Genomic DNA, 56,560 nt, shown 5'->3' with positions numbered 1-56,560 from the left:
TCGGCTCCGGTAAGGATGTATGGCATCACGCCTGTGACAGGAAGTGGATCACCGCGTGCGAAAACGCCTCGGGCAACTCCCAGTTGGACAAATGCGCGGCGTTGAGCGCGAGGTATTCGGCGCCGGCAATGCCTTGCGCCAGCTCGCGGCCCTGTTCCGGCGTGGTGGCGGCATCCTGCACGCCCGCGATCACCAGCACGCGCGAGCGGATGCCTGGCAGCAGGCCGCGCAGGTCGGCGTCGCGCACGGCGGCGCAGTTGGCGATATAGCCATCGGCATCCGTGGATGCGAGCATGGCGAGCACGGGCGCGATGTGCGCCGGATCGCCGGCCAGCGCGGCCGGCGTGAACCAGCGGGCCAGCACGCCCCCGGCGATCGCCGCCATGCCCTCGTTGCGGACGCGCTCGATGCGCGTGTTCCAGCCGGACGCCGGGCCGATCAGCGCCGCGGTATTGGCCAGCACGAAGCGGCCGAAGCGTTCGGGATGGTGGCGTGCCAGCCAGATGCCGGTCATGCCGCCCATCGACAGGCCGCAGAAGTGGGCGTGCTCGACACCGGCATGGTCCATCACCGCCAGCACGTCGGCCCCGAGCTCGGCCATGCCGAACGGCGCTGCCGGCACGCCGGAGGCGCCATGGCCGCGCGTGTCGTAGCGCAGCACGCGGAAGCGCTCCAGCAGCGCCGGCATCTGCGGGTCCCACATCGACAGGGTGGTGCCCAGCGAGTTGGACAGGGCCAGCACCGGCGCGCCGGCCGGACCGTTAAGTTCATAGTGAAGGCGAAGCCCGTCGCGGGTGGCAAAGCGCATGACGTGGGCTCCCTCAGCGGATCGATGAAGGATGCGGCGCCAGCGGCGTGACGGCGATCTTCATGTACGGGAACAGCGGCAGCCCCGACAGCAGCGTGTGCAGCGTCTCGTTGGACTCGACGTCGAACACGCTGTAGTTGGCATACTCGCCCACCACGCGATAGAGCTGCTGCCACTTGCCCTGGCGCTGCAGGTCCTGCGCATAGGCTTTCTCGCGCGCCTTGATGTCCTCCGCCTGCGCGGCGGGCATGTCGTGCGGCAGGTTTACGTCCATTCGTACCAGATACAGCATTGGTGTCTCCTCGCTTCGATTCTGATGGGGTCTGATGGCAGGGAATCAGGCGCGGTCGCGCCGGTAGTGGGCGAGCTTGTCCTCGTCCAGCGCCATGCCCAGGCCGGGGCCCTGCGGCAGGTGCAACGCGAAGTCGCGGTAGACGGGGCGCTCGGCGACGATGTCGTCCTTCAGCAGCAGCGGGCCGAACAGTTCGGTGCCCCACGCCAGTTGCGGCAGGGTCGCAAAGCCGTGGGCGGCGGCAATGGTGCCGATGCTGCCTTCGAGCATGGTGCCGCCATACAGCGCGATGCCGGCCGCATCGCCCACCGCGGCCGTGCGCAGCATGCCGAAGATGCCGCCCGACTTGGCGATCTTCAGGGCGAACACGTCGGCGCCGCCGATGCGGGCCAGTTCCATCGCGTCCTCGGGCCCGCACACCGCTTCGTCGGCCATGATGGGCACCACGAAACGCGCCGCCAGGCGCGCCAGCGCGGCGCGTTGCTCGCGTGGCGTGGGCTGCTCGATCAGGTCGATGCCGGCGGTCTCCAGCATGGCAATGCCGGTGGCGGCATCCGCTTCGTTCCAGGCCTGGTTGACGTCCACCGTGACACGCGCGCGCTCGCCCAGCGCGCGCTTGATCGCGGAAACGTGTGCGACGTCCTCGCGCACGCTGCGCCGGCCGATCTTGAGCTTGAAGGTATCGTGACGGCGCTCGGCGAGCAGGCGCTCGGCCTCGTCGATGTCCCGCGCGGTGTCGCCGCTGGCGAGCGTCCACAGCACCGGCAGGGTGTCGCGCACGGCACCGCCCAGCAGTGTCGCCAGCGGCACGCCGAGACGCTTGCCCTGCGCGTCCAGCAGTGCGGTCTCGAGCGCCGACTTGGCGAAGCGGTTACCGCGTGCGACCTTGCCGAGGCGCGCCATGGCGCCATGCACATTGGCCGCATCCTGGCCCAGCAGCGCCGGTGCAAGGTAGCTGTCGATGGTCAGCTTGATGCCCTCGGGGCTCTCGTCGCCGTAGGAAAGTCCACCGATGGTGGTCGCCTCGCCGAGGCCTTCAATGCCGTCGGCACAGCGCAGGCGGACGATCACCAGCGTCTGCCGCTGCATGGTCGCCATGGCGAGCTGGTGCGGCCGGATGGTCGGAAGATCGACCAGGATGGCCTCGATGGACTCGATGGCCGTGATGCTTTGCTGCGTCGCCACTTTCATACCTTCCTGAGGCAGTTGAACGTTGCACCGGAGTATGGAGGGCTATTTTTGGGGTGTCCAAGACCGTTGGCGTCTGATTTCATACCTACAGAGTATGAACTGCCCGTTGCGTCCTATTCCTTCGGCGGCGGCAGGTAGGCCATGCCCTCATCCTCGTAGAGCTGGTAGATCATGTCCCGCAGCGAGCGCAGGTCGGCCGACTCGTCCAGCATGCGCGTGCTCATGATAATGGGCGACACCAGCTTGGGATCGTCCAGTTCCTTGTAGGTCACGTCGCCCCGCTTGAGCCCGTAGACGCTGCTCGGGACCACCGAGATGCCTTCGCCCATCGCCACCAGCCCGAGCGCGATCTGCAGCTCGCGCACCTCGTGCAGGCGGCGCGGCTTCAGGGCGCGGTCGTGGAAGGCGGCCAGCACCTGGTCGGCAAAGCTCGGGCGCGGCGCCTTGGGGAAGATGATGAGCGGCTCGCCGACCAGGTCGTGCAGCGCGAGTTCGGGCTTGGCGTCAGCCAGCGGATGGCCGACCGGCAGCGCCACGATCATGCGCTCCTCACGCAGCACCACGCGCCGCACCGACGGGTCTTCGTGGCGAATGCGCCCGAAGCCCACATCGATGCGCCCCTCCTTGAGCGCCTTGATCTGGTCCATGGTCGACATCTCGTGCAGGCTCAGTTCGAGATCGGCGTGCATCTGCCGGAAGCGCCGGATGATCCGCGGCAGCATCCCATACAACGTGGAGCCGACAAAGCCGACCGACATCTTGTGCTCGATCTTGCCGACCCGCTTGGTCATCGCCTGCAGTTCCGCGGTCTGGGCCAGCAGTTGCAGCGCGTGGGTATAGAAGAAGCGCCCGGTGTCGGTCAGTTTCAGCGGGCGCGAGTGGCGCTCGAACAGTTGCACACCCAGGTCGTCCTCCAGTTGCTGGATCTGGCGCGACAGCGGCGGCTGTGCGATATGCAGCCGCTCGGCCGCCCGGGTGAAGTTGCGTTCCTCTGCCACCGCCACGAAGTAACGCAGGTGCCGCAATTCCAAGACTATACCTCCTGAGTATCGATGGGATACTAAATCAGTGTTGGACTGCCAAAACTGCCGTTGACTATGCTCCATCCGTGCCCGGAAGACAAGCTCGATACCTGCAAAGCATGAACCGGGACCCAACCACAACTATGGAGACCCCCATGACTCACTCGGAAATCGACGCCCTGGTCCACAGCTTTATCGTCGCCACCGGCACGCAAGGCACCCCCGACCCGCGCGTGCAGCAGGTGGTAGTCCGCCTGACCGCGGACCTGTTCAAGGCGATCGAGGACCTCGACCTGAGCGCCAGCGATGTCTGGAAGGGCATCGAGTACTTCGCCGAGGCGGGCGCCACCCAGGAGTTGGGCCTGCTCGCCGCCGGCCTGGGGCTGGAACGCTTTCTCGACGTCCGCGCCGACGAGGCCGAAGCCCGCGCCGGCCTGACCGGCGGCACGCCGCGCACCATCGAAGGCCCGCTCTACGTGGCCGGCGCCCCGGAAAGCACCGGCTTTGCCCGGCTCGATGATGGTAGCGACGACGGCAAGGGCGAGGTCCTGTTCATGCAAGGCACGGTGTACGGCGCCGACGGCAAGCCGCTGCCCGGCGCCAGGGTCGAGGTGTGGCATGCCAACCTGATGGGCAACTACTCGTTCTTCGACAAGACCCAGTCGCACTTCAACCTGCGCCGCACCATCGTCACCGATGCAAACGGCCGCTACCAGTTCCGCAGCAACGTGCCCAACGGCTACGGCTGCCCGCCGCAAGGCACCACCCAGCGCCTGCTGGACCAGCTTGCGCGCCACGGCCGGCGCCCGGCCCACATCCACTTCTTCGTGTCGGCGGACGGCCACCGCAAGCTGACCACGCAGATCAACATCGACGGCGACGAATACCTGTGGGACGACTTCGCCTTCGCCAGCCGCGAGGGGCTGGTGCCGGCGGTGACCCGCGTCACCGAAGCCGCCGCGCTCGACAAACACGGCGTGGACAAGCCGTTCGCCTCGATCGACTTCGATTTCCGGCTGCTGCCGGAGCAGGCCGGCGCCCCCGCCGCCGAGGTGGAGCGCCAGCGCGCCGCCGCCTGATTTTCCGCAATGCCGCCCGCCGCGCGGGCCGGCAGATCCAGTCCGGGCGGCAGCGCCATGCGCAGCGCCGCCCCGGCGACAAGACATCGGCAGGAGACAACTCCATGATCCCCATCTATCCGGAGGGCAAGGCCCCCGTTCGCCCCGGCGCAAAGCGCCTCGACCTGGATACCTTCCTGGTGGAAGACAAGGCAAGCGGCGACTACCGGCTGCACCGCGCGGCCTTCACTGACGAAGAGCTGTTCGAACTCGAGATGAAGCACATCTTCGAGGGCAACTGGATCTACCTGGCGCACGAAAGCCAGATCCCGAACAACAACGACTACTACACCACCCATATCGGCCGCCAGCCGGTGGTGATCGCGCGCAATCGCCAGGGCGAACTGAACGCCTTCATCAACGCGTGCAGCCACCGCGGCGCCATGCTGTGCCGCCACAAGCGCGGCAACAAAGCCACCTACACCTGCCCGTTCCACGGCTGGACCTTCAACAACAGCGGCAAGCTGCTGAAGGTGAAGGATCCCGAGAACGCCGGCTACCCTGACTGCTTCAACAAGGAAGGCTCGCACGACCTGAAGAAGGTGGCGCGCTTCGAGAACTACCGCGGCTTCCTGTTCGGCAGCCTGAACGCTGACGTGCCGCCGCTGAAGGATTTCCTGGGCGAAGCGGCGCGCGTCATCGACATGATCGTCGACCAGTCGGCCGACGGGCTCGAGGTGCTGCGCGGCTCGTCCACCTACACGTTCGAGGGCAACTGGAAGCTGCAGGCCGAGAACGGCGCCGATGGCTACCACGTGTCGGCGGTGCACTGGAACTACGCCGCAACCACCAGCCAGCGCAAGCAGAAGAACGCGCAGGAAGACAAGATCCGCGCCATGGACGCCGGCAAGTGGGGCCAGCAGGGCGGCGGCTTCTACGCCTTCGAGCATGGCCACATGCTGCTGTGGACGCGCTGGGCCAACCCGGAGGACCGCCCCAACTTCAGCCGCCGCGAGGAATTCGCCGAGCGTTGCGGCGCCGAGACCGCGGACTGGATGATCCAGAACTCTCGCAACCTGTGCCTTTATCCCAACGTCTACCTGATGGACCAGTTCGGCTCGCAGATCCGCCTGCTGCGTCCGCTGGCCGTCGACAAGACCGAGGTCACCATCTACTGCATCGCGCCGAAGGGAGAATCCGACGAGGCGCGCGCGCGCCGCATCCGCCAGTACGAGGACTTCTTCAACGTCAGCGGCATGGCCACCCCCGACGACCTCGAGGAGTTCCGCGCTTGCCAGCAGGGCTACGCCGGGCAGGCACTGGCCTGGAACGACATGTGCCGCGGCGCGAAGCACTGGATCGACGGTGCCGACGAGGCCGCGCAGCGCATCGGACTCAAGCCCGTGATGAGCGGGGTGCGCACCGAGGACGAGGGCCTCTACACGGTGCAGCACCGCTACTGGCTGGACGTGATGAAGAAGGCCGTGGCAGAGCAATCCGCCGAAGCCGCGAATGAAGCCACCGACACCACCGACGCCGCCGCAGGGAGCGCAGCATGAGCACCGCCGACATCACCCTCGACCAACCGGTCGACATGGCCGCCATCCAGTCCTTCCTGTACCGCGAGGCACGGCTGCTGGATGACGAAGAGTGGGACGCATGGCTTGCGTGCTACCACCCCGACGCAAAGTTCTGGATGCCCTGCTGGGATGACGACGGCAAGCTGATCACCGACCCGCAGCGCGAGATCTCGCTGATCTATTACCCGACCCGCCAGGGCCTGGAGGATCGCGTGTTCCGCATCAAGACCGAGCGCTCCAGCGCCACCATTCCGGACACGCGCACCAGCCACAACCTGAGCAACGTCGAAGTGCTCGGGGTGGCGGGCGACACCTGCACCGTGCGTTTCAACTGGCACACGCTGAGCCATCGCTACCAGACCACCTACAGCTACTTCGGCATGTCGCGCTACACGCTCGACCTCTCCGGCGCCCAGCCGCGCATCCTGGACAAGTATGTCGTGCTCAAGAACGACTACATCAACCAGGTCATCGACATCTATCACATCTGATCCAGGCTGGAGGAACGCGCCATGGAACACACCATCGCCCTGCAATTCGAAGACGGCGTCACCAGGTTCATCACCTGCGGCGAGCACGAGACCCTGTCCGATGCCGCCTACCGGCAGCAGATCAATATCCCGCTGGACTGCCGCGACGGCGCCTGCGGTACCTGCCGCGGGCTGTGCGAGTCGGGCAGCTATGACCTGCCCGAATCCAGCTATATCGAAGATGCGCTGACCGCGGAGGAAGCTGGCCAGGGCTACGTGCTGGCCTGCCAGACGCGCCCGCGTTCGGACTGCGTGATTCGCGTGCCCGCCTCGTCGGCCGCGTGCAAGACCGGCGTCACCACCTACCAGGGGACGCTGGCCGAGCTGGAACAGCTCTCCGATTCGACCATCGGCTTTTCCATCGACCTGGACGAGGCCGCCGGCCTGGACTTCCTGCCCGGCCAGTATGTCAATGTCGAGATCCCGGGCACCGGGCAGACGCGCTCCTATTCCTTCAGCTCCGCGCCCGGCAGCGCGCGCACCGGCTTCGTGGTGCGCAACGTGCCGGAAGGGCGGATGAGCACCTGGCTGACCAGCCAGGCCAAGTCCGGCGAGCGCGTGGCGTTCTCGGGTCCGTACGGCAGCTTCTACCTGCGCGCGGTGACACGGCCGGTGCTGTTCCTGGCCGGCGGCACCGGCATCGCCCCGTTCCTGTCGATGCTCGATGTGCTGGCCGCCAGCGGCTGTGCGCAGCCGGTGCGCATGGTCTACGGGGTCACCAACGACATCGACCTGGTGGCGCTGTCACGCATCGATACGGCCCAGGGTGCCTTGGCCGGCTTCGAATACCGTACCTGCGTCGCCGACGCTGCCAGTAACCACCCACGCAAGGGCTATGTCACAGCCCATGTGGAGCCGGAATGGCTCAACGGCGGCGATGTCGACATCTACCTGTGTGGCCCCGTGGCGATGGTGGAGGCCGTGCGCGGCTGGCTGCAGCAGAGCGGCATCACGCCCGCCGGCTTCTACTATGAGAAGTTCTCGGCCAGCAACGCGGCATGAGCAAGGAGCACGACAACATGAGAACTGCTACACGCTTTGCCGGCAAAGCCATGATCGTGACCGGGGCCGCGCAAGGCATCGGCCGCGGCGTCGCACAGGCCGCCGCCGCCGAGGGCGCCTCGGTGGTGCTGGTCGACCGATCGGCGCTGGTCGATGAAGTCGCGGCGCAGATCGTTGCTGCGGGCGGGCAGGCCATCGCAGTGCACGCCGACCTGGAGCGCTATGCCGGCGCCACGCAGATGGCGCAGGCGGCCGAAGCAGCCTTCGGCCGCATCGACATCCTCGTCAACAACGTGGGCGGCACGATCTGGGCCAAGCCCTTCCAGGCCTATGAGGAGGACCAGATCGAAGCCGAGATCCGGCGCTCGCTGTTCCCCACGCTGTGGTGCTGCCGCGCGGTGCTGCCCGGCATGGTCGCGCGCCGGCAGGGCGTCATCGTCAACGTGTCGTCGATTGCCACGCGCAGCATCCACCGCGTGCCCTACGCGGCGGCCAAGGGCGGCGTTAACGCACTGACGGCCAGCCTCGCCTTCGAGCATGCGCACGAAGGCGTGCGCGTCAACGCCGTGGCCACCGGCGGCACCGAGGCGCCGCCGCGCAGGATTCCGCGCAACATGGCAGCGCAGAGCGAGCAGGAGGCCATCTGGTACCAGGCCATTGTCGACCAGACCAGGGCCTCGAGCCTGATGCACCGCTATGGCACGATCGACGAGCAGGTCCATGCCATCCTGTTTCTCGCATCGGATGAGGCTTCGTACATTACCGGCACGGTCTTGCCAGTTGGCGGCGGGGATCAGGGCTGATGAGCCAGCGTCTGGGTGGAATCGATTGGGGCGCAGTCCGACCGCCGAGGGACTGCAGCGTGTTGCATTGTTCGGCTTACAGCCTTCATTGGCAGATAGGAGTCAGATCATGAGCAAGCCCTCGATCATTCTGGTGCACGGTTTCTGGGGAGGTGCCGCGCATTGGGGAAAAGTCATCGTCGAACTGGCGCGAAAGGGGTATACGAACGTCCGCGCCGTTGAAATGCCGCTGACATCGCTTGCTGACGATGTCGAGCGTACCCGCAAGATGATTGCCCAGCAGAAGGGGCCGGTCCTCCTGGTGGGGCATTCGTACGGTGGTGCGGTGATTACCCAGGCGGGTGACCAGCCCAATGTGGTGGGGCTTGTGTATATCGCGGCGTTTGCGCCAGATGCGGGGGAGAGCCCCGGTGGCATTACGCATCAGCATCTTCCGGTTGCGGCGCCCAATCTCGAACCCGACAGCGACGGCTACTTGTGGCTCAAGTCCGATAAGTTCCATGAGAGCTTCTGCCAGGATCTTTCGCCCGACGACGCGCTGGTGATGGCGGTGACGCAGAAGGCGCCGCTTGCAAGCACCTTCGGCGACGTCATCACGACGCCGGCCTGGAAAAAGAAGCCGTCCTGGTACCAGATTTCCAGCGAAGACAGAATGATCGCCCCCGAAAACCAACTGAAGATGTCGGCCCGGCTCAATCCCCGGAAGGTCGTGACTCTGGCGGCAAGCCATGCTTCGCTGGCTTCGAAGCCAGCCGAGGTTGCAGCGTTGATCGACGAAGCCGCGACGGAGTCGGTCAGGGGATAGCGCCCTGAACGCCCCGCCGGACCAGTGCGCCGAACAGCGGAAAGCTGCGCGGTCAAGGGGAGCCCCCCCGGCTACAGCATCGCTGAATGCAAGTGATGCGGATTATCGAGCGTTTCCGCGATGATCCGCAGCGACTCCTCGATCTCATCGCGCTCGCCCGGGCCGCCCAGGCAGACACGGATCGCATCGGGCGGGTTGCCGTCGGTCGAGAAGGCGGCGGCCGATACCGCGCCGATGCCGCGCGAGCGCAAGTGCAGCGCCAGTTCCGACGGGCTCCACGCTGAAGCCGCCGGGATCGGCAGCCACAGGTGAAAGCCCTCCGGGTCCGCGTCATAGGCCAGGCCCTTGAGCACATGGCGCGCAATCAACTGCCGCGCCGCGCTTTCGGCGCGGATGGCCTTGAGCATGTCGTCCACCGTTCCGTCCTTGATCCAGGATGTAGCGAGCAATGTGTTGATGGGGCTCGCCATCACCGTCGTTGCCCGCAGGGTGCCAGCCAGGCGCTGCGCCTGCCGGGCGGTGGGGGCGTGCAGGAACGCTATGCGCAGCCCGGCGCCCAGGCATTTGGACAGGCCGGTGACGTAATAGGTGAGTTCCGGGGCGAGCGCGGCAAATGTCTGTGGTGCCCGCAGCGGCAGCATGCCGTAGGCATCGTCCTCGATGATCGGCACGCTGTAGCGCAGCGCGACTTCGGCGAGCTGCTCGCGGCGTGCCTGCGGCATGGTGCGCGTGCTCGGGTTCTGGATGGTCGGATTGCAATAGAGCGCCGCCGGCTTCTGTGTCTTGCACATGGCTTCGAAGGCGTGGGCGAACGGGCCATCCTCGTCGCCGGGCAGCGCCTGTAGCTGGATATTGAGCTGCGCGGCGATGGCCTTGATGCCGGGGTAGGCCAGCGCGTCGGCACAGATGGTCTGCGCCGGCCGTGCGAGCTGCGACAGCAGTGCAACCAGCGCGCTGTGGATGCCGGGCGTGACCAGCACGGTGTCCGCGCTGCATGCCGGCACCCAGCGGCGCAGCCATTTCGCAGCAACCGAGCGATCGGCCGGGGTTCCGCCGAAGTCCTGGTAGCGCAGCAGCGTGTAGGGATCGGCAGCCTCCAGCAGTTGCGCCATGGCGGAACGAAGCCGCGCTGTCATCGCGGGCGGCTCCGGCGGCATGTTCATGGACATCTCCGCACCCGTGCCGCCGCGCAGCGGCATCGCGGGCGCACGTCCGCGCACGTAGGTGCCACTTCCTGTCTTGGTGTCGATCAATCCCCGCTTCCTCGCTTCACTGTAGCCGCGCGCCACGGTGGTGTAGTTCAGTTGCAGCGCTTCGGCCAGGTCGCGCAGCGGCGGCAGCCGGTCGCGCGCGCGCAACTGGCCGTCGGCCAGTGCCTCCTCGATCAGGTCCGGAATCAGTAAATAGGCCGGCTTGGCACTGCCGGCGATACGTTTTACCCAATGGCTGGTCAGGTTGGACACCGTGGTCTCCCGCTGCGCGATGCGATGGCATTCAGTGCCCTGAGGGTAGCACCCGAATGATCGCTTACCAAGCCGCACAAGCGATTGCATCAGAAGTTCTCAATGATGGTGCGATATCAGCGCGGATGCACCACGCGTGCGCACCAGGCGGCTGGTTCCCGTTCAAAAATGTGCATTGTGGCGAAGCCGTCATGGCGTGCGCTGTGCGCCTTTGGTGGCATCCATGGCCAAAGCCGTTGCGATCATTGGGCCGATCATTTGGTCGGCTTCGGCTTGATTGGAGATTGATCGCATGACTGCGGGCATTGCGTGGCACATCGGTTGCGGATGTTGGCGTGTTCGGCCTGGCGCCGAACGGTCGATCGGCAAGGGATCGGTCGGCCGCACTGCCCCATCAACGCAACGGAGAGAAGCATGCCTGCTGTCAGCAAACCGGCCCACAAGAAGGGCGATTTCCTGGTCGACTATGAAGAGAAGGTATTCGAGGACGTAAAGGCCGAAGCCGGCGAGAAGGCGCTGGTGACCTTCCACACCGTCGCCTTCGAAGGCTCGATCGGCTTCGTCAACATGCTGCAGGCCACGCGCCTGCTGCGCAAGGGCTTCGAGACCTCGATCCTGCTGTACGGCCCCGGCGTGAACCTTGGCGTTCAGCGCGGCTTCCCGACGCTTGGCGACGAGGCATTCCCCGGGCATATGAACTTCAACAAGCAGCTCACCAAGTTCATGGACGAGGGCGGCAAGGTCTACGCCTGCCGCTTCGCCCTGCAGGCCCTGTACGGCCACGGCGAGGCCTCGCTGATCGAGGGCATCCGCCCGATCAATCCGCTCGATGTGCTCGACCTCAAGCTGCTGCACCGCAAGGAGAACGCGCTGATCATCGATACCTGGACGGTCTGAGCAAAAGGGCAGGTGCCACCATGTCACAGAAACGCATTGTGCGCGCGGCCGCGGTCCAGATCGCGCCCGACCTCGAGAGCGGCGCAGGCACGCTGGCCAAGGTCTGCGAGGCGATCGACGAGGCCGCCGGGAAAGGCGTGCAGCTGATCGTCTTCCCGGAGACCTTCGTGCCGTACTACCCGTACTTCTCCTTCGTACGGCCGCCGGTGCACTCCGGCAGCGACCACATGCGGCTGTACGAGCAGGCCGTGGTGGTGCCCGGCCCGGTCACCGATGCCGTCGCCGGGCGCGCACGCCGGCACGGCATGGTCGTGGTGCTCGGCGTGAACGAGCGCGACCACGGCAGCCTGTACAACACGCAGCTTATCTTCGACACCGAGGGCAACCTCGCGGTCAAGCGCCGCAAGATCACGCCCACCTTCCACGAACGGATGATCTGGGGGCAGGGCGATGCGGCCGGCCTGAAGGTCGCGGACACCGCGATCGGCCGCGTCGGCGCGCTGGCGTGCTGGGAGCACTACAACCCGCTGGCCCGCTATGCGCTGATGACCCAGCACGAGGAAATCCACTGCAGCCAGTTCCCGGGCTCGCTGGTCGGGCCGATCTTTGCCGAGCAGATCGAAGTCACGATCCGGCATCACGCGCTGGAATCCGGCTGCTTCGTCGTCAACGCCACCGGCTGGCTGACCGAAGCGCAGATCGCCTCCGTGACCACCGATCCGGCGCTGCAGAAGGCGCTGCGCGGCGGCTGCAACACTGCAATCATCTCGCCGGAGGGCCAGCACCTGGCGCCGCCGTTGCGCGAGGGCGAGGGCATGGTCATTGCCGACCTCGACATGTCGCTCATCACCAAGCGCAAGCGCATGATGGATTCGGTGGGCCACTACGCGCGCCCGGAACTGCTAAGCCTGGCCATCAATGAGCGGCCGGCGGCGACGGCAGTGCCGATGGCAGGCGCCTTCTCCAACTTCCATGGGAGTATCCGCGATGACATCCAGCGCGAGCGTGCCGGCTTCGAGCCGGCAATTGATGACTGAACTGCAGTCCGTCGGGCTGCGCCTGGAAGACCCGAATGCCGGCGCGGCCAGCCGGCGCGGCGGGGCGGGTCCGTCCGATCACAAGGCGGTCACCATCGACGGCGTGACCATCATGGTGCCGGTGCATACCAGTACCGCGTGGCACTCGCCGTTCGTGGCGCAGGCGCCCGACGGAACGGGGCGCAGCGCGCTGATGCGCGGCACCATCCCGATTGCCAGCATCAGCTTTCCGAAGGCGCCGCGTTTCCATGCGCTGCAGACCCTGGAGGGCATCCCGTACTCGCATATCGCCACGCTGCATGGCGCCGATGTGCTGGCCACCACGGTGCTGCAGACTTGCATCCGCTACGAGAGCCGCAAAAAGACCTGCAAGTTCTGCTCGATCGGCCAGTCGCTGGCGGCGGGCCGCACGATCGCGCGCAAGACGCCGGAGCAACTGGCCGAAGTGGCGCGCGCCGCAGTGCTGCTCGACGGCGTCAGGCATATGGTGCTGACCACCGGCACGCCGCCGACGCCGGATCGGGGCGCGGCTATTCTTTGCGAGAGCGCCTTCGCCATCAAGGCCGCGGTCGACCTGCCGATCCAGGCGCAGTGCGAGCCGCCCGACGACGACCGCTGGTTTGAGCGCATGAAGGCCGCCGGCATCGACACGCTCGGCATGCACCTCGAGGTCGTCACGCCGGCGCTGCGCGAGCGCATCATGCCGGGCAAGGCGGCGGTGCCTCCGAGCCGCTACATGGAAGCCTTCAAGGCCGCCGTTGCGGTGTTCGGCAGGGCGCAGGTCAGCACGTACATCCTCGCGGGACTCGGCGACACCGCGGAAGCCATCCTGTCGATCTCGCGCGAGCTGATCGAGCTCGGGGTGTATCCGTTCGTGGTGCCTTTCGTGCCGATCTCCGGCACGCCGCTGGAGGACCACCCGGCACCCTCGCCGGCCTTCATGCAGTCGATCCTGCAGCCGCTCGGCGCCATGCTGAGCGCCGCCGGCATGCGCTCGTCCGACATCAAGGCAGGTTGCGGCAAGTGCGGCGCGTGCTCGTCACTGGCCACCTACGAGCGCGAGGCGGCACTGGCGACCGACGGAGCGACATCATGAAAAGCGATCTCTGCGTCGAGGTGCCGGGCATCCCGATGTTCCGCATCCGCTGGGCGGAGCACACCTGGGAGGCGGAGCAGGCCTATCGCCTGCGCCAGGCCGTGTTCTGCGAGGAGCAGGGCATCTTCGCGGGCGACGACCGGGACGCGGTGGACGACGTGGCGCAACTGCTGGTGGCGGTGCGCTTCGAGCAGGAATTGCCCCGCCATCCCGGCACCGTGGTCGGCACGGTTCGCATCCATGAAAGCGAGCCGGGCGTGTGGTTCGGCTCGCGGCTTGCGGTGGATGCGGCATACCGAAGCCAGGGCAAGATCGGTGCGACGCTGATCCGCCTGGCGGTGAGCAGCGCCCACGCGATCGGCTGCCGGCGCTTCCTTGCGCACGTGCAGAGCCAGAACGTGCCCTTGTTCAGGCGCTTGCATTGGCACGTCCTGGCAGAGGAGACGCTGCTCGGGCGGCCTCACCACCTGATGCAGGCAGACCTGAACCATTACCCACCTTGTCATACGCCGCACGCGGGCCTGATTGCGGAAGGCAGGGCCGTGCGATGAGCCTCGACGACCTCGTACACACCTTGCGCAGCAGCCGGGGTTTTGCGCATAAGACCGATATCCCGGCCATGCTGTCGCCACTCGGCGCCGCGGCCACCGGACGCAACGCGGCCATGGCTGTCGATGTCGGCGACGACTGCGCGGCATGGCGGGATGGCGACGGCTACCTGCTGTTCGCCATTGAAGGACTGGTCAGTGATTTCATCCGCACGATGCCGTGGTTCGCCGGCTACAGCGCGGTCATGGTCAACATCAGCGATATCTATGCGATGGGCGGCAGGCCGACGGCCGTGGTCGATGCGCTATGGAGCCATGGCGCCGCCGACGCCGCTGAAGTGCTCAAGGGCATGGCAGCGGCGTCTGCCGCTTATGGCGTGCCGATCGTCGGCGGTCACAGCAACGCGCGCAGCGAGGAAAGCCAGCTTGCCGTGGCGATCGTTGGCCGGGCGCGCAAGCTGCTGTCGAGTTTCGCGGCGCGTCCCGGGCAGCGCCTGTTGATGGCGGTGGACCTGCGCGGCGCGTTCGCGGAGCCGTACCCGTTCTGGAACGCATCGACGGGCGCGCCGGGCGAACGACTGCGCGCGGATCTCGAACTCTTGCCGGTGCTGGCCGAAGACGGCCTTTGCACCGCGGCCAAGGACATCAGCATGGCGGGTGCGCTCGGCACCGCGCTGATGCTGCTCGAATGCTCCGGGGTGGGCGCCAGCATCGCGCTGGAGCGCATTCCGCGGCCCGATGGCGTGCCGCTGGAGCGATGGCTGACGGCATTCCCCAGCTATGGCTTCCTGCTGGCCGTCGATGACGACGATGCGCAGACGGTCGAACGCCGCTTCCTCGATCGCGGCATTGCCTGCGCCCAGATCGGCGCCATCGACGATTCCCGTGTCGCCACGCTCACGCACGCCGGCGAACGGGCCACGTTGTGGGACTTCCGCGAGGCAGGGTTCATCCTGCCGACGCGCCTGGCCACGCCGCTCGATTCCCCAACCTGAGACCTGCCATGCCAGTTACCTATTTCCGCATCCGCTGGCCTGACCAGACCGAGATGGCCTGCTATTCCCCATCCTCCATCGTCACGGAGCACTTTGCCGAAGGGGCGGCGTATCCGCTGGACGAGTTCGTCGAGCGCGCGCGTACCGCGCTGGGCGCCGCTTCCGAGCGGGTGCGTGCCAGGTATGGCTACGCCTGCTCGTCCGCGATGGACCAGCTCCGCATCCTGGAAATCGCCGCGCAGCGGTTCCGGGGCCAGGACGGCGCCACCGTCCGGTTTCTCGGCTTTGGCAGCTAGCCGTTCTTCAAATTCCTCGCCTTAAAGGATCCAACATGTCCAACGTCATCTACACCAATCCGGACCAGGCCGCAGAACCCAGGCACTACGGCGTCATCATTGTCGGCGGCGGCCAGGCCGGACTATCGATGAGCTACTTCCTGAAGCAGGCCGGCATCGATCATCTCATCATCGAGAAGCACACCGTCACGCATACCTGGCGCACGCAACGCTGGGATGCGTTCTGCCTGGTGACGCCGAACTGGCAATGCGCGCTGCCGGGCTATCCCTACCAGGGTGATGATCCGCACGGCTTCATGAAGAAGGATGAAATCACGGCCTATCTCGATGGCTTTATCCGGACGGTCGGCGCACCGGTGCTCGAGCACACCGAGGTACGGCAAGTGAAGGCGCGCGCTCAGGGGGGATTTGCCGTGGTGACGAGCCAGGGTGCATTCACCGCAGACCAGGTGGTGGTGGCCTCGGGCGGTTATCACACGCCGATCGTGCCGCGCATGGCCGAGCGCCTGCCGGCGTCGGTCCGGCAGCTGCAATCGTCCGAATACAGGAATCCCGAGTCGCTGCCCGAGGGTGCGGTGCTCGTGGTTGGCTCGGGCCAGTCGGGTGCGCAGATTGCGGAAGACCTGCACCTGGCCGGCCGCAAGGTGTACCTGGCCGTCGGCGAGGCGCCGCGCTGCGCGCGCTTCTATCGCGGGCGGGACGTCGTGGACTGGCTCGCGGACATGAAATACTACGACCTGCCGGTCACCGAGCATCCGCTGCGCGAGGGCGTTCGCGACAACACCAACCACTATGTCACCGGCCGCGACGGCGGGCGCGATATCGACCTGCGCAGGTTTGCCACTGAGGGCATGGAGCTCTACGGCTTGCTCGACGACTACCTCGACGGCCAACTGCGTTTTGCTCCGGACCTGCGTCGCAACCTGGACGATGCCGATGCGACTTACAACCGCATCAACGCGAGCATCGACAAGTTCATCGCGGAGCGAGGTATCGAGGCGCCGCCGCCGAGCGTCTATGCGCCCGTATGGGCGCCACCGGCCGAGCGCACCGAACTTGATCCTCAGGCAGCCGGCATTGGTTCGATCATCTGGTGCATCGGCTTCCGGCCGGATTTCAGCTGGCTCGAAGTGCCGGTGTTCAACGGCCGCGGCTATCCGGGCCACGAACGTGGCGTGACCGCACACGCCGGCCTGTACTTTCTTGGCCTGCCCTGGCTGCACACGTGGGGATCGGGGCGATTCTCCGGCATCGCGCGCGACGCCGAGTACCTGGCCGCCCTGGTCGCCGCAGGCCGGGCCGACACCGCGCTGGCCGCCTGACATGGAAGCCGTCGTCTCGCGCCATGTGGCCGGCATGCCCCAGTTGGCATACACCGGCCTGTCAGAGAACTGGCTGCTGAAGTCCTGCGGCGACCTGCACTGGCGCCTGCTGGCCGCCGGCGCCGGCCTGGGGGTGCCGGACTTCCGCGATGCCGAGGGCAATCCGGTGTATGCGGCGTTCACCGCGATCCGCGTGCGGGATGCCGCGCCGCAAACGGTCGGCGAGCACGCCGAGTTCAGCATCGGTTCGCGCATCGTGCCAGCGGGTGGCGTGAAGCACCTCAGCGAACATGCGGTCGACATGCAGGGGGGCCGCCGCGCCAGCGTGACGATGCTGTCCACCTTCATCCGCCGCACGCGTGAGCGGGACAACCGCTCGGTCGTGCGCACCATGCCGACCGTGGCCGCGCAGTGGGCCGGCGCCGGCCCGTCGGCACAGGCGGCGGAACTGTCGCTGCTGGCGCGGCGTTTTCGCGGCGGGGATTGGGGCATGCATCTCGGGCTCGATCAGGCCCGGCATCGCGTCTGCCACGCGGCCGAGTACCTGCCGTGCCCCTGCAACGACTTCAATGGCGCCGACCTGCTGTACTTCGCCAGCTTCCAGGCCATGGTCGATCGCGCGGAATGGCAATGGCGCCGCGACGCGGATCCGCCCACGGTGTTCGCGCGGGACCTGTTCTTCCATGGCAACGTCAATGTCGGCGAGTCGCTGGAGCTGATCTTCTCCGCGCTGCGCGAGGACGAGGAAGGATTGACGCACTGGTGTGAGATCCGGCGCAGCCGCGACGGCGAGAAGATCGCAGATGTGGTCACGCAGAAGCGGTGGAGGCAACGATGAACGCGAAACGGGATGACCCGGCAGGCGCCCTTGAGCTGAAGCCGGTCTACGGGCACGGCGACCTGACTGGTCTTGGCCACCTGGGCGGCATGCCCGGCGAGGCCCCGTTCGTTCGTGGCCCCTATCCCTCCATGTACCGCGGCAGGCCATGGACCATCCGCCAGTACGGGGGATACGGCGACGCCGTGACGTCGAACCTCGCCTATCGCGAGGCCCTGAAGCAGGGCGCGCAGGGCTTGTCGGTGGCCTTCGACCTGCCGACCCATCGCGGCTATGATTCTGACGATCCACTGGCGCAGGCCGATGTCGGCATGGCCGGCGTGGCCATCGACTCGGTCGACGATGTGCGGCGCCTGTTCGATGGCATTGCGCTGGACCGTGTGTCGGTATCGATGACCATGAGTGGTGCGGTGCTGCCAGTACTGGCAGCGTTCCTGGTCGCGGCCGAGGAATGGGGCGTCCCGTTCGAACAGCTGCGCGGCACCATCCAGAACGACATCCTCAAGGAGTTCATGGTCCGGAACACCTGGATCCATGCGCCGCAGCCGTCGCTGCGCATCGCCACCGACGTGGTCGAATGGCTGGCCGCGCATGCGCCGAAGTTCAACGGCATGTCGATCTCGGGCTATCACTTCCAGGAAGCAGGCGCCGATCCGGTGCTGGAACTGGCACTGACACTGGCCAATGCCAGGACCTATGTCGGCCTGCTGCGAGAGCGCGGCCTTGATGTCGATGCATTCTGCGGCGGACTGAGCTTCTTCTTCGGCGTCGGCAAGCCATTCTTCGTCGAGATCGCCAAGCTGCGCGCCGCGCGGCTCCTGTGGCACGACATCGTGTGCGAGCTGGGCGGCACCAGCGCGCGCGCCACCGCCATGCGCATGCATTGCCAGACTTCGGGCTGGACCCTCGCCGCGCAGCAGCCGCTCAACAATGTCGCGCGCACCACGATCGAGGCGATGGCCGCGATCTTCGGTGGTACGCAGTCGCTGCATACCAACGGCTTTGACGAGGCATTGGCTTTGCCGGGCGCGCAGGCCTCGCGGCTGGCCCGCGATACGCAGCTGATCCTGCAGCATGAGTTTGGCCTGTGCGACGTGGCGGACCCGTGGGCGGGCTCCTACCTGATCGAGTCGCTGACCGGCCGCATGGTGACGGAGGTTCGCGCGGTGCTGGCGCACATCGACGCTGAGGGTGGCATCCTGGCAGCCCTTGAATCCGGCTGGGTGCAGCGGCGCATCCACCAGAATGCGCTGCGGACGCAGGCTCGGCTCGATGCGCGGGAAGAGGTCGTGGTGGGTGTCAACCGCTACCAGGAGCCCGACGACAATGGCCAGGAATGCCTGGAGATCGACGGTAGCCAGGTGCGCGTGCAACAGGCACGTCGCCTGGACGCGCTGCGCAGCCGCCGCGATGACGCCGCGGCCAGGCATGCGCTGGCGGCGCTGACCGAGGCCGCCAGGCACGGCGGCCCCAACCTGCTGGCCTGTGCGATCGACGCCATGCGTTGCCGCGCCACGGTCGGGGAATGTACCCGGGCCCTGCTCCAGGTGTGGCCGCGCCATACGGTCCGGGCGTCCTACGACGCTGCGCTGTACGGCACGGCCCGCGCCGGCAACACAGAATGGCTGGCCGCCTGCGAGTGCGTCAGTGCGCTGCGCGAGCGGCTCGGCCGCGCGCCCCGGATCCTCGTGGCCAAGCTGGGCCAGGACGGCCACGACCGCGGTGCGAAAGCGGTGGCGGCCGGGCTTGCGGATGCCGGGTTCGTGGTCGAACTGACACCGCTGTTTCAGTCCGCCGAGGCGGTTGCGTCTTCTGCTTGCGATGGCGAGTTCGATGCCATCGGCATCTCCACGCTGGGCGGCGCGCATCTGGATCTGCTGCCGGCGCTGCTACACGCCTTGCGGCAGCGTGCGCTCGAAGTGCCGGTCTTCGTCGGCGGCATTGTTCCGGCAGACCACAGGCGCTTGCTGCGCCAGTGCGGCGTGCAGGGGATTTTCGGACCGGGCACGCCGATGGAGATCATCGTGAGCACCATCGTGGCTGCGCTCACGTTGTCGAGGATGCCTACGGCGTAAGCGTGACGTCCTCGATCGCCACGTCGCCCACCAGCATGTAGCCGGGCGCATGCGTGATACACAGCGGCAGCAGCGCCTGCACGGCCGCGGCCAGAGGCGTGCCGCCTGGATGGCGATGCTTTCGCTTGCTGAGATGTCCGACAACCGGGTCGCGACCTTCCCGCGTTTCGTATTTGCACCAGAACCTTCGCCCTACCGCGTGGCGAACGCCAGCCGCGGTGGCGCTTCTGGCACCGCGCAGCGAACGCGCCGGTCGCGCTCCGGCAGTGTCAGCTGGGTACGTGGCGGCGCGGCTCGCCGCACGCCGAGGATTTCGGCTACATTGGCTTGCGGGCGGAGCAGCGGCCGCAGCAGCGAGGCGGGGCCTGTGAGCAGCGGCGTCACGCCCGGGCCGTGCCCGCTGACCGTGCTGTCGCCGTGTACCACGACGCCGATGGTCACGCGGTCATTGGCGTAGCGCGGCCCCCGCCGCGTATCGGCGCCGATGATCGCCACCATGTCGCCGAAGCGCAGGCTGCCCAGACGGTAGCGCTCACGTGCCTGCCGGTCCGACAGCTGGATATCGTAATCCCCGCGCCATGCATTGTTCTTTCCCAGCCCGGAGCCCATGACGCGCGCCGGCACCAGATGCGTGACCGGCGCATGGAGCTGGCCATCGCGCTCCAGCAGGCCCCATCGCGCCAGCAGGCGCGGCGAGCAGTTGAGGACTTCGATTCGGGGGTAGTCGCGGAGTCGTAATCCCAGTCCATGCGAAAGAACCTGGATGCGGTCGCCGATGCAAAGGCGCACCAGCACCTCCGTGGGAAAGTCCACCAGCACGTGGTTGACGCCGCCGTGCTTGCCCGTCACCACACCAGTCCGGCCCGCGCACGCTCCGTTGACCACACGGGCCGGATTGCCGACGCAGGCATAGGTCAGCAGGGCGCTGTTGGGTCCGTCGCGTGGGCCGACGATCTCGCGCCCGTTGTTGTGCAGGGCGACCCCCGGCTCGATATGGTCGCCCGCCAACCCGACGCAAGGATCGCCGATGCGCCTATTGACCACGATGCCGCCGGTACCCGGCAGGACGCGCGGCACGCCGTCGTAGCCAATGCGGTAGGGCGAGGCGCGCCCCACGGGATGCGCGATCTGCCCAAGGACGGACACCGCCACGAGTTCGTCGGCATTGATTCGGGGAACGGGGCGTGCACCGTCGCGGCCGGCCGGACGGGACAGGGCTTGCTGGACGAGCGGAATCGGGCGGGACATGGGTACCATCTCCTATCGCATCCTGCGCACCACGGTGGCGGCGATCTGCGGCTGTCCCGGCGCGCGCCGGTTCTCGGCCGCGACGGCGTCGTAGACGGTGTGCGCGATATGGTGCAGCTCCGCATCGGTCACGCGTCCGCTGACCTGATAGAACAGGCGCACGCGCTGCGGCAGCCCGGGCACGGCGCTGGTCCGGGACTGGCGCATATGGCGCCGCACTTGGTCCACGTCGCGCACCACCTGTCGCGCAAGATGGCTCAGGCGTAGCCGTCCGTTGGCGTCGCGGTAATCGGTTGCGTGTAGCAGCTTGCTTTCGAGGCCTGCCGGCAGGCGCTTGGGGGCAGCCGGCATCGGCGTGAGATCGAGCACCGAGCCGCCCCTGCGCGGGCCGATGCGGAGCTGGTTGCGCACATCGAAGCCGCGCAGGCACAGGCGTTCGACCAGGATCTGCTCGGCGCAACGGCCACGCAGGTTATTGATGACGATGAGCGCCGGACGCTGCCCGCGCGGCCGGGCCTCGGCGGCGGCCAGATCACGGCATGCCAGATGCCGGGCGCGCGAGGCCGGCAGGCATTCGTTGCGGCCGACGGCAGGGTCGGCATCCCCGGCGCGTCCGCGCTCGCGCGTCCAGTGCCGAACGGCATCGTCAAGCATGGCGTCGACGAACTGGTCGATTGCTGCGCTCATGCTTCGGCTCCTTGCGGGGCCGGTGTGCCGATCGCCGGAGTGGGGCAAAGGGGATACCACCAGGCGGTGGCTTGCTGCCAGGGGTCGGCATGATGGCCGGTCCCGACCAGCGGGCCATCGACGCAAGCATGGTGCGGCGACGACGCCATTACATGCAGCGCGGCCAGCCTGGGCAGGCGTTCGGCGAGCCCGGCCACTCCTGCCGCTGCCAGTGCGTCGCGCAGCAGCGAGCGCTCGGCGCCGAACAGGGATTCGGAAGGCAGCGGGTCCAGATGCCGCACGTCGACGCCGCTTCGCCACAGGGCATGCACCGGCCACGGTGCGCCGTCACCATCAAGCGTGGTCAGCACGATGGCGGCATCGAGCGTGGCGGAGAGTGCGAGCGTGTCGAGGGCGATGGCGAGCGGATCCCACCAGGGGGAGGGCATTGGGCCGAGCGCCGGTCTTGCCCCCTCGCAGCGGCGCAGCAGGGCGTCGAGCAGGACCTCGTAGCGCTCGACCACGGCATGGTCGGCAGCGTCGCCGAGCTGGGAACCGGCCACGTTGTCTCCGACCCAGCGAAACGGCCACGACGCGGCATCGGTGCAGTCGCGCATCGCGATCCACGCAATCAGAGCGGGTTCGAGCGGCCTCGGCACGGCGCCGCCGCTGTCCAGCGCCGCGCCGTTGGCCGAGAGGCTCGGCAGTACCATCTCGCTCGCATCGATGACCTGCCAGAACGCGCGCGTGAGCCAGGGCTCCAGCACCCGCGTGAGCCGCAACGCCAGGCTCGGCCCCCAGGGCGACCCGAGCACCAGCGCGGGATCGAGGATGCAGGCGAGCTTGCGTTGCCGTACCGATACGATCATGTCCTCAGCATGCATGGCGGGGCGTCTCCGTGTCAGCCGCGGTCAGGGATGCGCAAATGTACGGCGCGCCACGGTCAGGCCGCAGCCTGCGGCACGCCGAGCACGCTGTTCAGCGCGTGTGTCACGCCGGGGAATCCTCGGCCCTCGGGCGTCATCCGGTACGCGGCGACCCACGCTTCCGCGTGCGCGCCCATGGGCCGCACCACGCTCTGGAACAGGATCGGATCGGTTGCGGTCTTGAAATCATTGTCCGCAACAAACTGCAGGATCCGCCGGCCGCTTTCGGCCATCTTGGCCCGTTGCGAGGGCTCGGCCACCCCGCCGAGATAGCGATTCGAGACGATCTCGACCACATCCCACTTGGTGTTGGCGTCAAAGGCCTTCTTGATGTCGGGCGAATCCAGCAGCTTGAGCACCTGGATCAGGTAATGCCCGGTTTCCATCGCGAGCGCGAAGATATTGCCGTAGGTAGACCGGTCCAGCGCATAGCGCAGGTCGAGCCCGATGCGCTGGATGGTGCCGACGCTGCCGAAGGGACGCTGGTCGATCAGCTGTCCGCCCCGGATGACTTCGCCGATCAGCAGATCGCGGAAGTACTGGCCCATCGCCACCATGAAGCCGACCATCTGGCGATGGAAATTGCGGTTGACCACTGCGCCGGCCGGGGCCTGCGCGGTGCCATAGTTGAAGGCGCGCCGATAGGCCACCATGCGGTCCTGCCGGGTGTAGCGCAGTGGCCGCCATTTTTCGAGCAGATAGAGTCCGCGCGCGCCGGGGCCGCGCTGGATGCGCATCTTCCCCAGGCGGAACAAGCGCAGCAGGGTCTCGACCACCTCAAAGATCTTCATGCGCTCGTGCTGATAGATAAAGTACAGCTCGGCAGCCGCATGCAACTGGCTCGGGATGATTGAATCGTCGAAGTCAGGCTGTACATAGGGATAGCCGATCTTCTCGAAGCCGACTGCCCCCTGAGGACCGAGGCCGAGCAGATCGAAGAAGCCTTCCTCCCCGCTGCCATTGGGTTTGGACAACAGTTCAGAGTAACGCTGCTCGAACTGCGAGGCGAAGGCGTCGCGCTGGTCGGGCGGCAGGCTGGCCAGCTGCTCCTGCAGAAAGGTCTCCCACAGGCGCTGAATGGTTTCGGTGGTCTGGAAGTTCATGATGCGCTCCGTCGTCGGGGGTCAGGCCTTGGCAGGGCCGCCGTCGGGACCCGCAGGGCCCGCTCCGCTACCGTCGGCGCCAGTACCTTCGGTGCCGTCGAAGGCATCAGCCGCACCGGGAGTGAGAGGGGCGGGGGCAGCGGCGGGCGGCACGGCGGACGTGCCCGGCGTAAGGAGTCGCCGGCGATTCCGTTCCCCCAACTCGTGCGCGATACGATCGATCGAGCCGTCCGGATGTGGCGGAATCTGCGGGGCGTGCTCGCGATAGTCGCGGTTGCGCCGGTGCCACTCGGGCACGCGCTGCTCGATCATCATCAACGCGCCGCGCTGGTATCCCGGCAGCATTCCGATATTGCCAAAGGTCCCCATATGTGGCGGTCTGTGATAGACGGGGGCGAGCGTCGCATCTGCAAGCATATCCGAGGCCGGAATGCAGCCGGATGTCATCTGTTCGACGATGGGCCGCAGTGCGCGCTCGGCCTGCAGCTGGAGCACAAGCTCGCCATGCATCAGCCAGGCGAGCGGTGTCGGTCCTGCCGGCCCCGTCAGATCGAAGTGATCAATGGTGTGCTTGTCCCATACACGCCATTGGGGCGCGGGGATGACCGGATCCTGCGGGGCGGCGAAGCTGACCCCTGCCGGGATCAGCAGTGCGGCCATTTCCGACAGCATTGCGCCCGTCGGGTTGTCGGGATTGGTGATGTCCTTCATCGGTGCAGCGGCATCGAGCCAGACATCGGGGTAACGCAGCGCCAGCGCAAAGATGGCGTGGGCGGCGGCACGCTGTTCCGGCATGCCAAACTCTTCGGTGCCGTTGGCGTAGAGATCGATTGCGCGGTCGAGATCGTGCAGGACACGGTCAAGCAGGACCTGCAGCTTGAGCGTATCGGGGTCGCAGTCGCAACGGGTGACACAGTCGATGGTCGAAGCAAATCTGCCGCGCAGACTGACCAGATTCATCAGACGCTGCTCGGCAAAGGTGGTGCCGCTCCCTCCGTAAAGGCCATACATCAGTACGCTGGGACGCGCAATGCGCAGGAGGCGCAGGCCGCCGGAAGCCTGGAAGCCGTCCACGAACAACTGCAAGGCGTCCTGAAACGCCAGCAGCGGTGGCGCGTCGCGGACCGGCAGGTGCAGCGTCACCTGCACGAAGCGCGAGAACCGCCCGAGCATGTTCCATGCGGTCGCGCCGACCCGGCGCAGCCCGTCGCTCGAGCCTCCCGCACACAGCTGGATCATTTCGTCCATCGCACGGGAAAGGTCGGCTTCGTGGAGCAGTGCCCGCAGGTCCGACTGGCCATGCGCTTCGAGACTGGCGTGCAGGCCGCGATAGGCGGCCAGGCCTCGCGGCATCGTGTTCTGGTCCAGCGATTCCTGGGCCACGCCCGACATGTTGCGCAGGCACACCAGCACCTGGTCGCGCCGCGCCTGCAGTTCAGAGTAGGGCACGCGCAGTAATGTGCGCCCGCCCTGGAAGCCTGTATTGGCGAGCGCCTCGCCCATCAACACCAGAAGCACCGCAGCCACTTCGTCGAGGCTCTGCCCGAGATTGCGATAGCTTTCGTTCAGCTCGGTGGACAGCGCGCCCACCATCCGCGCCAGCCTGGCATATTCGCCCAGGCGCCGCCGTGCGGCGAAAGCCCGGTCCCGGCTGTAGGGGTCGAGGGACTGGCGTGCCGCCGCGACGCCATCGTCGATGGTGAGGGACAGGGTCTGATGCCACCCCTCCAGCTCTGGCCGGATGTCCTTGGTCAGGTTGCTCGCGATCAGTTGCTGCAGATCCTGCTCCACATCCGCCCGGGCCTGATCCAGATCCAGATTGGTCGCGGTCGCCTCCGGCGCAGCGATGGCCGAGGGCCGTGGAGCCGCGGTATTCAGGAACGGCAGTCCCTGAGCCTCGCCGCCGATACCCTGCGCGCGCGCGTCGGACTGGTAGCGGTCCAGCAATGCTCTCGCGATCTGCTGGGCGTCGTTGGGATCTCCGATCTTCAGTTCGCGCCGCAGCAGGGTATCGAAGGCGAGCCGCTGGCTGTTTCCGATGCTCATGGGTTTGCCGTCGGAGCCGGACGGAACCGGTTGGGGAATCGCGGGATAGGCCATGGTGATCCTCTGTTGCGTTGAACGGCGTGATGCGTGTTGTCGTGCGCGCCTACGACACCAGGTGCAATAGCGCAGGCTGCGGCTCGTACGGCGCTGCGCGCGGGCGTCGCGAGGCCATGCGCGCGCTCAGCTGGCCGATCACGCAGTGCGCGAGGCGCCTCGGCGGGATGCGCCCGTCCACTATCGCGTAGTGCGCGGCGCTCACGAGGTGGCGGGGAGGCAGTCCGGTTTCACGTTCGGACGCAAGCAGCCGCGCGCCTTCGCGAATGGCCGCCTCGTCGTCACGCGAGAAGGGAATGATGTCGGCCAGGGCGCGCTGGGCGAGGTTGCGGCGCGTCTGGAACGCAATCTCGTCGACGACGTCCGGCACGATGCGCGGCACGCTCAGCATCAGCGCGGCGGGTATGCGGTGCCCGGCGGAGGGCTGGTACAGGTTTTGCCAAACCCGTAACAACCGTGCGGCGTCGCGCGCGAAGCCGAGCCGGCGTAGCATTTCGGCCAGCAGGTAGACACGCAGGTAGGCGGTGGGATGCGCGCCGCCGGGCCGGTAGGTCATGGTGCGCGGCTGGGGGTGCGCGAGGAAATCCGCCATGCCCCAGGCCGCCGCCGGGCCACCGAGCAGGATGGCCGCGAGGTCCGCGAAGATCTCCTTGTGCCAGCGGCCGTAGACGGTGGCGAGGAAGGGATCGCGCGTCTTGCCCATGGTGCGCCTGAGTACGGCCTGGCGGTTCTCCCTCCAGATGCCGAGGTCGGCCTGCAGGTTGTGGGCGACTTCATGCAGGAAGACTGATTGCCACGGCTGGTCTCGGTCCCAGGGTATGCGGATCAGCGGAAAGGGATTGGCCTCGCCGAGCAGCCGCGACAGCGCCACGCCACGGCGCATCGTCGCGGGAGAATAGCCGTGCTCCATGTAGCAGACCGGCTTGAGCAGCGGGCCATCGAAGACGCGTGGCGCGGCGCGTCGAACGGCGCGGTAGCAGTCTTCGGCAATGACGTCGTGCGCGGCGAGCGACGGGCCGAAGCTCGTGCCCCGCTGCGCGAACACTTCGTAGAACATGCCGAACAGCCGCCGCGCGCGGTCAAGTTCGCGCTCGACCAGCGCCACGTCGATCAACACCCGTTGCGCAGGCCTCTGCTGCCAGTCCGGCAGCATCTGATCGAAGCGCGCGCGGATGCGTTGCTCGGCCTGGGCCAGCCGCGCGTTGGCCGTGTCGAAATGTTGCTGCGAAGGCGCATAGGGCATGTCTTGCGGGCGCAGTCCGACAAAGGCGTTGTCGACCCGGGCCAGCCGCGACAGGCGCGCGGACAGGCCGCGAATCTTTGCGCTCAGGAATCGCTGCAGGTTCATGGCCGGCCCCGTTCCGATCGGTGTCACTGGCGACGATTCATGCGCCACGGACGATGATGGTCACCGGCCCACGTACATGCATGCGACGGCCGCCGCAGTGTGGGCAGCCGACGCCATGGCCGCCATAGCTGCGGGACTGGGCGCGCGGGCCGGTTGCCGCGACACGGCGCGCTAACGGCGCTATCGTGCGCGCGGCGGCCTGCGCGCCGCGGCCGCGCGGCGTGGCCCGGCGCGCCGCAGGCACCAGCGGCTGCGACAGCTGGCGCGCCGCCTGGGGTCGCCGTGCCACGGCTTGCGCGGTGCGGGTGGCGGTACGCACAGCGGCGCGCGGCGGCAGCTGGCGCGCCTGCACTGTGCGTTGCGTGGCGCGCACCGCGCGTGCAACCGCGCGTGCCGCGGGGGCGCCGCTGGTGCGGGTGGCCGTTCGCACCGCCTGGGCCACGCCGCGCACCGCGGCGCGACGCACGGCGGGCGCGGCGCGCGCGACCGAGGGGAGGGCGCGGCGGAGTACCATGCCGGCCAGCACCGGCGCGGCGGCGTCGATCGCATCCTCGTCGAGTCCATCCACCAGTTCGTCGAAGGTCTCATACTCGTCGGCGCCGTCGGCGAGCATGCGCCCGGCCACATTGGCGATGCGCCCGATCAACTGTGCTTGTGGAAGAGGAATCATGCTGGCGATCGGTCCCACCACACGCGCGGCCTGCCCAATGCCTTGCCCCACGCGGCGCGCGACATTGACCGCGCCGCTCGCCATGCGCCGCAGGCGGCGGAAGAACTCGTCGGCGTCACCGGCTTCCATGGCATCGGCCACGGCGTCCTCCATGCCGTCCAGTTCGTCGTAGGCGGCCTCGTATTCGTCGACGGAGTCGATGCCGTCCACGTCCTCGTAGGTATCGCCCTCGTCCTCGCCTTCGTCATACTGGGTCGCGCCGCCTGCGAGCACGCGGCCGACGAAGTTGTCCTCGCCTTCATCCCATTCGTCGTAGCTGTCGTTGCCCTCGTCGGATTCGTCGTACCCGTCGTCGTGCATCAGGTCCATCGCGCTGCCTCGAGTGGGGCCCTCGGCGGCTTCATCCATCAGCTCGTCCATTACATCGGCCTCGAATCGGTCCATGGTGTGCTCCTTGGTGTGCGGCTCAAGTTGATTGGCTCAGCGGGGTGCGACCGTCAGCGTCACAGGTCCGCCGAAGTGGAAGGTCCGGGGTCTTCTCGGCCGGATGGTGCGCACGCCGCGGCCGATGCCTGTGGGGCGGGCCATCGGCCCAGGGGGAGCGGGTTGCGCCAGGCGATCGAGCATGCGGGGATTGGCGACGACGCGGCGCGCGGCCTGGGGCAGCCCACGGCGCAGCGCCCGCGCGGCCTGGTTCGGCGGTTGCTGGCGTTGGCGTGCGACGCGGGTGGCGGCGCGCGCCAGCGGTGCCAGGGCGCGTGTGGCCCCGGGTCCGCCTGCGCGCACCAGTTCGCGTGCCGCGCTGGCGACGCCGCGCACGAGTTGCCGCCGGCCCGCGGCCGATAGTTGCGCCACATTTGACAGGCCGAGTCCGCGCGCGGCGGCTCGCGTGGCGAGCGCCACCGCTGCGGGCAGGGCCTCATCGATGCCGTCGTTGGCATAGAGATCGATCATCGCGTCCATGCCCTGGCTCGCGCTGGCCTGCGAGGCGAGCAGTTGGCTGATCTGCGCGAGCATGTCCTGAGTGCCGCCGCCAAGGGTGCCGAGGGCGCCCGCCTGCCGGCGCGCTTGGCGCGCCGCGTGGCTGACGTCCCCGGCAAGGCGGCCAGCGGTTTGCAGGCCGCGCGCAAGGTTCGGCGCGCCCAGCATGCGCGCAAGGGCGGCCGCCGCGTTGGCGGTGGGGGAAGCAGCCTGCGCCACCCGGCCCACCTGTCCCGCCACGCGGCCCGCCCTTCGTGCGACGCCCTGCATGCGTCCGGCCTGGCGGCTTATCACCCCGGCCGCGCGGCCGAGGCCGCCCAGCAGGCGGCCGAGAAATTCGTCGTCGTCGGCGGCGTCGAGGCCGTCGGCTACTTCTTCCTCGAAGGCGTTCCATACGGCCATCTGGTCGATGTGGTCGCCGATGTCGGTGTCTTGCGCGGCCGCCATATCGGCCGAATCTGTCTCGTCCGTGAAAGCATCGTCGCCCCCGTCCTCGTCAAACGGGGACGCGGTCCGCGCCAAGCCCGATTGCAGCGCGGCATGATCGGCGGCGTCGTCGGCCGTGTCGCCGTAGTCCGTGCTACTGGCGTATTCGTCCAAACTGAGGTCTTCCATCAGGTCATTGTCGAATTGGTCGCTCATCGCATGCCTCCACGCGGCCGTGTGTCATGCCGCTGTCATGGCCACTCTAGATGCGGCGAGGTGCCCGCCGCATCGCCCGATGCCTCTGGCACGGCGGGATTCGCGCGACCGGCCGGGCGCGACAGGACCGGCGCATCGGGGTACGGCACAACGGGCCCGCAAGGCGGGGCGTGCCGCCTTGCCGTAGCCGGAATGGGGTAGCCTGCTTGCGCTCTCGCTTTTTCCTTGCAAAGTCACCGGCCATATGCCAAAACAAAGAAGTTTCGAGCGGCCTGTGTCAGGGAAAAGTGCAGCGGGGGCACTGCAGCCTGACTCAGGGGAACGCAGCTTGTCAGCGCGCATGGATACGAATGCGGACTCGAAGCCGGCAGTTGAGCTGTGCCGTCATGCGGGCATCCGGCGTGCCGTTCGCTCGTCGTCGTGTTGCCAGGCGGAACGACAAGAAGGAAAAACCATGCTTCACAGATTCCGCCGGGGCGCGCTGCTGGCACCGTACAGCGCATTAGGGGATTCGCCCACGGCCGGGTACGGGGCGGCGGCAATCCGGTCGGGCAGTTGGGGGAGAGAGGTCTGCGAGGTCGAACTGGGCGGCCGGCGATGTTGGTTGCTGCAGGTAGGCGGCCTGCGTGCGCCACGCGGGGGGGCGTACGGGGAAGGCGAGATTACCCAGTTCGAGTTCGAGGGGAACTATTACGCCCTGATCGCTGATCCGGTGGCCGTGCCGGCGGCCGCGCCGCTGCCGGCCGGCGAGCCGCGTCCCGCCGTCCCCGATGTGCGAAGCGTGTTGACCGTGCGCGAACTGCAGATCGTGCAACTCGTCTGCATGGGCTATTTGACTAAGCAGATCGCGGGCCGGCTTCATATCAGCGAATTTACCGTCCGCTCGTATCTCAAGACGATCTACTGCAAACTCGGTGTCCGATCGCGCGCGGCGATGGTGTTCTGCTATATGCAGGCATGCGCTGGAGGCGCGGACGGCGCCCAAACCTGACAGCGGTCCGGTATCGGCTAACCGGAAGGAACGACACGATTTTTCAGGCAGACATCGACGGGTGCACGAAAGACTGCATTCACAGGAACCCGATCGAGAACCAAGGCACCAGTGTCAGCAGCAGCAAAGCCACCAGCAGCGCCGCCATGTGCGGCCAGACCCGCGGCATGGCCACGTCAGGCGAGACCCGCCCGATGGCGCAAGCCGCGTAGAAGCCGACGCCGAACGGTGGCGCAAACAGGCCCAGGCCCATGGCGAAGATCACCACCATGGCGTAGTGGACTTCATGCACGCCGACGATCTTTGCGATCGGGAACAGAAGCGGGCCGAACAGCACTATGGCCGGGATGCCTTCAAGCAGGCTGCCGAGCAGGACGAATGCCAGCGCCGACACCAGCAGGAATCCGGTCTTGCCGCCCGGCACGGCGGACATGATCTTCACCAGGTCGCCGGCGAAGCCCGATTGCGTCAGCGCCCACGCCATTGTGGTGGCGCAGCCGACGATCAGCAGGATCGCGCCGGACAGCGCAGCGGTATCGACCAGCATCGGGTAGATGCTGCGCCAGTGGAAGCGCCGGTAGACGAAGATGCCGGCGAGCACTGCGTAGAAGATGCCGATGGTGGACACTTCGGTCGCGGTGGCCACGCCTTCCACTACCGCGGTGCGGATGATCACGGGCAAGGCCAGGGCCGGCAGGGCCACCAGCAGCGATTTCACGATCACGGCGCGCGTAGGGCGTACCACCGTGCTCATGTCTTCCTTGCGCGTCTGGAACCAGACTACGCAGGCCATCATGACCAGGCCCACGGCCGCAGGCATCAGGCCGCCGATGAAGAGCGAGGTGATCGACACACCGGTGACCGATCCCACCGTGATCAGCACGATGCTGGGCGGGATCGTTTCGGACATCGCGCCGGACGCCGACAACAATCCGATCAGGTCACCGTCCCTGGCGCCGCGCTGCTTCATTTCCGGGAACAGCGCGGGCGCGACCGCTGCCATGTCGGCTGCCTTTGCGCCGGAGATGCCGGACACGATATACATCGCGCCGAGCAGCACGTACTGCAGGCCGCCGCGCACATGCCCGATCAGGTTGGCGAGGAAACTGATCATGGCGCGCGCCAGTCCGGTCATCTCGATCAGCGCGCCCAGGAAGACAAAGAGCGGCACGGCGAGCAGGATCAGGTGCGACATGCCTTCCTGCATGCGGTTCGGGACGATCGACAGCGGGGTCGTGGTGGTGAAGGCCAGGTAGCACATGGTGGCCAGGCCGAAGGCAAAGGCGATCGGCACGCCAATGGCGACGCATACCACCAGCACCAGCAGGAAGAAGATCACCAGGTTGATGTTGCCGAGTTCTGCCAGCACCGGGGACAAGGCCCACAAGATTGCCCCGATTACGCCTACCGCCACGCCGCTGACGAGAACCCGTTTACAGTCGGCCTGCGCGACCAGCCGGATGACGGCCGTCGCCAGCATCAGCAGCGCGCCGGCGAGCACCGCCGCGGAGCGATAGCCCTCGCTGATCTCCAGCGTTGGCGACGAGACTTCGATGTGTTCACTCAGGTGCTCGTAGGCCGGCCAGACCAGCATCAGCAGGAACGCCACCACCAGCCACATGCCAAAGGCATCGAGCCACGCGCGCCTGCCCGGCGCCAGGTCCTTGATGAAGGTGGTCAGCTGCATATGCGCGCTGCGCTGCAGCGCAATGATGGCGCCCAGCATCGCCAGCCAGAGGAACAGGATGCTGGCCAGTTCATCGGTCCAGGGGATCGGCGCATGCAGGACATAGCGCGCGAAGGCGCCACCGCCCAGGATGGCGATCTCGGCAAGCACGATCAGCGCGGCCGGAATCTCCACGACCCAGCGCATGGCGCGGCCCCACACGGCAAGGGCGGCGCCTGGTTCCTGCGGTGCGCCAGCGAAGGTTTCGGCAGTGTGCTCCATCGTCGTGTCTCCATTCGGCACGCGCTGAGGCGCGGCTTCTCGTTCAGTCTGGTGGTATGGCGTCAGGCCAGGCGGCCCGCGTATTTCTCGAGCTTGGCCCAGGCTTCCTCGCCGTACTTCTTCTTCCACTCGGTGTAGAAGCCCGCGCTTTGCAGCAACTGGCGGAAGGGCGCGGGATCGGGCCGGTTCAGCGCGATGCCGAGCTTGCCCAGTTCCGCCTGCGCATCGACATTTAGCCTGGCGATGTCTTCGCGCTGGCGCAGCGCCGCGCTGTCGAAATGGGTGGCGATGGTCGCCTGCACTTCCTTGGGCAGCGCCTGGAATTTCCTGGCGTTGCCGAAGATGAAGTGGCCATCCCAGGTATGCGCGGTAAGCGAGCAGAACTTCTGGACTTCGTACAGCTTGGCGCTGCGGATCAGGGCGAGCGGGTTTTCCTGGCCGTCCACCACCCGCGTCTGCAGCGCGGAGTAGAGCTCGCCGAACGGAATGGCGGTCGGCGCGGCGCCAAGCGCCTTGAACATCGAGATCCAGAGCGGGATGCCGGGAACGCGGATCTTGAAGCCCTTCAGGTCCGCAGGGGTCTGAACCGGCCGGCTGGCCGAGGTGATATTGCGGTAGCCGTTGTCCAGGCACTTTTCAAACACGTGCAGGTTGACCTTGCCCAGCGCTGCCCGCACGTGCGCGCCGACGTCGCCATCCATGGCCGCCCAGACCGTGGCGTAGTCCTTGAAGGCAAAGGCGACACCGTTGATGCCGGCGGTCGGCACCAGCGTCTGCAGGTTGGTGCCGGCAGTGGACATGAAATCCATGGCTCCGGCGCGGGTCTGCGAGATCATGTCGGGCTCGCTGCCCAACTGGCTGGCGGGATACACCTGGAGATCCACCTTGCCGCCGGTGTCCTTGCGGATGGCCTCCGCGGCTTCCTTGATGCGCAGTGTGCCCGGATGGTCCGCAGGAAACGCCGTGCCGTACTTGAGCCGGATGCCGGCGCCCTGGGCAAGGCCGTGGCGTACCGGCAATGCAAGCGCGAGACTGCCTGCGGCCAGGGCGCCGAACTGGCGGCGTGTCAGGGAGAAGGTCATGGTGATGTGTGCTCCTGTATTGAAAGATCTGGCGCCTTATTGGCGCGGCGGCATGGACAGCAATGCCGCCGCGCCGCGGTTTGCCAGTGCCGCCAGGTAAGCGGCAAGGCGGGCGGCAAGGGGCGCGGGCCACGGCGTGGTGCCAAAGACGGCGGCATGGCCGAGCGCCTGGCGCGCGGCATCGGCGTCGCAGCCTGCGCTGCGCAGGCGATCGGCCAATGCCGCGGCGCCGGGGTCGCTGATCGCAAGTACCTCGCCGCAGTCGCTGCGGCCGGTTCGCAGGTAATGCAGCCACATCGCCAGCGCACGCTCAAGGAATGGCCGTTCGACGCCCGCGCTGCAGCTTTCGCGCAAGGCGGGCAGCCAGCGCACGGGGATCTTCTGCGTGCCATCCGTCGCGATCTGTGCGGTCAGGTGGGCGAGGGCGGTATTCTCGAAGCGATGCAGCAGTTCGCGACAGTAGCGGTCGACGTCATAGCCTGGCGGCGCCGCAACAGTGGCGCGCAAGTCTTGCATTACGCCCCGCGCGAATGCGGCGGCAGCGGGATTCGCCATGACGTCTGCGATGCTGGAAAATCCGCCAAGCTGACCGGCATAGGCCATTGCCGAATGGGTGCCGTTGAGCAGGCGCAGCTTCATCGCCTGGTAAGGCCGGACATCGGTCGTCAGCAGCGCGCCACCGGCTTCCCATGCGGGCCGTGGTCCCGCGAAACGGTCTTCGATGACCCATTGCGTGAAGGGCTCGCACACGACGGCGGCTTCGTCGCGCACGCCGAGCAGCCGGCTGGCCAGGTCGAGCGATGCTGTGCTGGCGGCCGGCACGATCCGGTCGACCATTGAATTGGGCAGTGCGATCTCGTCCTCGATGCGCCGTGGCAGGTTTGGATCGGACAGTTCCGCGAACTGTGCAAGCAGCCGACGCAAGGTGTCGCCGTTGCCCGCCATGTTGTCGCAGCACACCACGCTGAGCGGGGCGCCGCGCGGCCGGCGGCGTATGCCCGCCGCAAGGATGCCGAGGGTGCTGCGGGGGCGCTCCGGGTTGGCCAGGTCGTGGCGGATGTCTTCATCGCCGAGGTCGAGCCCGGTCGTTGACGGGAGCTGGCTGTAACCCTTCTCGGTCACGGTGCTGGTGACGACGCTGACCGCCGGGTCAGCGATGGCGTCGATTACCTGCTTCAGGGCCTGTGGCGCATACAGCGACGCAACCACGGCACCGACGATCCGTGTGTGGCTGGCATCGCCATGACGCTCGGTGACCGAATAGAGATGGTCCTGGGCTTGCAGCGTGTTGCCCGTGGCGGGGCTGCGCAAGCTGACGCCGATGATTCCCCACCGGGTATCGCCCTGCGCCAGGGCGGCTTCGGTGTACAGCGCCTGGTGGGCGCGGTGGAATGCACCCAGACCCAGATGCACGATGCCCCGGCCCAGGCCGGAGCGATCGTAGCGAGGACGCTCGACCCCGGCACGCACCTTGAGAAGGGCTTCTTGTGAGAGGCGCTGATGGCGTGCTGCCGTGGCGGAAATGGGCTGCATATCGATATAGGATCACATTTCTCTGGTTACTGCCATGGTAGTGCGGCGGTGTTGTGCACTGTAGTCGCGAGTATTTGGCGAATCCATGCGGGTTTACGCCGAACCATTGGGAAAATGGCGACGTGCTACCATGGCAGTGACACTCAAATAACCGACCCCAAATGCGCGCCTCCCGTATCTCGCTTGTCCGCGAAAATTCCCAGGAAGCCTTCAATGCCGAAGAGGTCCTGACCCGTGCGCTGGCTGGATTCCAGCTGGAAAAGGACCGCTCCTACACCGCCCAGGTCCATGCGATGTTGCAGCGAGCCATCGTGCGCGGCACGCTGCCCCCGCGCATGGCGCTGTCGGAGGCGGCGATCTCCCAGGCAATCGAGGTCAGCCGCACGCCGGTACGTGAAGCGCTGGCCATGCTGGCAGACGAGCAGCTGGTGCAGATCTACCGGCAGGTCGGCACCATCGTTGCGCCGGTGCGCACTTCGCTGATCGAAGAGGGACGCTTCGTGCGCTGCACGCTGGAATGCGCCAATCACGTGCAGCTGGCGCTGTCCATCACGAGCGAGCAACTGGCGGAGTTCGGCAGCATCGTCGAGCGCCAGCGCGCCGCCGTCGCCGGCAACCAGACCGACTTGTTCTCGGAGCTGGATGAGCTGATGCACCGCAGGCTGTTCGAGTTTGCGGGCCGGCACAACGTCTGGGCCATGCTCGAGCCCATCAAGCGGCATTTCGACCGGGTGCGCTGGCTGCTGCTGGGCCGGGTGGCCGACCACGCCAGCCGCGCGCTGCAGGAGCACGAGCAGATGCTGGCGCAGATGGCGGCACGCGATGTCGCGGGCCTCGGGGCCAGCGTCGCTTCGCATATCAACCACATCACCGAGCACCTCCAGGCGTTGCGCAAGCAGGCGCCGGAGAGCTATTTCACTGACTGACCTCGCGGGGGAAGGCGACTTGAAGATCGAATCGGTACAAACCATTGTCACCTGTCCGGGGCGCAACTTTGTCACGGTCAAGGTGATGACGGATGAAGGCGTCCATGGCCTGGGCGATGCCACGCTCAACGGGCGGGAACTGGCGGTCCAGGCCTATCTGGACGAGCACGTGATTCCGTGCCTGATCGGGCGCGATCCCCGCAACCTCGAGGACATCTGGCAATACCTGTATCGCGGCGCCTACTGGCGCCCCCCCCCCCCCCCCCCCCCCCCCCCGGCCCGGTCACGATGACCGCCATCGCAGCCATTGACATGGCCTTGTGGGATATCAAGGGCAAGCTGGCCGGCATGCCGGTGTACCAGTTGCTGGGCGGCAGAAGCCGGTGGGGGCTGATGGTGTATGGCCATGCCAACGGGCGCGACCACGCCGAGGCCGTGGAGGCCGTGCAGCGTCATGTGGAGCAGGGCTACAAGGCCATCCGCGTGCAGTCCGGCGTGCCCGGCCTGGGCAAGGTGTATGGCGTGGGCAAGGGTGGCGGGCATTATGAGCCCGCCGAGAAAGGCCTGCCGTCGGAAGAGCCCTGGGATACTTCGCTCTACCTGCGCCATACGCCTGAACTGTTCCGCAAGGTGCGCGACGCCGTGGGTTTCGGGCCCCACCTGCTGCACGACGCCCACCATCGCCTGACGCCGATCGAGGCCGCGCGGCTCGGCAAGGCGCTAGAGCCCTTCAGCCTGTTCTGGCTGGAAGACGCCACGCCGGCAGAGAACCAGGAGGCGTTCCGGCTGATCCGCCAGCACACCACCACGCCGCTGGCCGTGGGGGAAGTCTTCAACTCGGTCTGGGACTGCAAGACGCTGATCAGCGAGCAACTGGTCGACTACATCCGCGCCACCATCGTGCACGCGGGAGGCATCACCCATGTGCGGCGCATCGCGGATTTTGCGGCCATGTACCAGGTGCGTACTGGGTTCCATGGGGCGACCGACCTGTCGCCGGTGTGCATGGCGGCCGCGGTCAACTTCGGGCTGTGGGCGCCCAACTTCGGCATCCAGGAACTGATGCCGCACAGCGAACTGACTGATGCGGTCTTTCCCCACAACTACCGCTTTGAAGACGGCTACCTGGTCATGGACGAGGTGCCGGGCCTTGGTGTCGATATCGACGAAGCACTGGCCGCAAAGTATCCCTACGAACGTGCCTACCTGCCGGTTGCGCGGCTGGCGGATGGCGCGATGTGGCACTGGTAGCCGGAGTTTCCGATGCTTAGCATTGTTGTCGAAGAACCCAACAGCATGGCCGTATGCGAGCGGCCAATGCCGGAGCCCGCTGCCGGCGAGGTGCGCGTACGCGTGCGCTATGCCGGCATCTGCGGTTCCGACCTGCATATCTTCCGCGGTCACAATCCGTTCGTGGCGTATCCGCGCGTCATCGGCCACGAGTTCGTCGGCACCATCGATGCCGTGGGTGCCGGGGTGGATGCGTCGCGCATCGGCCAGCGCGTGGTGGCGGATCCGGTCATCAGTTGCGGACAATGCCACGCATGCCGGATCGGCCGCCAGAACGTGTGCAGCCGGCTCCAGGTGATCGGGGTGCATCGCGACGGAGGCTTCAGCGAGTACGCCTGCGTGCCGGCCGGCAATGCCTATGTGATTCCGGACGGCATGCCCGAAGCCAGCGCTTCGGTGATCGAGCCGTTTGCCGTGGCTGCCAATGTCACGCACCGCACCGGCGTGCTTGCGCAGGATGTGGCATTGATCTATGGCGCGGGGCCGGTCGGGCTCAACCTGATGCAGGTACTCAAGCGCGTCCATGGCATCCGCGCCTTCATCACGGATCACCTCGACGAGCGCCTGGCGCTAGCGCGGCAATGCGGTGCGGGAGAGGACGAAGTCATCAACACCGCGCGCGAGCCCCTCGAACAGGCGCTGGCGGCGCGAGGCGTGGAAGGCGGTCCGACACTGATCTTCGATGCCGTATGCCATCCGGCCATCCTGGAGGAGGCCGTGCGCATTGCGGCACCGGCCGGGCGTATCGGGGTATTGGGCTTTTCGCCGACGCCATCGGCGATCCCGCAGCAGGAACTCACCAGGAAGGAATTGACGCTGTATGCCTCGCGGCTTAACTGCGCGATGTTCCCGACGGTGATTGACTGGATCGCGAAAGGCCTGGTCAATCCCGGGAAAATTGTCACGCACCACGTCGATTTTCGCGATGTTGCCGGCGCGTTTGCACTGGCCGAGGGCAATCCGGGCAAATGCTGCAAGGTGCTGCTTGACTTTGGCCATGGTGGCTGACATGGCGGATTTCGGGCTCATCGGGATTCCTCACGCAGGTGAGTTGCCGGGCGTACGGCGCAACTTGCATAACCTGGCCCAGCGTTCGGCCGCCAAGCGGCAGGCGGATCGTCGCGAGCTGGAACAGACGTTGGCGCGGCTCACAGGGCGGGGTGTCTGAAGCGTCGACGACCCTTGCGTAATCAGCAGGTGGCGCTTGACGCGCATTCTCTCTTCGTTCACCTTATGTCCCCGGCAGGGCCGGCGTCCCATTGCGGCGCCAGGCTTTGTGCGGCGATCGCGCCAGCGCAGCCCGCGGCCGAACAACAAATGGTGACCAAAGGGAGACCATCGCAATGAGCAAGCTACTGCTCGGACCCGTGCTGTCGTTTCGTGGCCTCGGAACGGATGGCTCATGGAAGGTGACGGCGCTCATCGGCATCGAAGATCAAGCCAGGGTTCCTCCGGTCACCGTGGAGGGCCGCAAGGCCGGCAAGCCGGTGATCCTGCTGCAGCATGCGGGCCACACCTATCTGCGCTACGACTTGTCCTGCAAGCTGCGCAAGAACGAACGGCGGGTACCGTACAGCATCGAAGGTGTCGGGGAAGCGTGGCACTTTACCGTGCCCGGCAAGGGCTACGCGCCGCGCATGGCCTATGTTTCGTGCAACGGATTCTCCGACCCGAGCGGCATGCGCAAGCTGGTCAAGGCTGAGAATGCGGTTTGGGCGGACTTGCTGTGCAACCACGACAAGGACATCCGTCCGGCAGGCTATGAGCTGGACAAGGAGCAGCTCTGGCACGAGGCGCGTACCCATGACCAGGGCAACCAGCGCTTCCATCTGATGCTGATGGGCGGCGACCAGATCTACTTCGATTCGATCTGGGAAGACCTCAAGCTGCTGAAGCGCTGGATCGGGTTGACGCGCGAGGAGCAGCTGCAGTACCCGGTGGACGCTGACCTCGAGAAGGAAATCGAGGACTACTATTTCAAGCACTACAGCGAGCGCTGGCTGCCTCATGCAAGGTCAGGGTGGGGTAGCGCAGACAAGCCGCTCGATGCTGCCCAGGCCATGGCACGGATCCCCACGGTGATGATGTGGGATGGCCATGACATCTTCGACGGCTGGGGTTCCTATAGCTCCGAGATGCAGCGCAGTCCGTTGTTCCAGCGGCTGTTCTTCCATGCGCGCCGGGCCTTCTGGGTGTTCCAGATGCAGCATGCTGTCGAGCAGCTTCCCGACCTGGTGCCGCGCACTGACGTCAGGGTCCGGTCTGACGATCCATTGTTCGAACCGGTCAAGTGGTCTCAGGTGCTGTCCGGCGACAAGCTTGCGCTGCCGTTGCTGGACGAGCAGCCGGGGTTCACGTTCGCGCATTCGGCTGGCCCAGTCAGCGTGATCGTTGCCGACCTGAGGACCGAACGATCCCAGGAACAGGTGCTTGGACCCGGTACCTGGGGCGCACTGCAGCGGTGGCTGTCGGGGATCGAGTCGGGCGATGCCGCCAGCCCCGGCGGCATCAATTGCCAGCATCTGCTGCTGATGTCTTCCGTGCCCGTGGTGCATCCCAAGCTGTCGCTGGCCGAAGCCTTCCTGGACAACTTTGGCCAGGATCATGTGCTCGACAGCAGTGCCGATGACCTCAAGGACCACTGGACCCACGACGACCACGAGGGCGAGAGGAAGCGCCTGGTGGAGACCTTGCTCAAGACCGCCAGCCAGAAGCAGCTGCGGGTCACGATCATCTCTGGCGATGTCCATGTCGCGGCCTGGGGTGTCGCCTGCAGAAAAGATGTGGGGCCGAAGGACAACTGGGCGCAGATACAGCAGCTGACCAGTACTGCCGTGGTGCATCCCTCGCTGGTCGGGGTCATGGAGCGTCTGTTCTTCCATGTGCTGAACAACGTCGCTCAGTCGAAGCAGGCGCTTGATGTCAACCTGTCCGCGGAAATGATGCTCTTCCCCGGATCCAACCGGTACGTGATGCCGGCCAGGAACTGGCTTGCGATCGAGTTGGACCGGGGCACGGACAACCCGAACGGCTGCAAGCTGTGGGCGACGTGGCGGTGCGAGACCAAGGCGGCGTTCACCAATCACCTGCTGGCTACCGATCCGGTGAACTTATAATCTGGATCGAGTCAGAGAGTAGGGCGGGGCGGTGTGCTCAGGCATGCGTGCCCATGCCTCGCCGATTCAAACCCCATCCGCGGAGGATTCATACCATGCGCCATTGATGCCGCCGTCTGCATGACGGCCAGTCTCCACCGCCCCCAAGCAGGGGGAGTTCCTGGCATCCCTGGAATCCCGCATGTCAAATCCCAAGCTGACGCTGGAAAGCGTTTCCTACGTCCTGCCCGACGGCCGGACGCTCTTCTCTGAACTGTCCGAGCAATTCGACGATCGTCCCACCGGCCTGGTCGGGCGCAACGGTATCGGCAAGTCCGTGCTGGCACGTATCCTGGGCGGGGAGCTGGAGCCCTCCGCGGGGCGTTGCGTGCGGTCGGGCAGCGTGCATTACCTGTCCCAGCAGGCCGCGCATGCCGTGCAGACGTCGGTGGCCGGGCTGGCTGGCGTGCAATCGATGCTGGATGCGCTGCAGCGCATCGAGGCCGGCAGCGCCGCGGCGCAAGACTTCGATGACGTCGGCGAGCACTGGAACATGCCGCAACGGTTGCGGCAGGAGCTGGAGCGCTATGGCCTGGGCCACCTCCAGGCGCACACCCCGGCGAGCACCCTGAGCGGCGGCGAAGCCATGCGCGTGGCACTGATCGGTGCGTTGCTGTCGGATGCCGATTTCCTGATCCTCGACGAACCCAGCAATCATCTGGACCGGCCGAACCGGCTGGCGCTGATCGCGCAATTGCAACGCTGGCAGCGCGGCCTGCTGGTGGTCAGCCATGACCGGCAGTTGCTTGAGGGCATGGCGCGCATCGTCGAGCTGTCGTCGCTCGGACTGCGCAGTTATGGCGGCGGCTATTCGTTCTATGCGCAATGCAAGGCGCAGGAGCGCGAGAACGCCTTGCAGCAGCTGGATCAGCGCAAGCTCGAACGCAAGCGGGAAGAGCAGTCGCTGCGTGCGCAGCGTGAGCGCCAGGAGCGGCGGCAGGCCCGTGGCAACCGGCAGGCGCGCGATGCCAACCAGGCCAGCATCCTGCTGGGCCGGCAGAAGGAGCGCAGCCAGGCCTCGGCGGGCAGGCTGCGCCTGCAGCAGGCCGCCACGCGCGAAGCGCTCGATGCGCGCCTGCGCGACGCCGCGCAACAGGTGGAGGACGATGCCGCGATCGTATTGCTCGCGTTGCCTGTCAGTCAGGCCGCGCAACGCCGCGTGGCTGAACTGGACGAGGTCGACCTGCCGTTCGTGCCGGCCGCCACGCGCCGCATCAGCCTGATGCTGACGGGCCAGCAGCGCGTGGGCGTCGTCGGCCCCAATGGCTGCGGCAAATCCACCTTGCTCAAGCTGCTGGCCGGCCAGTTGCAGCCGCTTGCCGGCCGCTGCGCGGTGCATGCCGAGCGCGCCTATCTCGACCAGCAACTGGCCGGCCTGCTGCCGCAGCGCTCAACCATCGAACAGATGCTGGCCGCCAACCACACCGCCGGGGAGGCGGCATTGCGCACGCGGCTGGCGCTGCTGGATCTCGATGCGCAGAAGGCCACCGCGCCCAGCGGCCTGCTCAGCGGCGGCGAGCGCCTGAAGGCCGCGCTGGCTTGTACCTTGTATGCCGATCCGCCGGCACAGCTGCTGTTGTTCGATGAACCCAGCAACCACCTGGACCTGCCGTCCGTGCAGGCGGTGGAGACGATGCTGCGCGGCTATCAGGGCGCATTGGTGGTGGTTTCCCACGACGATGTGTTCATGGGCAGCCTGGGGCTGACCCATCGCCTGGCGGCAACGCCGGACGGGTGGAAGCTGGAACCCTGGTAGGCGGTCTATTTATACCCGGATGATATTGACATCGTATTTTATCCGGGTAATATTCGGAAATCGTCTCCCAGGGGCATCCGCATGACCAACGCAACGCTTCACAGCTACACCACCTTCGACGGCCACCGGCGTATCGCCACGGGCCCGCTGCAAGCCAATGCGCTGGCGCTCAAGCGTGCGCTGGAAGCCGGCGCGGGCGGACCCGTGCTGGTTTTCGACGACGGCACCGGGCGCTCGATCGACCTGGATACGAGCGGGACGGAGGCCGCCGTACTTGAGCGCACGGCAGAGCGCGCCGCGCAGCTCGAAGCCGTGCGGCAGCCCGCCGGCGACAACGACGAAGCAGCGGACGTGGCCGAGCCCCGGGGCCGCGGGCGCCCGAAGCTTGGCGTGGTGTCGCGCGAGGTGACGCTGCTGCCGCGCCATTGGCAATGGCTGGCCGCCCAGCCAGGCGGGGCATCGGTGGCCCTGCGCAAGCTGGTCGAGCAGGCGCGCCGGGACCACGCGGACAAGGACCGCAGCCGCCGCGCCAGCGAACGGGCCTACCACTTCATGGTGGCGATGGCGGGAGATTTGCCCGGCTTCGAGGAAGCCACGCGGGCCTTGTTCGCGGGCGATGTGGCGGGCTTTGCGCAGCGGCTCGAGGCATGGCCGGCGGATATCCGCGAGCACGCGATGCGCCTTGCGGACAGCAACGCCTGAACGGCTCCGCGGGCCTGGTCAGATGCCGCCCAGCAGGTCATGCGCATCCACAATCGCATAGGCGATCTCGGGATGCTCTTCCATGCTGCGGCGGATGGCGGCTGGGATCGACTGGCGGATCTTGCGGCACAGGCCGGGCTGCTCCTGCACCTGGATGCTGATGCCGCGTACCGTGCGAACGCCGCGCGCGCTGGGGGTGATGGTGAGCACGATGCCCAGCTGGGTCTGCATCAGGCTTTCCATGCGCTGCAATTCAGCCAGGCTGGTCAGGCGCTCAAGCCGTTCGACCAGCCGCTTTTCCTCGGCCCGGGTGAGCCGCAGCACGCGCAAGTCGGCGTTGGGGTCACTCAGCAAGGCCTCGCGCCCGCAGATACAGGCGCCGGGCGGGCATTCCGTGCGAAGAGGGAACGGCGCGTTCATGTGGGGCGCGGCCACAAGGCCGCAAGATAGCGGGGACGATGACCGGATATGTTAATTCAGGTTGCCGGTCGCCGGTTGCCCGTTGCGGGCACGCCATCTTTCCCGCAGGCCCTCAGGTCTTCCCTCTGGCAATGTCTGGTTGCGCGGGCATGGTTCAGTCCAGCTGCTCGATATGGGCCGACGTAATCGGGGCACGCCACTTGTCGGTCTCGGCATCGATCAGCTGCCGGAGCTGCGCGGGCGAGCCGCCGGCAGGCTCGGCGCCCAGCGCGGCGCCTGTTTGCCGAGGTCGAGCAGGTCTATAGCGGCGTACAGCGCGTCAACGACCTGGCTGCGGCGTGCCCACGCGCGTCGACTACCGCAGCGTCACCTTCGACGAACTGGTCGGCATTTTCCTGAGCGGTCGGGCCGACGTCGGCGTGTCGATGGTGCCGGCGGGGCATCCGACGCTGTCGTCCACGCTGCTCGGGCGCCAGCCGATGCTGTGCGTGTTGCCGCCGGACCATCCGCTCGCGGGCCGCGAGGTGGTGACGCCGGAGGATGTTGCCGGCAGCGCGTGGATCGGCTATCCGCCCGACACGCCGCTGGGCCGTGCGCTGGCCGGCTTCTTCGGCGACAGCGACAGCGGCGCCCCCGCCATCGAGGTGCATTCGCCGGTCACGGCATGCGCCTTTGTGCAGCAGGGCCTGGGGCTGGCGCTGGTGGATGCGTGGAGCGTGACGCCGGCCATGCGCGCGGCGCTGGCGGTGCGGCCGGTGTTGCCCGCGGTCGGCCTGGAAATCTGCGCGACCCATTCCGGCCTGGCGCCGCTGCCATTGGCGGGGCGCCGCTTCCTGGCCTCGATCGGTAAAGTGCTACGCGACATCCAGCCGCCTGCCGCGTGCGCGCAGGGGTAATCCGGCAGCAAATGCCGATCCGGTCTATGCTCGCGGCAGCGGTGCGGCCCGACGGCCCCCGACCACAGGAATTTCCAACCAAGGCCTGCACAGGAGACCCCATGGCACTCTCGATGTACGAAGTCTCGATTCCCTTGTTCATCCGCGCGCTCGGCAATCTCGCCGCGATCCTGGACAAGGGCGCGGCCCACGCCCAGGCGCAGGGCATGGACCCGGCCGACCTGATCCAGACCCGCCTGATCGCCGACATGGATGCGCTGCCGGCACAGGTGCAGCGCGCCAGCGACGCCGCCAAGGGCTGCGCCGCGCGGCTGGCAGGCATCGAGGTGCCTTCGTTCGCCGATACCGAAACCACCTTTGCCGAACTGCGGGACCGCATCGCCCGCACCATCGGGTTCCTGGAGCAGGTCACGCCTGAGCAGCTGGAAGGCAGCGAGCAGCGCGCGATCGAGCTGAAGCTGCGCCAGGGGCCGATGACATTCGACGGCAAGTCCTACCTGCTGGGTTTTGCGCTGCCCAACTTCTATTTTCACGTGACCACGGCCTATGACATCCTGCGCCACAAGGGCGTGCAGATTGGCAAGCGCGACTACCTGGGGCTGAAGTAAGAAGCCGAGCGGGGCCAGTAGGAAAAAGCCGGGCGCGGATCCCGGCTTTTTCATTGTCGAACAGCAGCTTGGGCGGCAGCCGCCGGTCAGCGCGGTCAGCGCGGTCAGCACCGGGGCGCCGATGGCGGCCCTTTGCAGCAAAACCGGGTGATCTGCAGGAGATATTTGCCGCGCGCCTGGCCGGCGGCCGGGACCGCATCCCGCCAGCCTCTAAGCGGAAACCCTGACCCCTCTGGTATACTTGCTTTACGTCCGGACCGGCCGGACGCAGCCTGCGACAGGCCACAGGCGGTTCCTCCGGCAGTGCCCGGAGCCATGCACGGAAAACCCGGTGCACACCGCCCGCGCTGCCAGCCATGCGGCGCCGATCCGGGAGCCCGAGCCCAGATCCGTGATACTTGTTATCCGGCCTTTGCCCAATACCTGTTGAAACCCCGGCCAGCCCAAGGGCGGCCGAATGCCCGTTAACGGTCCCCAAACGGTGCCAGAGAGACCCCCACGCATGACTTACGCCGTCAAGGAAATCTTCTATACGCTGCAGGGCGAAGGCGCCAACGCCGGCCGCGCCGCGGTGTTCTGCCGCTTTGCCGGCTGCAACCTGTGGAGCGGCCGCGAAGAAGACCGCGCCAGCGCGGTGTGCCAGTTCTGCGATACGGATTTCGTCGGCACCGATGGCACGCGCGGCGGCAAGTACCGCACGGCCGAGGAACTGGCCGCAGTGGTCGCGTCGGAATGGCCGCAGGGCGCCGGCGGCCAGCCGCTGGTGGTCTGCACCGGGGGCGAGCCGCTGCTGCAACTGGACGCGCCGCTGATCGACGCGCTGCATGCGCAGGGCTTCGAGATTGCGATCGAAACCAACGGCACCATCGCCGTGCCGCCGGGCATCGACTGGGTCTGCGTCAGCCCCAAGATGGGCTCGGAACTGGTGGTCACGCGTGGTGACGAGCTCAAAGTCGTGATCCCGCAGGAGGGCCAGGACTTTGCCGCATACGAGCAGCTTGATTTCCGCCATTTCCTGGTGCAGGCCATGGATGGCCCGCTGGCGAGGGAAAATACCGCCGCCGCGGTGGCGTTCTGCCAGCGCCATCCGCGCTGGCGGCTGTCGCTGCAGACTCACAAGCTGCTCGGCATCCGCTGAGCGGCGCGGCATCCACGGTATCGACAGGTCGCCCAACGGGCGGCAAAACGTACACAATACAGGCTTCGGACGCGCGCGCAGTGTCCGTCCCAACGCAGGCGGCCGGCACCGGCGCCGGTACACATGAGCAAACAAGTTTCCATTACCCGCCGGCTGGAGTTCGACTCCGGCCACCGCATCCCGAACCACTGCGGCCAGTGCCGCAATATCCACGGACACCGCTACCGGCTGGACCTGACGCTGTCGGGCGAGGTCCTGCACCGCGAGGGCGCGTCGGATGACGGCATGATCCTGGACTTCGGCGACATCAAGGCGCTCGCCAACGAGCACCTGGTCAACAAGTGGGACCATGCCTTCCTGATCTACCGTGGTGACACCGCGCTGCTGAACTTCCTGCAATCGATGGAAGGGCACAAGACCGTGGTGCTGGACGCGATCCCGACGGTCGAGAACCTGGCCCAGGTTGCCTTCGACATCCTGGCGCCGGTGTTCAAGGACTGCTTCGGTCACCACCTGCAGCTGACCAGGCTGGTGCTGTTCGAAACGCCCAACTGCTGGGCGGAAGTGAGCGCGCCCGCGGTGCTGCCGGCGCAGGACTGAGCGGGGACGATGCCAGAGACGCCACCGCTGCCGTTGCGCGCGCTGCGCGCCCTGCCTGAAGACCCGGCCGAGGCTGCCGAGCGCGACGCGCGTTACATGCGCGCCGCGCTGGAAGAAGCCCGCCTGGCCGAAGCCGCTGGCGAAGTGCCGGTGGGCGCGGTGGTGGTCTGGAACGACACCATCATCGCGCGCGGCCACAACCTGCCGATCCGCTCGGTGGACCCGTCCGCCCATGCCGAGATGCAGGCGCTGCGCGCCGCCGCCCAGGTGATCGGCAACTACCGCATGCCCGAGTGCGAGCTGTACGTGACGCTGGAACCGTGCGTCATGTGCAGCGGCGCGATCCTGCACGCGCGGCTGCGCCACGTGGTGTTCGGTGCAGCCGATCCCAAGACCGGCGCCGCCGGCAGCGTGCTCAACCTGTTCGAGCAGGCGCAGCTCAACCACCAGACCACCATTGCCGGCGGGGTGCTGGCCGACACCTGCGGCCAGATGCTGAAGGATTTCTTCGGCGCGCGCCGCCGGGCGCAGAAAGCCGCGCAGAAGGCCGCACAGCAGGACGCCGCCGCGCCTGTCACCGATCCCGACAAGAACAACGACACCGAAGCATGAGCACGCCGAACAGCAGGCCGCCGCATACCGAAGTCCGACTGATCGCCTCGTCCGGGTATCCGCACGACGTCGCCATTGCCGCGCGCGGCTGTGCCTGGCTCAAGCATCATGGCTACCACATGACCAACCCCGACGTGCTGGCGCGGCGCTACCTGCGCTTTGGCGGCACGGATGCGGAGCGGCTGGCCGACCTGCACGCCATCGGCACTGGCGCGCCGCACGAGCTGACGCTGGCGGTGCGCGGCGGCTATGGCATCGCGCGGCTGCTGGCGCAAGTCGACTTTGCCCGCATCGCCGCGCAGGCCAGCGCCAGCGGCACGCCCATCGTCGGCCACAGCGACTTCACCGCGTTCCAGCTGGCCTGCCTGGCGGCGACGGGTGCCGTCACCTTTGCGGGGCCGATGCTGCTGGCGGATTTTGGTGCCGAGGTGGTGGATCCCTTCATGTGGGAGCATTTCGAAGGCATCCTGCGCAACCCGGCGTACAGCGTCGATGTCGCGGCGCCGCAGTCGGGCGGACAACCGTTCTCAGGCAGCGTGGAAGGCACGCTCTGGGGCGGCAACCTGGCCATGCTGTGCAGCCTGCTGGGCACGCCTTTCATGCCGCAGGTGGAGGGCGGGGTGCTGTTCCTGGAAGACATCAACGAGCCACCGTACCGGGTGGAGCGCATGCTGATCCAGCTGCAGCAGGCCGGCGTGCTGGGCGCGCAGCGCGCCATCGTGCTGGGCGATTTCTCCAATTACCGCGTCACCGACTACGACAACGGCTACGACATGGACGCAGTGGTGGCCTACCTGCGCGACCAGTTGCCGGTGCCGGTGCTGACCGGGCTGCCGTTCGGCCACTGCGCGCGCAAGCTGACGCTGCCGGTCGGCGCCCAGGTGCGGCTGGCCGCACGTGCGGATGGCTTCAGCATGGCGTTTTCCGGCTATCCGGTGCTGCCGCCACTGGCCTGACCGGCCGCATCGTCCGATGCCGCGCATCCGGGTGCAAGGAATGCGTCCGGATGATAGAATGTGCGGTTATTTCCTGACTTCCTGCCGGGTTCTCGCATGAACCGGGCGCGGCCCGTGCCGCATCGCCAGCCATGGCCGCCGGATGACTCCGGGCCAGCGCGATGCATCTCCGGCAAGGCCCGTCCCTGAGCGGCATGGGGTGCGCCTCGTGTGCAAAACCGGCAAGCCGCGGCCAGCGCCGCGGCGCCACAATCTCCAGACAAGGTTCAAGACGTGCTTTCTACCGCAAACATCACCATGCAGTTCGGCCCCAAGCCGTTGTTCGAGAATATCTCGGTCAAATTCGGCGAGGGCAACCGCTACGGCCTGATCGGCGCGAACGGTTGCGGCAAGTCCACCTTCATGAAGATCCTGGGCGGCGACCTGGAACCGTCGTCGGGCAACGTCATGCTGGAGCCGGGCGTGCGTCTGGGCAAGCTGCGCCAGGACCAGTTCGCCTATGAAGACATGCGCGTGCTGGACGTGGTGATGATGGGCCACACCGAGATGTGGGCCGCCGCGCAGGAGCGCGACGCCATCTACGCCAACCCGGAAGCGACCGACGAAGACTACATGAAGGCCGCCGAGCTGGAGGCCAAGTACGCCGAATACGACGGCTACACCGCCGAGGCCCGTGCCGGCGAACTGCTGCTGGGCGTGGGCATCCCCACCAGCCAGCACCAGGGCACGATGAGCGACGTCGCCCCCGGCTGGAAGCTGCGCGTGCTGCTGGCGCAGGCACTGTTCTCGAACCCGGACGTGCTGCTGCTGGACGAGCCGACCAACAACCTGGACATCAACACGATCCGCTGGCTGGAGACCGTGCTCAACGAGCGCAACTCCACCATGATCATCATTTCCCACGATCGCCACTTCCTGAACTCGGTCTGCACCCACATGGCCGACATGGACTACGGCACGCTCAAGGTCTACCCGGGCAACTACGACGACTACATGGAAGCGTCGATGCAGGCCCGCGAGCGCCAGGTTGCCGCCAACGCGCGCGCCAAGGAGCGCATCAGCGAGCTGCAGGACTTCGTGCGCCGCTTCTCGGCCAACAAGTCCAAGGCCCGCCAGGCCACCTCGCGCGCCAAGCAGATCGAGAAGATCAAGGTCGACGACATCAAGCCGTCGTCGCGCCAGAACCCGTTCATCCGCTTCGAGTTCGAGAAGAAGCTGCACAACCTGGCCGTGGAAGTGGAGAACATCACCAAGACCTACGACCGCAAGATCATCGACGGCCTGTCGCTGGCGATTCAGGCCGGCGAGCGCGTGGCGATCATCGGCGAGAACGGCGCGGGCAAGACCACGCTGCTGCGCAGCCTGCTCAACGGCGCGGTGCAGACCGGCGTGCAGCGCGGCGTGGAAGTGGACCGCGGCACGGTCAAGTGGGCCGAGAACGCCAACGTCGGCTACATGCCGCAGGATACCTACGAGGAATTCCCGGACAACCGCGACGTGATGGACTGGATGAGCCAGTGGACGCAGGCCGGCGACGACGAGACCTCGCTGCGCGGCACGCTGGGCCGCCTGCTGTTCTCGGCCGACGACATCAGGAAGTCGGTCAAGGTGCTGTCCGGCGGCGAGAAGGGCCGCATGATCTGGGGCAAGCTGATGCTGGGCCGCCACAACGTGCTGGCCATGGACGAGCCGACCAACCACATGGACATGGAGTCGATCGAATCGCTGCAGATCGCGCTGGACAAGTTCACGGGCACACTGATCTTCGTTTCGCACGACCGCGAGCTGATCAGCGGGCTGGCGACGCGCGTGATCGAAGTGCGCACCGACGGCACGCTGACGGACTACCTGGGTACGTATGACGAGTACCTGCAGTCGCAGGGTATCGACGGCTGAGCGTCGGGACGTTGACGATGAGAGAAGACCGCCTCCGGGCGGCCTTTTTCATTGGTGCGCCGGAATCTCAGCCGGCGGCGATGCGATCTGTGATCTGGTCGAGCTGGCTCGTGATGGCACGCGCGGTGATGTCGCCCTTGGCCTTGAGCAGTGCCGCATGCAGCGGTTCGCGCAGCGCCAGCAGGGCGGGCAGGTCGGTGGCCCTTTCGACCTTCACCTGCAGCATGTAGCCGCGCAGGCCGAGATGCTGCCCGATCACGTCGGTATAGAAGTGATACAGGCTCTCGAAGGCCGCGATGTCGGCGGGCGAAGGGGCCGCGGTATCGGTCGGTTGCGGCGTCTCGGGCACCTCGGGGGCGCGTGCGTGCCGCATTGCATACACGGAGAACATATTGGTGTCGGCGGCAGCCGTGACCCGCGCCGGTGCCTGTGCCGGTGCCACCGCAGCGGGCGGCCGTGCCGGCTCCGGGACGGCTTCGACCAGCCCTTGTGCCACCAGTGTGTCGATGGCCTCGGGTGCCACCCCCATGCCGGCCACCTGCGCCAGCAATTCCTGCCCGCGGCGCTCGCCGTTGACCATCAGCAGCAGCGCGCGCAGCTTGTGGTCAAGCTTGCGTGCACGCGTCCGGATCTCGTCCTGTCCCGCATCCGTCTTGCGGTAGATCGGATCGACCATGTCTCACCCCTTGTTATGTCCGACCGCCTTTGGCTAGAGTCCCTGTCAGGTGGTGCGGCCGATTATCGCCACCTTCTTGCCCGGAGCGGTATGCGCGGCTTTCCGCGGCGCAAAAACATAGTCCCGAATCCGCTCTACAATGTGCGTGCACCATAAAAGTAACAAAAAATTGCAATCGCCAATTCACCAAACCGAGAACTGTGGCCATGCAACAACGAGACAAACTCTTTATTAACGGCAAGTGGGTCGCTCCCCACGGCAACGGCACGATCGACGTCATCCATTCCGCCACCGAGGCGGTGATGGGCACCATCCCCGAAGGCTCGGCGCGCGACGCCGAGGATGCCATCCAGGCGGCCCGCGCGGCCTTCGACAGCTGGTCGGCCACGCCGCCGGCGGTGCGTGCCGGCTATATCGCCAAGATCGCCGAAGGCCTGAAGGCGCGCAGCGAAGAGCTGGCCCAGCTGATCGCCGGCGAAGTCGGCATGCCGATCAAGCTGGCGCGCGCGATCCAGGTGGGCGGGCCGGTCTACAACTGGGGCCAGGCCGCCAAGCTGCTGGACGGTTTCCGCTTCGAGGAAGAGGTCGGCAACTCCCTGGTGGTGCGCGAGCCCGTGGGCGTGGTGGGTGCCATCACCCCGTGGAACTACCCGCTCAACCAGATCACGCTCAAAGTGGCGCCGGCCCTGGCCGCCGGCTGCACCGTCGTGCTCAAGCCCTCCGAGGTGGCGCCGCTCAATGCCTTCGTGCTGGCCGAGGTGATCGAGGCCGCCGGCCTGCCGCCGGGCGTGTTCAACCTGGTGACCGGCTATGGCCCGGTGGTGGGCGAGGTGCTGGCCAGCCACCCGGAAGTCGACATGGTGTCGTTCACGGGTTCGACCCGCGCCGGCAAGCGCGTGTCGGAACTGGCCTCGCAGACCGTCAAGCGCGTGGCGCTGGAGCTGGGCGGCAAGTCCGCTTCGGTGATCCTGGACGACGCCGACTTGCCGTCGGCGGTAAAGGGCACCATCAATGCCTGCTTCCTGAATTCCGGCCAGACCTGTTCGGCGCATACCCGCATGCTGGTGCCGCGGGCCCGTTACGATGAAGTGAAGGCGATCGCGCAGAAGGTGGTCGAGGGCTTTACCGTGGGCGATCCGCTGCAGGAAGCCAGCAAGCTGGGACCGCTGATCTCCGCGGTGCAGAAGGACCGCGTGACCGGCTATATCCGCCGGGGCCTGGAAGAGGGTGCCGAGCTGGTAGCTGGCGGTCCGGACACCCCGGAAGGGCTGGACAAGGGCTTCTTCGTCAAGCCGACCGTGCTCGGCAACGTGGAGCCGCGTGCCACCGTGGCGCAGGAAGAGATCTTCGGGCCGGTGCTGTCGATCATCTGCTATGACACCGAGGAAGACGCGGTGCGCATCGCCAATGACAGCATCTATGGCCTGGGCGGCGGGGTCTGGTCCGGTGACGAGGCACGCGCGATCCGCGTGGCGCGCCGCATCCGCACCGGGCAGGTCGATATCAACGGCGGCCCGTTCAATATGCAGGCGCCGTTTGGCGGCTACAAGCAGTCCGGCAACGGACGCGAAGCGGGCAAGTACGGCCTGGAGGAATTCCTGGAGTACAAGTCGCTGCAGCTGAAGAAGCCGGCGGCCTGATGCGGCGCTGAGCGGCGTTGATGCAATATGGGAAATGCCCGGCTGGCCCGGGCATTTTTTCGTGCGGATAATGTGCGGAAAACACGCACAACATAACGAGAGTCATTGGGGGAGCAACGATGCGCTGGTTTGGTCGGCTGACCAGGTTTGTGGCGGGGCTGCTGGTGCTGGCGGTGGCCGGCGCTGCCGCGGCCCTGGTCTGGTATCGCCATGCGGCGCAGCCGCCTGCATCCGGCCAGGAAGCGCTGGCGGGTTTGCGCGGCCAGGTCACGGTCGTGCGCGACGGCCATGGCGTGCCGCATATCCGCGCCGCCAGCAAGGCGGACGCCTGGTTCGCGCTGGGCTACGTCCATGCACAGGACCGGCTGTGGCAGATGCAGATGAACAAGCGCGTCGTGGCAGGCCGGCTTGCGGAGATCCTGGGACCGTCCGCGCTCGATACCGACAAGTTCCTGCGCACGCTGGGCGTGCGCCGCAATGCCGAGGCCATCCTGGCGCAGGCCTCGCCCGAGACCCGTGCCGCGCTGCAGGCCTATGCCGACGGCGTCAATGCCTGGATCGACCATCGCAAGGGCCCGCTGCCGCCTGAATTCCTGCTGTTGCGCGCGCAGCCCGAGCGCTGGGAGCCGGCCGATACGCTGGGCTGGCAGACCATGATGGCCTGGGACCTGGGCGGCAACTGGACCCAGGAAACCCTGCGCATGCGGCTGGCGCAAGTGCTGCCGGTGGCCCGCATCAGCGAGTTGCTGGCGCCGTATCCGGGCGAGCAGCCGGTGCGCACCATGGATTACGGCCATCTGTACCAGCAACTGGCACCGCTGGCGAATGCCATGGCCAGCGTCGGCGACAAGGCGCCGCCGGGTTATGTCGAGGGCATGGGCTCGAACAACTGGGTGGTGTCGGGCGCGCATACGCAATCGGGCAAGCCGATGCTGGCCAATGACCCGCACCTGGGGCTGCAGGCGCCCGCGCTGTGGTATTTCGCCAGGATGACGGCGCCCGGCCTGGACGTGGCCGGCGCCACGCTGCCCGGCATGCCGCTGGTGGTGCTGGGGCACAACGACCGCATCGCCTGGGGGCTGACCAATACCGCGCCCGACGTGCAGGACCTGTATATCGAACGGCTGCGCCCCGGCAACGACACCCAGTATCAGACCCCGGACGGCTGGGCCGCATTCGAGACCCGCACCGAGACCATCCGCGTCAAGGGCGCCCCGGACGTGGTGCTGAAGGTCCGCGCGACGCGCCACGGCCCGGTGATTTCCGATGTGGCCGAGCCGCTTTCGGCTGCCGCAGGACCGCTGGGCGCACAGTATGTGGTGGCCTTCCAGTGGACCGCGCTGCGCCCGGACGACCGCACCTTCCAGGCGGGGCTGCGCATGAACGAGGCGCGCGACTGGGCCGGCTTCACGGCGGCGCTGCGCGACTTCCATTCGCCGCAGCAGAACATTGTCTATGCCGATGTCGACGGCAATATCGGCTTCTATGCACCCGGACGCGTGCCGCTGCGCCGGGCCGACAACGACCTCAAGGGGCTGGCGCCGGCGCCCGGCTGGGATGAGCGCTACGACTGGACCGGCTTTATTCCGTTCGAGGCACTGCCGCACCGCTACAACCCGGCCGACGGCGTGATCGTGACGGCCAACCAGCGCATCGTCGCACCGGACTACCCGTACTTCATCACCAGCGAATGGACCGTGCCGTATCGCTTTGACCGGATCAAGGCGCTGCTGGCGGCCACGCCCAGGCACAGCTTCGACAGCTTTGCGGCAATCCAGAAAGACGTGGTCTCGCTGGCCGTGCGCGATGCCTTGCCGCTGCTGCTGGCCGCGCCCGTCAGCCGCGATGCGGCGCGGCCCGAGCGCGAACGCGCCTTGCTGGAGGCGCTGCGCAAGTGGGACGGAAACATGGACCCGGTGCGCGCCGAGCCGCTGGTCGTCACCGCCTGGCTGCGCGAGCTGTCGCGGCGGCTGTTCGAAGAGAAGGCGGGCGAGGCGATCTTTGTCCGCCTGTGGGACCAGCGTAACGTGCAGCAGCCCATGCTCAACATCCTGCGCGATCCGCGCACGCTGGGCGCGTTCTGGTGCGACCGGCAGCATACGCGCGCGGCAGAGACCTGCGACGACGCCATCGCGGACGCCTGGACCCGGGCCATGGCGGACCTGTCGCGCCGCTACGGCGACGACGCCGCCCGCTGGCGCTGGGGCGAGGCGCACACGGCCCGCTCCGAGCACAAGCCCTTCGGCAAGGTGGCGTACCTGTCGCCGCTGTTCAACCTGCGCGTGCCGACCGGCGGCGATACCTATACGGTCAATGTCGGCCGCCACAACCTGCGCGACGACAAGGCGCCGTTCGAGAACACCCACGCGGCCAGCGTGCGTGCGCTATATGACCTGGCGGACCTGGAGGCGTCGCGGTTCATGGACTCCACCGGGCAGTCAGGCAACGCGCTGTTGCCGCGCTACCGCGACTGGGCCGGCAAATGGGCCGCGGTCGAGTACGTGACGATCCCGCCCGTGCCATCGCTGCCGCAGCAGGATGCGCCAGATGCGCTGATCCTGGTGCCGGCTGCGACCAAATAGCGCAGATTACGACATGCCGTGCTGAGAATGCTCGCAAATAGGCGAGATCCAGCCATGGTCTTCGCGGGGCGCAGCAATTGACGCTACCATGGGAACCCCTTTCGACCGGCAGGAGTCCCCGATGGCAACGCGTACCACCCATGTGATCCAGCACGTCGCATTCGAGCATGCGGGCGTGATCGGCAATGCCTTGCGCGCGCGCGGGCACGCGTTGCAGGTGTTCCAGGCCGGCGTCGATGACCTGGCACCCATCGCGGACAATCCGGCCGACCTGCTGCTGATCCTGGGCGGCCCCATCGGTGTCTATGAAACCGATGCCTATCCCTGGCTGGAGGCCGAGATCGCTCTGATCCGCCAACGCCTGGCGGCTGGCGGCAAGATGATCGGGGTTTGCCTGGGCGCGCAGCTGATCGCGCGTGCTGCCGGCGCGCGCGTCTACGCGGGCACGCGCGAGATCGGCTGGGCGCCGATTGCGCCTACGCCAGCGGGGCAGGATTCCGCGCTGGCAGAACTGGCTGCCGCCCACTGGGAGGTGCTGCACTGGCATGGCGATACCTTCGACCTTCCGCCCGGCGCGCAACTGCTGGCGTCCACTGCCGCGGTACAGAACCAGGCCTATGCCATCGGCAACCAGGTGCTGGCGCTGCAATTCCACCCCGAGGTCATGCCGCGCGATATCGAGGCCTGGCTGATCGGCCATACCGTCGAGCTGGCCAAGGCCGGCGTCGATCCGCGCACCATCCGCGCGCGTACTGCGGAAGTCGGTGCCACGGTGGCGGCCGCGGGCGAGCGCATGTTCGCGCGCTGGCTGGAGGAAGCCGGGCTATGAGCCAGCCGGCATTGCCCGTGCGCGCGGCGATCGGCGCCGTATTGACGGGGCAGGTACGCCCGTTCGGGCCAAAGGGCGTGCCCAGCGGCATCGCCAAGACCGCGGCTGGCGAGCGGATTCGCGTGACCGCGCTTGGACTCGAAGGCGACGGGCAGGGCGATCCGCGCCATCACGGTGGTCCGGAAAAGGCGCTGCACCACTACGCCTTCGATCATTACCCGGCGTGGCGCGAGGAACTGGCTGCGCAGGGCGCGCAAGGCAACGGTGTGCTCGACGTTGCGGGGGCCTTCGGCGAGAACCTGAGCACCACCGGGCTGACCGAGGCCTCCGTCTGCATCGGCGACCGCTTCCGCCTGGGCACGGCGCTGGTGGAGGTGTCGCAGGCACGACAGCCGTGCTGGAAGCTCAATCATCGATTCGGCTATGCAGGCATGTCGCGCGCCGTGCAGCAAAGCCTGCGCACCGGCTGGTACTACCGTGTACTGGAGACTGGCGACGTGGCGGCGGGCGATACGCTGGAACTGGTGGCGCGCCCCTGTCCGCGATGGTCGCTGCAGCGCCTGCTGCAGGTGCTGTATGTCGACCGGCTGGACTATGCCGCGCTTGCGGAAATGTCAGAGCTGGCACCGCTGGCCGAGAACTGGCGCAAGCTTGCGCGGCAGCGCGTGGAACGGCGCGAAATCGAAGATATGGAGCGGCGGCTGGCGGGCGGCTGAGCGCCGCCGCGTCAGCCCTGGCGGAACCGCTTCCCCGTGCCTTCGCGCGTAATGCGCTCCCAGACCACCTGCTTTTCCTCTTCGCTGAAGAACACCCAGTTGCTGACCTCGGCCGCGGTGCGGCCGCAGCCCTGGCAGATCTCGTCGAACAGCGTCGAGCAAATGCCGATGCAGGGGCTGTCCGGGCGCTCGGACAGCGTGGAATCCGTGGTGCCGTGATCCGGTTCGGGGCGGGGCGGGGCGGATTCTGAGGGCGACGGCATGGT

The 56,560-nt window shown here is 67.1% G+C and carries 51 protein-coding genes and 1 pseudogene; 33 read left to right on the top strand and 19 right to left on the bottom strand.

Features of this window, described 5'->3' with window-relative positions; all coding sequences use genetic code 11:
• Nucleotides 1–25: 25 nt before the first annotated feature.
• From pcaD to AC3WRI_RS22090, 4 genes are all read right to left on the bottom strand, one after another.
• Nucleotides 26–808: a 3-oxoadipate enol-lactonase gene (pcaD, locus tag AC3WRI_RS22105; protein ID WP_492294095.1), complete on the bottom strand. Its 783-nt coding sequence runs from the start codon at nt 806–808 to the stop codon at nt 26–28.
• Nucleotides 809–821: 13 nt separating this feature from the next.
• On the bottom strand, nt 822–1,100 hold the full coding sequence (gene catC, locus AC3WRI_RS22100) for a muconolactone Delta-isomerase (RefSeq protein WP_492294093.1): 279 nt from the start codon (nt 1,098–1,100) through the stop codon (nt 822–824).
• Nucleotides 1,101–1,145: 45 nt separating this feature from the next.
• Nucleotides 1,146–2,291, bottom strand: a complete 1,146-nt coding sequence (locus AC3WRI_RS22095; RefSeq protein ID WP_010811733.1) for a muconate/chloromuconate family cycloisomerase — start codon at nt 2,289–2,291, stop codon at nt 1,146–1,148.
• Nucleotides 2,292–2,404: 113 nt separating this feature from the next.
• Nucleotides 2,405–3,322 carry a LysR family transcriptional regulator gene (locus AC3WRI_RS22090; RefSeq protein WP_010811734.1) on the bottom strand — a complete coding sequence of 306 codons (918 nt, stop codon included), beginning with the start codon at nt 3,320–3,322 and terminating at the stop codon, nt 2,405–2,407.
• 146 nt (nt 3,323–3,468) lie between these two features.
• Between AC3WRI_RS22090 and catA the strand changes: the two genes are divergently transcribed.
• The 6 genes from catA to AC3WRI_RS22060 all read left to right on the top strand — a co-directional run bounded on the left by catA (nt 3,469) and on the right by AC3WRI_RS22060 (nt 9,091).
• Nucleotides 3,469–4,392, top strand: coding sequence for a catechol 1,2-dioxygenase (gene catA, locus AC3WRI_RS22085; protein ID WP_058698658.1), 924 nt, complete (start codon nt 3,469–3,471; stop codon nt 4,390–4,392).
• 104 nt (nt 4,393–4,496) lie between these two features.
• A complete protein-coding gene (gene benA / locus AC3WRI_RS22080) occupies nt 4,497–5,930 on the top strand; it encodes a benzoate 1,2-dioxygenase large subunit (protein ID WP_010811736.1) in 1,434 nt (477 codons plus the stop codon).
• Nucleotides 5,927–6,442: a benzoate 1,2-dioxygenase small subunit gene (gene benB / locus AC3WRI_RS22075; RefSeq protein WP_011615429.1), complete on the top strand. Its 516-nt coding sequence runs from the start codon at nt 5,927–5,929 to the stop codon at nt 6,440–6,442. The genes benA and benB overlap by 4 nt, the downstream gene beginning before the upstream one ends.
• A gap of 21 nt (nt 6,443–6,463) precedes the next feature.
• Entirely contained in the window at nt 6,464–7,483 is a 1,020-nt protein-coding gene (gene benC / locus AC3WRI_RS22070) for a benzoate 1,2-dioxygenase electron transfer component BenC (RefSeq protein ID WP_011615428.1), read from the top strand.
• Nucleotides 7,484–7,500: 17 nt separating this feature from the next.
• Entirely contained in the window at nt 7,501–8,286 is a 786-nt protein-coding gene (locus tag AC3WRI_RS22065; RefSeq protein ID WP_010811738.1) for a 1,6-dihydroxycyclohexa-2,4-diene-1-carboxylate dehydrogenase, read from the top strand.
• Nucleotides 8,287–8,395: 109 nt separating this feature from the next.
• On the top strand, nt 8,396–9,091 hold the full coding sequence (locus AC3WRI_RS22060; protein WP_492294091.1) for an alpha/beta hydrolase: 696 nt from the start codon (nt 8,396–8,398) through the stop codon (nt 9,089–9,091).
• A gap of 71 nt (nt 9,092–9,162) precedes the next feature.
• Here the strand turns inward: AC3WRI_RS22060 and AC3WRI_RS22055 are convergent, their stop codons facing one another.
• Nucleotides 9,163–10,554 carry an aminotransferase-like domain-containing protein gene (locus AC3WRI_RS22055; protein WP_492294090.1) on the bottom strand — a complete coding sequence of 464 codons (1,392 nt, stop codon included), beginning with the start codon at nt 10,552–10,554 and terminating at the stop codon, nt 9,163–9,165.
• Nucleotides 10,555–10,968: 414 nt separating this feature from the next.
• Between AC3WRI_RS22055 and AC3WRI_RS22050 the strand changes: the two genes are divergently transcribed.
• The 9 genes from AC3WRI_RS22050 to scpA are packed head-to-tail and all read left to right on the top strand — an operon-like array spanning nt 10,969 to nt 19,658.
• Nucleotides 10,969–11,451, top strand: a complete 483-nt coding sequence (locus AC3WRI_RS22050; protein WP_010811741.1) for an MSMEG_0572/Sll0783 family nitrogen starvation response protein — start codon at nt 10,969–10,971, stop codon at nt 11,449–11,451.
• A gap of 20 nt (nt 11,452–11,471) precedes the next feature.
• The gene (locus AC3WRI_RS22045; protein WP_010811742.1) at nt 11,472–12,488 is read left to right on the top strand and encodes a Nit6803 family nitrilase; all 1,017 of its coding nucleotides are present in this window, start codon (nt 11,472–11,474) and stop codon (nt 12,486–12,488) included.
• Nucleotides 12,481–13,584, top strand: coding sequence for an MSMEG_0568 family radical SAM protein (locus tag AC3WRI_RS22040; protein ID WP_412459425.1), 1,104 nt, complete (start codon nt 12,481–12,483; stop codon nt 13,582–13,584). Before AC3WRI_RS22045 ends, AC3WRI_RS22040 begins: the two co-directional genes overlap by 8 nt.
• Nucleotides 13,581–14,135: an MSMEG_0567/Sll0786 family nitrogen starvation N-acetyltransferase gene (locus tag AC3WRI_RS22035; protein WP_492294088.1), complete on the top strand. Its 555-nt coding sequence runs from the start codon at nt 13,581–13,583 to the stop codon at nt 14,133–14,135. Before AC3WRI_RS22040 ends, AC3WRI_RS22035 begins: the two co-directional genes overlap by 4 nt.
• Nucleotides 14,132–15,127 (top strand): sll0787 family AIR synthase-like protein, encoded by a 996-nt coding sequence (locus AC3WRI_RS22030; protein WP_492294087.1) that lies wholly within the window; start codon nt 14,132–14,134, stop codon nt 15,125–15,127. The genes AC3WRI_RS22035 and AC3WRI_RS22030 overlap by 4 nt, the downstream gene beginning before the upstream one ends.
• An 8-nt stretch (nt 15,128–15,135) precedes the next feature.
• A complete protein-coding gene (locus tag AC3WRI_RS22025; RefSeq protein WP_010811746.1) occupies nt 15,136–15,423 on the top strand; it encodes an MSMEG_0570 family nitrogen starvation response protein in 288 nt (95 codons plus the stop codon).
• A gap of 35 nt (nt 15,424–15,458) precedes the next feature.
• Nucleotides 15,459–16,745, top strand: coding sequence for an MSMEG_0569 family flavin-dependent oxidoreductase (locus AC3WRI_RS22020; protein WP_439667930.1), 1,287 nt, complete (start codon nt 15,459–15,461; stop codon nt 16,743–16,745).
• A 1-nt stretch (nt 16,746) separates the two neighbouring features.
• Entirely contained in the window at nt 16,747–17,583 is an 837-nt protein-coding gene (locus AC3WRI_RS22015) for a Pnap_2097 family protein (RefSeq protein WP_492294085.1), read from the top strand.
• Entirely contained in the window at nt 17,580–19,658 is a 2,079-nt protein-coding gene (scpA, locus tag AC3WRI_RS22010) for a methylmalonyl-CoA mutase (RefSeq protein WP_492294084.1), read from the top strand. Before AC3WRI_RS22015 ends, scpA begins: the two co-directional genes overlap by 4 nt.
• 192 nt (nt 19,659–19,850) lie before the next feature.
• Here the strand turns inward: scpA and AC3WRI_RS22005 are convergent, their stop codons facing one another.
• The 8 genes from AC3WRI_RS22005 to AC3WRI_RS21970 are packed head-to-tail and all read right to left on the bottom strand — an operon-like array spanning nt 19,851 to nt 29,342.
• Nucleotides 19,851–20,906, bottom strand: a complete 1,056-nt coding sequence (locus AC3WRI_RS22005; RefSeq protein WP_136227772.1) for a DUF4438 domain-containing protein — start codon at nt 20,904–20,906, stop codon at nt 19,851–19,853.
• 12 nt (nt 20,907–20,918) lie between these two features.
• Nucleotides 20,919–21,593, bottom strand: a complete 675-nt coding sequence (locus tag AC3WRI_RS22000) for a hypothetical protein (protein WP_010811752.1) — start codon at nt 21,591–21,593, stop codon at nt 20,919–20,921.
• Nucleotides 21,590–22,456 (bottom strand): hypothetical protein, encoded by an 867-nt coding sequence (locus AC3WRI_RS21995; RefSeq protein ID WP_439670577.1) that lies wholly within the window; start codon nt 22,454–22,456, stop codon nt 21,590–21,592. The genes AC3WRI_RS22000 and AC3WRI_RS21995 overlap by 4 nt, the downstream gene beginning before the upstream one ends.
• A gap of 59 nt (nt 22,457–22,515) precedes the next feature.
• Nucleotides 22,516–23,601: a hypothetical protein gene (locus AC3WRI_RS21990; RefSeq protein WP_010811754.1), complete on the bottom strand. Its 1,086-nt coding sequence runs from the start codon at nt 23,599–23,601 to the stop codon at nt 22,516–22,518.
• Between the two features lie 21 nt (nt 23,602–23,622).
• The gene (locus tag AC3WRI_RS21985; protein ID WP_492294083.1) at nt 23,623–25,701 is read right to left on the bottom strand and encodes a hypothetical protein; all 2,079 of its coding nucleotides are present in this window, start codon (nt 25,699–25,701) and stop codon (nt 23,623–23,625) included.
• A 49-nt stretch (nt 25,702–25,750) separates the two neighbouring features.
• The gene (locus tag AC3WRI_RS21980) at nt 25,751–27,097 is read right to left on the bottom strand and encodes a hypothetical protein (protein WP_492294081.1); all 1,347 of its coding nucleotides are present in this window, start codon (nt 27,095–27,097) and stop codon (nt 25,751–25,753) included.
• A complete protein-coding gene (locus AC3WRI_RS21975) occupies nt 27,087–28,163 on the bottom strand; it encodes a serine/threonine-protein kinase (protein ID WP_492294079.1) in 1,077 nt (358 codons plus the stop codon). The genes AC3WRI_RS21980 and AC3WRI_RS21975 overlap by 11 nt, the downstream gene beginning before the upstream one ends.
• Before the next feature lie 36 nt (nt 28,164–28,199).
• On the bottom strand, nt 28,200–29,342 hold the full coding sequence (locus AC3WRI_RS21970; RefSeq protein WP_058698647.1) for a hypothetical protein: 1,143 nt from the start codon (nt 29,340–29,342) through the stop codon (nt 28,200–28,202).
• 454 nt (nt 29,343–29,796) lie between these two features.
• On the opposite strand from AC3WRI_RS21970, the gene AC3WRI_RS21965 reads away from it, so the two are divergent.
• A complete protein-coding gene (locus AC3WRI_RS21965) occupies nt 29,797–30,333 on the top strand; it encodes a response regulator transcription factor (RefSeq protein ID WP_492294077.1) in 537 nt (178 codons plus the stop codon).
• A gap of 79 nt (nt 30,334–30,412) precedes the next feature.
• Here the strand turns inward: AC3WRI_RS21965 and AC3WRI_RS21960 are convergent, their stop codons facing one another.
• The 3 genes from AC3WRI_RS21960 to AC3WRI_RS21950 form a co-directional block, all read right to left on the bottom strand.
• Complete coding sequence (locus tag AC3WRI_RS21960; RefSeq protein ID WP_058698646.1) at nt 30,413–32,281, bottom strand: TRAP transporter large permease; 1,869 nt, start codon at nt 32,279–32,281, stop codon at nt 30,413–30,415.
• Between the two features lie 62 nt (nt 32,282–32,343).
• Nucleotides 32,344–33,363: a TRAP transporter substrate-binding protein gene (locus tag AC3WRI_RS21955; RefSeq protein ID WP_010809552.1), complete on the bottom strand. Its 1,020-nt coding sequence runs from the start codon at nt 33,361–33,363 to the stop codon at nt 32,344–32,346.
• Between the two features lie 36 nt (nt 33,364–33,399).
• Entirely contained in the window at nt 33,400–34,896 is a 1,497-nt protein-coding gene (locus AC3WRI_RS21950; protein ID WP_010809551.1) for a mannitol dehydrogenase family protein, read from the bottom strand.
• A 161-nt stretch (nt 34,897–35,057) separates the two neighbouring features.
• Between AC3WRI_RS21950 and AC3WRI_RS21945 the strand changes: the two genes are divergently transcribed.
• The 6 genes and pseudogenes from AC3WRI_RS21945 to AC3WRI_RS21920 all read left to right on the top strand — a co-directional run bounded on the left by AC3WRI_RS21945 (nt 35,058) and on the right by AC3WRI_RS21920 (nt 42,725).
• Nucleotides 35,058–35,822 carry a GntR family transcriptional regulator gene (locus AC3WRI_RS21945; protein WP_011615407.1) on the top strand — a complete coding sequence of 255 codons (765 nt, stop codon included), beginning with the start codon at nt 35,058–35,060 and terminating at the stop codon, nt 35,820–35,822.
• Between the two features lie 19 nt (nt 35,823–35,841).
• A pseudogene (gene manD / locus AC3WRI_RS21940) lies at nt 35,842–37,073 on the top strand (D-mannonate dehydratase ManD).
• Between the two features lie 12 nt (nt 37,074–37,085).
• Nucleotides 37,086–38,120 carry a Zn-dependent oxidoreductase gene (locus AC3WRI_RS21935; protein ID WP_058698645.1) on the top strand — a complete coding sequence of 345 codons (1,035 nt, stop codon included), beginning with the start codon at nt 37,086–37,088 and terminating at the stop codon, nt 38,118–38,120.
• A gap of 329 nt (nt 38,121–38,449) precedes the next feature.
• Nucleotides 38,450–40,228, top strand: a complete 1,779-nt coding sequence (locus AC3WRI_RS21930) for an alkaline phosphatase D family protein (protein ID WP_492294101.1) — start codon at nt 38,450–38,452, stop codon at nt 40,226–40,228.
• A 181-nt stretch (nt 40,229–40,409) separates the two neighbouring features.
• Nucleotides 40,410–42,023: an ABC-F family ATP-binding cassette domain-containing protein gene (locus AC3WRI_RS21925; protein WP_492294076.1), complete on the top strand. Its 1,614-nt coding sequence runs from the start codon at nt 40,410–40,412 to the stop codon at nt 42,021–42,023.
• A gap of 81 nt (nt 42,024–42,104) precedes the next feature.
• On the top strand, nt 42,105–42,725 hold the full coding sequence (locus AC3WRI_RS21920) for a DUF2239 family protein (RefSeq protein WP_011615401.1): 621 nt from the start codon (nt 42,105–42,107) through the stop codon (nt 42,723–42,725).
• An 18-nt stretch (nt 42,726–42,743) separates the two neighbouring features.
• On the opposite strand, the gene AC3WRI_RS21915 is transcribed toward AC3WRI_RS21920, so the two are convergent.
• On the bottom strand, nt 42,744–43,145 hold the full coding sequence (locus tag AC3WRI_RS21915; protein ID WP_010809543.1) for a hypothetical protein: 402 nt from the start codon (nt 43,143–43,145) through the stop codon (nt 42,744–42,746).
• 338 nt (nt 43,146–43,483) lie between these two features.
• On the opposite strand from AC3WRI_RS21915, the gene AC3WRI_RS21910 reads away from it, so the two are divergent.
• From AC3WRI_RS21910 to AC3WRI_RS21880, 7 genes are all read left to right on the top strand, one after another.
• Nucleotides 43,484–44,041, top strand: coding sequence for a LysR substrate-binding domain-containing protein (locus AC3WRI_RS21910; RefSeq protein WP_011615399.1), 558 nt, complete (start codon nt 43,484–43,486; stop codon nt 44,039–44,041).
• A gap of 101 nt (nt 44,042–44,142) precedes the next feature.
• Complete coding sequence (locus AC3WRI_RS21905; protein ID WP_011615398.1) at nt 44,143–44,649, top strand: DUF1993 domain-containing protein; 507 nt, start codon at nt 44,143–44,145, stop codon at nt 44,647–44,649.
• 502 nt (nt 44,650–45,151) lie between these two features.
• Nucleotides 45,152–45,787, top strand: coding sequence for a 7-carboxy-7-deazaguanine synthase (gene queE, locus AC3WRI_RS21900; protein WP_010809540.1), 636 nt, complete (start codon nt 45,152–45,154; stop codon nt 45,785–45,787).
• Between the two features lie 123 nt (nt 45,788–45,910).
• Nucleotides 45,911–46,387: a 6-pyruvoyl trahydropterin synthase family protein gene (locus AC3WRI_RS21895; RefSeq protein WP_010809539.1), complete on the top strand. Its 477-nt coding sequence runs from the start codon at nt 45,911–45,913 to the stop codon at nt 46,385–46,387.
• Nucleotides 46,388–46,396: 9 nt separating this feature from the next.
• On the top strand, nt 46,397–46,999 hold the full coding sequence (tadA, locus tag AC3WRI_RS21890) for a tRNA adenosine(34) deaminase TadA (protein WP_010809538.1): 603 nt from the start codon (nt 46,397–46,399) through the stop codon (nt 46,997–46,999).
• Nucleotides 46,996–47,955: a muramoyltetrapeptide carboxypeptidase gene (ldcA, locus tag AC3WRI_RS21885; protein WP_010809537.1), complete on the top strand. Its 960-nt coding sequence runs from the start codon at nt 46,996–46,998 to the stop codon at nt 47,953–47,955. Before tadA ends, ldcA begins: the two co-directional genes overlap by 4 nt.
• A 273-nt stretch (nt 47,956–48,228) precedes the next feature.
• A complete protein-coding gene (locus AC3WRI_RS21880; RefSeq protein ID WP_010809536.1) occupies nt 48,229–49,851 on the top strand; it encodes an ABC-F family ATPase in 1,623 nt (540 codons plus the stop codon).
• A 67-nt stretch (nt 49,852–49,918) separates the two neighbouring features.
• Here the strand turns inward: AC3WRI_RS21880 and AC3WRI_RS21875 are convergent, their stop codons facing one another.
• On the bottom strand, nt 49,919–50,527 hold the full coding sequence (locus AC3WRI_RS21875; protein WP_492294074.1) for a hypothetical protein: 609 nt from the start codon (nt 50,525–50,527) through the stop codon (nt 49,919–49,921).
• Nucleotides 50,528–50,733: 206 nt separating this feature from the next.
• Between AC3WRI_RS21875 and AC3WRI_RS21870 the strand changes: the two genes are divergently transcribed.
• The 4 genes from AC3WRI_RS21870 (at nt 50,734) to AC3WRI_RS21855 (ending at nt 56,294) form a co-directional block, all read left to right on the top strand.
• The gene (locus AC3WRI_RS21870) at nt 50,734–52,167 is read left to right on the top strand and encodes an aldehyde dehydrogenase family protein (RefSeq protein ID WP_010809534.1); all 1,434 of its coding nucleotides are present in this window, start codon (nt 50,734–50,736) and stop codon (nt 52,165–52,167) included.
• A 119-nt stretch (nt 52,168–52,286) separates the two neighbouring features.
• The gene (locus AC3WRI_RS21865; RefSeq protein WP_492294072.1) at nt 52,287–54,749 is read left to right on the top strand and encodes a penicillin acylase family protein; all 2,463 of its coding nucleotides are present in this window, start codon (nt 52,287–52,289) and stop codon (nt 54,747–54,749) included.
• A gap of 121 nt (nt 54,750–54,870) precedes the next feature.
• The gene (locus AC3WRI_RS21860; RefSeq protein WP_454750475.1) at nt 54,871–55,578 is read left to right on the top strand and encodes a glutamine amidotransferase; all 708 of its coding nucleotides are present in this window, start codon (nt 54,871–54,873) and stop codon (nt 55,576–55,578) included.
• Entirely contained in the window at nt 55,575–56,294 is a 720-nt protein-coding gene (locus AC3WRI_RS21855) for an MOSC domain-containing protein (RefSeq protein WP_010809531.1), read from the top strand. The genes AC3WRI_RS21860 and AC3WRI_RS21855 overlap by 4 nt, the downstream gene beginning before the upstream one ends.
• Nucleotides 56,295–56,305: 11 nt before the next feature.
• On the opposite strand, the gene AC3WRI_RS21850 is transcribed toward AC3WRI_RS21855, so the two are convergent.
• The gene (locus AC3WRI_RS21850) at nt 56,306–56,557 is read right to left on the bottom strand and encodes a DUF1289 domain-containing protein (RefSeq protein ID WP_011615395.1); all 252 of its coding nucleotides are present in this window, start codon (nt 56,555–56,557) and stop codon (nt 56,306–56,308) included.
• Nucleotides 56,558–56,560: the final 3 nt, after the last annotated feature.

This window comes from Cupriavidus sp. FW305-27 (assembly GCF_058787995.1).
This window is presented reverse-complemented; position numbering and strand designations above follow the sequence as displayed.

Bases quoted from the DNA above. Each gene is read 5' to 3' on its own strand.
- pcaD (WP_492294095.1), bottom strand. From the start codon at position 808: ATGCGCTTTGCCACCCGCGACGGGCTTCGCCTTCACTATGAACTTAAC.
- catC (WP_492294093.1), bottom strand. From the start codon at position 1,100: ATGCTGTATCTGGTACGAATGGACGTAAACCTGCCGCACGACATGCCC.
- AC3WRI_RS22095 (WP_010811733.1), bottom strand. From the start codon at position 2,291: ATGAAAGTGGCGACGCAGCAAAGCATCACGGCCATCGAGTCCATCGAG.
- catA (WP_058698658.1), top strand. From the start codon at position 3,469: ATGACTCACTCGGAAATCGACGCCCTGGTCCACAGCTTTATCGTCGCC.
- benA (WP_010811736.1), top strand. From the start codon at position 4,497: ATGATCCCCATCTATCCGGAGGGCAAGGCCCCCGTTCGCCCCGGCGCA.
- benB (WP_011615429.1), top strand. From the start codon at position 5,927: ATGAGCACCGCCGACATCACCCTCGACCAACCGGTCGACATGGCCGCC.
- benC (WP_011615428.1), top strand. From the start codon at position 6,464: ATGGAACACACCATCGCCCTGCAATTCGAAGACGGCGTCACCAGGTTC.
- AC3WRI_RS22065 (WP_010811738.1), top strand. From the start codon at position 7,501: ATGAGAACTGCTACACGCTTTGCCGGCAAAGCCATGATCGTGACCGGG.
- AC3WRI_RS22060 (WP_492294091.1), top strand. From the start codon at position 8,396: ATGAGCAAGCCCTCGATCATTCTGGTGCACGGTTTCTGGGGAGGTGCC.
- AC3WRI_RS22050 (WP_010811741.1), top strand. From the start codon at position 10,969: ATGCCTGCTGTCAGCAAACCGGCCCACAAGAAGGGCGATTTCCTGGTC.
- AC3WRI_RS22045 (WP_010811742.1), top strand. From the start codon at position 11,472: ATGTCACAGAAACGCATTGTGCGCGCGGCCGCGGTCCAGATCGCGCCC.
- AC3WRI_RS22040 (WP_412459425.1), top strand. From the start codon at position 12,481: ATGACTGAACTGCAGTCCGTCGGGCTGCGCCTGGAAGACCCGAATGCC.
- AC3WRI_RS22035 (WP_492294088.1), top strand. From the start codon at position 13,581: ATGAAAAGCGATCTCTGCGTCGAGGTGCCGGGCATCCCGATGTTCCGC.
- AC3WRI_RS22030 (WP_492294087.1), top strand. From the start codon at position 14,132: ATGAGCCTCGACGACCTCGTACACACCTTGCGCAGCAGCCGGGGTTTT.
- AC3WRI_RS22025 (WP_010811746.1), top strand. From the start codon at position 15,136: ATGCCAGTTACCTATTTCCGCATCCGCTGGCCTGACCAGACCGAGATG.
- AC3WRI_RS22020 (WP_439667930.1), top strand. From the start codon at position 15,459: ATGTCCAACGTCATCTACACCAATCCGGACCAGGCCGCAGAACCCAGG.
- AC3WRI_RS22015 (WP_492294085.1), top strand. From the start codon at position 16,747: ATGGAAGCCGTCGTCTCGCGCCATGTGGCCGGCATGCCCCAGTTGGCA.
- scpA (WP_492294084.1), top strand. From the start codon at position 17,580: ATGAACGCGAAACGGGATGACCCGGCAGGCGCCCTTGAGCTGAAGCCG.
- AC3WRI_RS22005 (WP_136227772.1), bottom strand. From the start codon at position 20,906: ATGTCCCGCCCGATTCCGCTCGTCCAGCAAGCCCTGTCCCGTCCGGCC.
- AC3WRI_RS22000 (WP_010811752.1), bottom strand. From the start codon at position 21,593: ATGAGCGCAGCAATCGACCAGTTCGTCGACGCCATGCTTGACGATGCC.
- AC3WRI_RS21995 (WP_439670577.1), bottom strand. From the start codon at position 22,456: ATGCATGCTGAGGACATGATCGTATCGGTACGGCAACGCAAGCTCGCC.
- AC3WRI_RS21990 (WP_010811754.1), bottom strand. From the start codon at position 23,601: ATGAACTTCCAGACCACCGAAACCATTCAGCGCCTGTGGGAGACCTTT.
- AC3WRI_RS21985 (WP_492294083.1), bottom strand. From the start codon at position 25,701: ATGGCCTATCCCGCGATTCCCCAACCGGTTCCGTCCGGCTCCGACGGC.
- AC3WRI_RS21975 (WP_492294079.1), bottom strand. From the start codon at position 28,163: ATGGACCGATTCGAGGCCGATGTAATGGACGAGCTGATGGATGAAGCC.
- AC3WRI_RS21970 (WP_058698647.1), bottom strand. From the start codon at position 29,342: ATGAGCGACCAATTCGACAATGACCTGATGGAAGACCTCAGTTTGGAC.
- AC3WRI_RS21965 (WP_492294077.1), top strand. From the start codon at position 29,797: ATGCTTCACAGATTCCGCCGGGGCGCGCTGCTGGCACCGTACAGCGCA.
- AC3WRI_RS21960 (WP_058698646.1), bottom strand. From the start codon at position 32,281: ATGGAGCACACTGCCGAAACCTTCGCTGGCGCACCGCAGGAACCAGGC.
- AC3WRI_RS21955 (WP_010809552.1), bottom strand. From the start codon at position 33,363: ATGACCTTCTCCCTGACACGCCGCCAGTTCGGCGCCCTGGCCGCAGGC.
- AC3WRI_RS21950 (WP_010809551.1), bottom strand. From the start codon at position 34,896: ATGCAGCCCATTTCCGCCACGGCAGCACGCCATCAGCGCCTCTCACAA.
- AC3WRI_RS21945 (WP_011615407.1), top strand. From the start codon at position 35,058: ATGCGCGCCTCCCGTATCTCGCTTGTCCGCGAAAATTCCCAGGAAGCC.
- AC3WRI_RS21935 (WP_058698645.1), top strand. From the start codon at position 37,086: ATGCTTAGCATTGTTGTCGAAGAACCCAACAGCATGGCCGTATGCGAG.
- AC3WRI_RS21925 (WP_492294076.1), top strand. From the start codon at position 40,410: ATGTCAAATCCCAAGCTGACGCTGGAAAGCGTTTCCTACGTCCTGCCC.
- AC3WRI_RS21920 (WP_011615401.1), top strand. From the start codon at position 42,105: ATGACCAACGCAACGCTTCACAGCTACACCACCTTCGACGGCCACCGG.
- AC3WRI_RS21915 (WP_010809543.1), bottom strand. From the start codon at position 43,145: ATGAACGCGCCGTTCCCTCTTCGCACGGAATGCCCGCCCGGCGCCTGT.
- AC3WRI_RS21905 (WP_011615398.1), top strand. From the start codon at position 44,143: ATGGCACTCTCGATGTACGAAGTCTCGATTCCCTTGTTCATCCGCGCG.
- queE (WP_010809540.1), top strand. From the start codon at position 45,152: ATGACTTACGCCGTCAAGGAAATCTTCTATACGCTGCAGGGCGAAGGC.
- AC3WRI_RS21895 (WP_010809539.1), top strand. From the start codon at position 45,911: ATGAGCAAACAAGTTTCCATTACCCGCCGGCTGGAGTTCGACTCCGGC.
- tadA (WP_010809538.1), top strand. From the start codon at position 46,397: ATGCCAGAGACGCCACCGCTGCCGTTGCGCGCGCTGCGCGCCCTGCCT.
- ldcA (WP_010809537.1), top strand. From the start codon at position 46,996: ATGAGCACGCCGAACAGCAGGCCGCCGCATACCGAAGTCCGACTGATC.
- AC3WRI_RS21875 (WP_492294074.1), bottom strand. From the start codon at position 50,527: ATGGTCGATCCGATCTACCGCAAGACGGATGCGGGACAGGACGAGATC.
- AC3WRI_RS21870 (WP_010809534.1), top strand. From the start codon at position 50,734: ATGCAACAACGAGACAAACTCTTTATTAACGGCAAGTGGGTCGCTCCC.
- AC3WRI_RS21865 (WP_492294072.1), top strand. From the start codon at position 52,287: ATGCGCTGGTTTGGTCGGCTGACCAGGTTTGTGGCGGGGCTGCTGGTG.
- AC3WRI_RS21860 (WP_454750475.1), top strand. From the start codon at position 54,871: ATGGCAACGCGTACCACCCATGTGATCCAGCACGTCGCATTCGAGCAT.
- AC3WRI_RS21855 (WP_010809531.1), top strand. From the start codon at position 55,575: ATGAGCCAGCCGGCATTGCCCGTGCGCGCGGCGATCGGCGCCGTATTG.
- AC3WRI_RS21850 (WP_011615395.1), bottom strand. From the start codon at position 56,557: ATGCCGTCGCCCTCAGAATCCGCCCCGCCCCGCCCCGAACCGGATCAC.